Source organism: Pseudomonas sp. (assembly GCF_028293835.1).
In the GTDB taxonomy this organism is placed as follows: Bacteria; Pseudomonadota; Gammaproteobacteria; order Pseudomonadales; family Pseudomonadaceae; genus Aquipseudomonas.
Map to the genome: position 1 here is coordinate 1 of NZ_JAQGNX010000064.1, position 57,671 is coordinate 57,671.

The following is a 57,671-nucleotide window of genomic DNA, read 5'->3' on the forward strand; positions in this document are numbered from 1 at the left end:
TATAGAACGCGATTTTTGGCAACTGGTCGGAGTGGGATTTCAGACCGAACTCTTAGGGCGTTTACTCGGGGCGATGGGGTTGCTCGGCCTATGTTGGCATGCAACGTTAAAGGACGTTCGTAAAAGCGCCAAACAATACCCCATACGTTTCAACCGCCAGCGGCGTGAAGTCAGTTTCGTCGATGGCGATACTCACGAAGTACTAATCGTTCCATGGGAAAGCGTTGTGGCCTGGGTATCCCAATCAGAAATGGTCACCCAGTACGGCGCCGTCCAGATGTTCACGTTCGGCATGGGGCTTGAAGATGAAAAGAACGACACCGTGCAATTCGTTCTCGCCAGTAAACCGAGTCAGGCCCATGCCATCGGTACGTGGGAAGCCATTCGTTCGTACATGGAGCACGGCATTCCCAAGGATCGGGCCGGTGGCGCCGTAGTGTGGATGATAGGCCGTGAGTTAACCGAAGATGAATTGCGCCCATATGAAGGCCTCCACACTTGGGATGTTGAGCGGCGAATCAAAGAGGACTTGGGTAGCTTGCATATGGACATCACCGACGAGCGCATGGCCGAAATAGGCCTGGAACCCCGCACCCGCTGGCCACTACGCTGGTGGTACGTTCGCCGGGTGTTAACCTTTTGGAAAATGCCCTACATGCTTGCCGAATGGGGCCATAAAGCGGGTTCGCCTGTACTGCCCGAAGCGGTGCAGCTATGGTCACAACCTATCCCAACCGAACAATGGGCCAAACCCAGCGCCGCGCTGCAAAAAGCCACGCAGACCGTTCAAGACGCCATGCGTAAAAAAAAGATGCCGTTTGTCCATGCCTGCGAGTTGCTGGTTACAGATGTTAAATAAAAAATTGCAGTCTCCCAATAATGCCGCGACGTTTCATCTCCGGGATCGTTTGCCGAGGTCTATGGCAACAGTTATGGCGGTCACGGAAATGTCGGAACCGAAGGCTGCGATAGGCCGGTAGGCGGCGACTGAAACCTAAACCATCGCCGCCATGGCCACTGACGTCGCCGCCGTCCGGGTCTCAACCCCCAATTTGATGTAGATATGTTCTAAATGCTTATTCACCGTCCTGGGGCTAAGTTGCAAGATATCCGCAATGTCCTTGTTGGTTTTCCCACAAGAAACCCAGCGCAAGACTTCAATCTCCCGTTCGGTCAGTTTGAAGCGGGCGGACAATTTTTCGTTGGCCGGTTTGTTATCGAACCCTGTACTGGACAGCGATGGATTGCGCGCCGACTGCAGTATGCGAGCCGTGCGCAGGTGTGAGGCGACGCGGGCCAATACTTCGTTGCATTCGATGGGTTTGGTCACGTAGTCGATGGCGCCGGCTTCGAAGCCTTTGACCACGTGTTCGCTGTCGGTTAATGCGGTCATGAACAGCACCGGGATGGCGGCGGTGTCGGGCTGGGATTTAATCTGCCGACAGGTCTCGAAACCATCGAGTCCGGGCATCAGTGCATCGAGCAGTATCAAGTCCGGGCGGCGGCGCTGGATGCGGTTTAACGCGCTGATGCCGTCCAGCGCGACCAGCACCAGGTAGCCGGCGTCTTCCAACGCATCGGAGAGCAGCGCAAGGTTTTCCGGCGTGTCGTCGACAATGAGAATCACGCCCTTTTCAGCGTACGGAATCAGAGCGTTCATTGAGCGCCTCCTTTAGCTTGAAACTGAGTTCATCCAGGCGAAACCCTTTGGCTAGGGCGCGCATGTCGGCTACGAAGCTGGCGCTGGTTATGCTGTGGCGCTCATTTCTGTCGAGTTTGGTTTGAATCCCGCGCACGTAACCAAGGCCGCAGAGTTCATACAGCTCCTCAAGGTCCGCTCGGGGCGGCAATACCCATGGGGTTTTGCTCAGGGTTTCGATGCGCAGACGACGGACCCAATGCAATTGCAGGTGGCGCTGAATCAGGTCCAATAGTTGCGGAAAATGCACCGGCTTGACCAGATAGTCGTTACAGATCGGCGGTGTGGGTTGCTCCTTGTCGTCGGTCAGCGGATTGGCGTTGGCCGAAATGACAATGATCGGCGCCAGCGACGCCGCGTTGCGACGAATCAAGCGGCTGGTCTCCCAGCCATCCATGTCCGGCATGGACAGGTCCATGAGGATCAAATCCGGGTGCAGTAATGAGACCTGACGAATCGCCTCCTGACCATTGGCCGCTTGCGCCACTTCGAAGCCCAAGGGCACCAACATGCCGCTGATGATGTTGCGGTGTTCGATGTGGTCGTCCACCACCAGAATCAAACGGCGGTGTCCTTCATAGGCAATGATGTCGTGATCGCTGTGCACCACGGCTTTTGGCACCCGCACCTCGGATAAAAACAGCTTCACTTGAAACTGCGTGCCTTTGCCTGGCTCGCTGGTAACGGACAATGCGCCGCCCATCAATGCGGTCAACATTCGGGTGATGGTCAGGCCCAGGCCGACGCCGTTGTCCTGGCGCACCAGACCGCCGCGTTCGAAGGGTTGAAAGATCAGTTCGATCTGCTCTGGCGGGATGCCGATGCCAGTGTCGATGATGTCGAAGATCACTGTCTCCCGGCGATAGCTGACCCGTAGGCTCACCTCGCCGCTGTCGGTGAAGTTCACTGCGTTGCCCAGCAGGTTGATGAGGATTTGCCGCACACGTTTCTCATCGCCGCGCACTACGCCTGGCATCCGCCCGATGACCTCAAGGCGAAAGCCCAGGCCCTTGCTGCGGGCGGTGGGTTCGAACATCCGCTCCAGGTCGTGAATGAACTCCTGAAAGAGAATTTCCGAAGGCTCCAGCCGTAGTTTGCCGGCCTCGATTTTGGCCACGTCCAACAAGCCATCGATGAGGGACAACAGGTGCGAACTGCTACGGCGGATGGTCGCCAATACGTCTTGTTGGGCGAAGGGGGTGGTCGCGTCCCGTTGCAGAATTTGCGTGAACCCCATGATGCTGTTTAGCGGGGTGCGAAGTTCGTGGGAGAGGCCGGTGACGTAGCGACTTTTCGCCGCGTTGGCGGCTTCCGAGGCCTCTTTGGCTTTTTGCAAGGCTTGGTCGGTTTTGTAGTGGGCGTCGATTTCCTGCATGAGCAAGGCGGTTTGGCGATCCGATTCTTCCAGCGCCACCCGGCGACTTTCCCGGGTCAATACCACCCACCATGCCAGGATAGCGGCGAATACGCACAGGGTGAAAAACGCCTTGATGAACGCCACCCATAAGGTCTGGTGGACCGCTGGCGATTGCTGCAACAGGCCGTGGGATACTTGACTGAAAATCAGTGCCAGCGCCCCGGACAGCATCAATACCAACACGGTCAGCAGGCCAAGATAATGCGCCAGCCGTGAGTGCAAATACGTCTGCACCAACCGGGGGAAAAACCGGCTGACCACGTCTTCAAACTGCATCGACAACCGCGCCCGGGGTTTGCATTGGTCGGCGCAACGGGCGTCCAGCGAGCAACACAATGAACAGATCGGCGAGCCGTAGGCCGGACAATAAGCCATGTCCGGGGTCTCGAACGCGTTGCTGCACAAGCCGCAGGTCAGCGTGGCCTGCGGGCCTTGGGGGTAGAGCTGCAACGGATCGCTGCGCCGAGCGATGTAATAACGCCCCTTGGTAAGCCAGGCGATCAGCGGCGCAACGATCAGCGCGGTGATCAACGAGATCATCGGTGAGGCGGCTTCGGCAAGGTCGCCAAACACCCCAAAGTGCGCGAGCACCGACAACAGTGAGGCGAAAAACATCGCGCCGACCCCCACCGGGTTGATGTCGTACAGGTGCGCGCGTTTGAACTCGATGTAGCCCGGCGACAGGCCCAGCGGTTTATTGATCACCAGGTCGGCCACCAACGCGCCGATCCAGGCAATTGCCACATTGGCGTACAGCCCCAGTACTTGCTCGATGGCATCGAAGACCCCCAGCTCCATCAACACCAGAGCGATGGCGACGTTGAAAACCAGCCACACCACCCGGCCGGGATGACTGTGAGTAACGCGGGCAAAGAAGTTTGACCACGCCAATGACCCGGCATAGGCATTGGTCACGTTGATTTTCATTTGGGAAATGATCACGAACAGCATCATCGCGGTCAGCGCCCATTCCGGGGAGCTGAACACGTATCGGAACGCCACCAGGTACATCTGCGTCGGTTCTACCGCGCGCTCGATGGGCACTTCGTGTTGCAGGGCGAGGAATGCCAGGAACGCACCGCCGAGGATTTTCAGGGCGCCGGGGATGATCCAGCCTGGACCGGCCATCAGCAACGCGGCCCACCAGCGGTTGCGATTGCGCCGGGTTTTTTCCGGGAGGAAGCGCAAGTAATCCACCTGCTCGCCAATTTGCGTCACTAACGACAAGGCCACGCTGAATCCTGCGCCAAAAAATAGCAGATTGAAGGTGCCGCCTTCACCTTCACGCCCGGAGAAGCTGCCCAGTTGCATCAGTGCATCGGGGTTTTTCCAGATCACAAACAGGTAAGGCAGGACCAACAGCACCAGCCACAACGGCTGGGTCCACATCTGTAATCGACTGATCAGCGTGATGCCGTAGGCCGCCAATGGAATGACAATGATCGAGCACAGCACGTAGGCCAAGGCAATCGGGATGTGGAAATACAGCTCCAGGGCCAAAGCCATGATCGCTGCTTCCAGGGCAAAAAACAGGAAGGTGAAGCTGGCGTAGATCAGCGAGGTAATGGTCGAGCCGATGTAGCCGAAACCGGCGCCGCGGGTGAGTAAGTCCATGTCTACGCCATAGCGGGCGGCGTAGTAGCTAATGGGCAAGCCGGTGAAAAAAATCACCACGGCTGCGGCAAGGATCGCCCAAAAGGTATTGGTAAAGCCGTAACTCATGACCAGCGCGCCGCCGATGGCCTCCAGCGCAAGGAACGAAACCGCGCCAGCGGCGGTGTTGGCGATGCGAAATTCCGACCATTTTCGAAACGATTTCGGGGTGAAGCGCAGGGCGTAATCTTCCATCGTCTCGTCGGCGACCAGGCTGTTGTAGTCGCGGCGGACCTTGACGATACGTTGGGAACTGGAAGGGCGCACGAATGAGTTTCCTGAGGAGGAACAAGCGGAGCACAAGGTTTCAACAGCAACTTAGCAACTTCCATGCCGGTCAACCGGCTGGGTCAGGCCTGTTACGCGCTCGCGAATCAAGGATCGGCTGGGTGACGCCTGCGCCAGCATGCGCCGCGGCGCGCTTTTTGGCCCTACGTCAAATGACGTAGGGCGGTACGTCAAGCTGCGTATATTCCCTTTGCGCCGTCCCGCTCATGCTTGTTTCAACCTCGCTGCACCGTCTTTTCAGACGTGTTTGTAGCGAATCATAAGCACAGGAGCGGGAACATGGATTCACGACTGACAGGCGCGAAACGCTTTCTTCCTCGCCGATTGGCATTGGGCGCCGCTGCGCTCTCGCTGATTGCGGCTGGGGTGTTCAGCCAAGGGGTGATGGCCGATGACGCCAACACCACCGGGCTGGCGGTGACCCCGACGGAAGTGACAGTCGGTCAGTTGCACTCGGCAACCGGCACCATGGCTATTTCAGAAACCGGTTCGATCCAGGCCGAGCGTCTGGCAATTGACCAGATCAACGCCTCGGGCGGCATCCTCGGTCGGCAAATCAAGGTGGTTCAGGAAGACGGCGCATCCGATTGGCCCACCTTCGCGGAAAAAGCCAAGAAGCTCCTGGTGGGCGACAAGGTCGCCGCGGTATTCGGTTGCTGGACGTCCGCGTCGCGCAAAGCGGTGTTGCCGGTGTTCGAGAAAGAAAACGGCCTGCTTTACTACCCGACCTTTTACGAAGGGCTGGAGCAGTCGAAAAACGTGATTTACACCGGCCAGGAAGCGACGCAGCAAATCCTCGCCAGCCTGGACTGGATTGCTAAAACCAAAGGCGCCAAGACGTTTTACTTGATCGGTTCGGACTACATCTGGCCGCGCACCTCGATGAAGATCGCCCGTAAACACATCGAAAACGTCCTGCACGGCACCGTGGTTGGCGAAGATTACTACCCGCTGGGCAACACCCAATTCGGTTCGCTGATCAATAAAGTCAAACTGAAAAAGCCTGACGTGGTATTCGCCGCAGTGGTCGGTGGTTCAAACGTGGCGTTCTACAAGCAACTCAAAGCGGCCGGTGTGGATTCCACCAAGCAAACCCTGCTGACGTTGTCGGTGACCGAGGATGAATTGGTCGGTATCGGCGGCGAAAACATGGCGGGTTTCTACGCTTCCATGAAGTACTTCCAGAGCCTCGACAACCCGGCCAACAAAGCGTTCGTCGCGGCGTTCAAAGCCAAATACGGCAAGGATTCGGTCATGGGTGACGTGACCCAGGCTGCTTACCTCGGCCCATGGTTGTGGAAAGCCGCCGTGGAAAAAGCCGGTAGCTTCGACGTCGACAAAGTCGTCGCGGCATCGCCTGGCATCGAACTGACCAATGCCCCGGAAGGCTACGTGAAAGTTCACGAAAACCACCACCTGTGGAGCAAGTCACGCATCGGCGAAGTCCAGCCTGACGGCCAGTTCAAAGTGATCTACGAGTCCGGCCTGATTGAGCCGAACCCGTTTCCTAAAGGCTATCAGTAACAGTTGAAGCGACCGCGGCCTCTTTGACGTCGCGCTGTCGTGCCTCAAACGCAAAACCTGTAGGAGCCAACGTGTTGGCGAGGGGCTTGACGCGTTCAGTCTGGTAAGACGCCTCGCCAAAACGTTGGCCGCTACAGGTGGTTTGCATCAACCTTCACCTGGAGACCATCAACATGGAATGGCTATCGGAATTTGGTGCCATCGCGGCGATGCAGGGGTTCAACGGCCTTTCCGTGTTCTGCGTGCTGTTGCTGATGGCCCTGGGGCTGGCGATTATTTTCGGCCAGATGGGGGTGATCAATATGGCCCACGGTGAGTTTCTCACCATCGGCGCCTACACCACGTACGTCATGTCCAGTCTCACCACGCACTACCTGCCTTCAATGCAGCCTTACTACTTTTTCTTCGCCATCGCGCTGTCGTTCGTGGTGGCCGGTGCCATTGGTTGGCTGGTCGAGGCGGTGATGATCAGCCGCTTATACCACCGTCCGCTGGACACATTGCTCGCGACCTGGGGTCTGTCGTTGGTGATGCAACAAGCCTTCCGCTCGATCTTCGGCGCCCGGGAAGTCAGTGCGACGCCGCCGGAATGGCTGATGGGTGCGGTCAACGTCACCGACACCATCGAAATTCCACGCAACGGCCTGTTCGTCATGGCCGTGACCATTCTCCTGACCGCGACCATTTTCTGGATGCTGTACCGCACCCGCTGGGGCCTGCAAGTTCGGGCCACGGTGCAAAACCGCATGATGAGCCGTGCCGTTGGCATTAACACCCGCAAGGTCGACCGCATGACTTTTGCCTTGGGTTGTGGCGTGGCCGGCGTTGCCGGTGCGGCGTTTACCACCATTGGCTCGACGGGGCCCACCGCTGGCTCGCTGTACATCGTCGACACGTTTTTAGTGGTGGTATTCGGCGGCGCGCAGAGCCTGTTCGGCACCATCGCTTCAGCGTTCGCCATCGCCCAGACACAGTCGATCTCCGAGTTTTTCATGAGCGGTTCGATGGCCAAGGTCCTGACGTTGTCGGCGGTGATCCTGATTCTGATGATGCGCCCGCAAGGCCTGTTTTCCAGCAAAGTCCGCAAGTAGAGGCAGCCAGATGAAAGCGTTAAATAACATACTGGGCGGCAAGCAAGGGGTCATCGGCCTGCTGGTGCTTGCGCTGCTGATCCTGGTGGTATTCCCGTTGACCCTCGATGCCTTCCGTTTGGGCATGGTCGGCAAATACCTGACCTATGCGTTCGTCGCGGTTGGCCTGGTGTTGTGCTGGGGCTACGGCGGCATTCTCAGCCTGGGGCAGGGCGTGTTCTTTGGCCTTGGCGGCTATTGCATGGCGATGTTCCTCAAGCTCGAAGCCTCGGACCCCATCAGTACCAAAATCCAGTCGACGCCCGGTATTCCGGACTTTATGGACTGGAACCAGATCACTGAACTGCCGTGGCTGTGGGTGCCGTTTCACAGCTTCAGCTTCACCCTGATCGCAGTGGTTGTGCTACCGGTGCTGTTGGCGCTGATCATTGGGTTGGCGATGTTCAAACGCCGTGTTGGCGATGTGTATTTCTCCATCGTCACCCAAGCCATCGCGCTGATACTGACGGTGCTGATCATTGGTCAACAAGGGCTGACCGGAGGCATCAACGGCATCACCGACCTGAAAACCCTGCTCGGCTGGGACATCCGCACCGATGGCGCCAAGCTGGCGTTGTACTTCATCAATGCCGGGCTACTGTTCGGCTGCATCCTGATCGGCAAGTTCATCCTGGCCTCCAAGCTCGGCCGACTGCTGATGGCCATGCGCGACAAAGAAGAGCGGGTGCGGTTTTCCGGCTACGACGTCGCCAGTTTCAAAATCTTCGTGTATTGCGTGGCAGCGGCGTTTTCGGCCATCGGTGGTGCAATGTTCGCGTTGCAAGTGGGCTTTATGTCGCCGTCCTTCGTGGGCATCGTGCCCTCCATCGAGATGGTGATTTTCGCTGCAGTCGGCGGGCGCATGTCGCTGCTGGGTGCGGTGTACGGCTCGCTGCTGGTGAACTACGGCAAGACCTACTTTTCCGAGTCCTTTCCGGAGTTGTGGCTGTACTTGATGGGCGGATTGTTCATCGCCGTGGTCATGTATTTCCCAGACGGCCTCGCCGGTTTGTGGGAAAGCCACGGACGCGCTCGTTTAGACAAACTCCTCGGCAAACCTGCACCAGTCATCACCGCACCCGCCAAAGCCAAGGCCGTCGAAGCGCCTGCCGTCGTGCCTGTTGCTGAATCCCTGGAGACACAACCATGACCGCCGTAGGCTTCCAAATGCCCAAACCGGTGTTAGCCATAGAAGGCCTTACCGTGTCGTTCGACGGTTTCAAGGCAGTGGATGACCTCAACCTGTACATCGACCGCAATGAGGTGCGGGTGGTGATCGGGCCAAACGGTGCGGGAAAAACCACGGTGCTCGACCTGATCTGCGGCAAGACCCGCGCAACCAGCGGCAGCATTCAGTTCAACAACCGCGAACTGACCAAAATGCACGAGTACGACATTGTCCGCGCCGGGGTCGGCCGCAAGTTTCAGACCCCGTCGATCTACGACAACTTGTCGGTGTTCGAGAATCTGGAAATGTCCTTCCCCAAGGGCCGCAGCGTGCTGGGCGCACTGTTCTTCAAACGCACCGCCGAGGTGGTTGACCGAGTGCGGGAGGTGGCGGGTGACATTTTCCTCGGCGAGCTTCTGGAACAGCAAGCCGGGCTGTTATCCCACGGCCAAAAGCAGTGGCTAGAGATCGGCATGCTGCTGATGCAAGACCCCGAATTGTTGATGCTCGATGAGCCGGTGGCGGGCATGAGCGTGAGCGAACGTGCGCAAACGGCAGACTTGCTCAAGCGCATCAGTCAAGGCCGCTCGGTGTTGGTGATCGAACATGACATGGAATTTGTGAAAAGCATCGCCCACAAAGTCACGGTTTTGCACCAGGGCAAAGTATTGGCCGAAGGCAGCATGGAATCAGTGCAGAACAACCCAAAAGTCATTGAAGTCTATCTGGGCCACTAAGGAGCGCAGCATGTTCACGATTAACCGGCTGGCGTGCGGCTATGGCCAGAGTCAAATTTTGCATGACCTCGACCTGAGCGTGGCCAGGCAAGAAATCGTCGCAGTGATGGGGCGCAACGGCATGGGTAAAACCACGCTGTTCAAAACGCTTATGGGCATCTTGCCGCAATGGGGCGGGCAGATTCAGGTGGAAGGCGTCGAGGTGTCGGGCATGGAAACCCACTCCAGGGTCGCCCACGGCATTGCTTACGTGCCCCAGGGACGAATGATTTTCCCCGCCATGAGCGTGCTGGAAAACATCCAGACCGGACTGCCGGCGTCAGCCAAAGGCGTGGTGCCGGAGGACCTCTATACCTTGTTTCCGGTGCTGTACGAAATGCGTTCGCGACGCGGCGGCAACTTGTCCGGTGGCCAACAACAGCAGTTGGCAATCGCCCGAGCGCTGGCAACCAACCCCAAGGTCTTGCTGCTGGATGAGCCCACTGAAGGCATCCAGCCGTCGATCATCAAAGACATCGCCCGCACCCTTAAAGAGATCCGCACCTTGCGCAACCTGACCATCGTCGTCTCGGAGCAAGTGCTGTCGTTCACCCTGGAAATCGCCGACCGATTTCTGGTCATCGAAAAAGGCCGATTCGTCATCGAAGAAACCCGCGCTAACGTCGACGAAGCCACCATCAGCCGGTATTTGTCGGTTTAAAACAACGCCCCTATTACAACTGTAAGAGCCAACGTGTTGGCGAGCTTTTTTGCGGTGTACCCATTGCATCGCCCCGCCAACACGTTGGCTCCTACAGGGAACGATTACCTCAAGTAAGGAGATACGCCATGACCGAGACCCTCATCAAAGTTGATTTGAACCAGCCTGTCACCGAGAACGAGAACATTCACAACCGCTGGCACCCGGACATACCTATGGCGGCGTGGGTCAGGCCGGGTGATGATTTCATCCTGGAAACCTACGACTGGACGGCCGGTGCGATCAAGAACAACGATGACGCCAGCGATGTGCGTGACGTTGACCTGTCCACCGTGCATTACCTGTCCGGTCCGATTGGCGTGCACGGTGCCGAGCCTGGGGATTTGCTGGTGGTCGATCTGCTCGACATTGGCGCTCGGGCCGACTCCATGTGGGGCTTCAACGGCTTCTTCTCGCGCAATAACGGCGGCGGCTTTCTGACTGATCATTTTCCGTCTGCGCAAAAAGCCATCTGGGACTTCAAAGGCATGATGACCAGCTCCCGGCACATTCCGGGCGTTGAATTTGCCGGCCTGATTCACCCCGGTTTGATTGGCTGTTTGCCCGACCACAAAATGCTCGCGGACTGGAACAAGCGCGAGCAGGAACTCATCGACACTGACCCAATGCGCGTTCCGCCATTGGCCAACGCGCCGCTGGCCGCCACTGCGCACATGGGCAAGCTCAAAGGTGAAGCCCGCGACCGCGCTGCTGCAACCGGCGCCCGGACCGTGCCGCCCCGCGAACACGGTGGCAACTGCGACATTAAGGATTTGTCCCGGGGTTCGAAGGTGTTCTTCCCGGTCTACGTCGACGGCGCCGGTTTGTCGGTGGGCGATTTGCACTTCAGCCAGGGCGACGGCGAAATCACCTTTTGCGGTGCCATCGAAATGGCTGGCTGGGTGCACATGCGTGTGGAGCTGATCAAAGGCGGCATGGAAAAATACGGGATCAAAAACCCGGTGTTCAAGCCGAGCCCAATCGTTCCCAACTACAACAAATACCTGATCTTCGAAGGCATTTCGGTGGACGAAGCGGGCAAACAGCACTACCTGGACGTGAGCATTGCCTATCGCCAGGCGTGCCTGAACGCGATCAATTATTTGACCAAGTTCGGTTACTCGCCAGCCCAGGGTTATGCGTTATTGGGGTCTGCACCCGTACAAGGGCACATCAGCGGCGTGGTGGACATTCCGAACGCCTGCGCGACGTTATGGCTACCGACGGAAATCTTCCAGTTCGACATCAACCCTAATGCCAACGGCCCGACCCGGTTTATCGATGGCAGCATCGATTTGCCCATCGCCCACGACCTGAAACGTTAACGTCAATCCTCTAGGAGCCAACGTGTTGGCGAAGGGTTCGGTGCGGTATGTCAGGTATGCCGCCTCGCCAACACGTTGGCTCCTGCAGAAGTTAGCGGCAGCATCGCCTGTTTAAGGAATCAGCTATGCCAATGTATGAATACGATTGCCAACACTGCGGCGATTTTACCGCCATGCGGCCCATGGCTGAGAGCGGCCAACCATGCGCATGTCCGGCCTGTGGCGAATCCAGCTTGCGGGTGATCCTGTCTGCGCCTGGGTTGAGTTCCCTGGCGGGTAATACTCGGCGCGCAATGGAAACCAACGAGCGCAGTTCCCACGAACCCAAAACCGTTGCCCACTATCAGGAAAGCAAGCGTCACCCCAGCGGATGCGCCTGCTGCGGGCCCCAAAAAACCGAGCTACCCACCAAAGCCAATCCCCATGGGCTTAAAGGCAAACCGGCTGGCAGACCATGGATGATCAGCCACTGAGCTAGCTGGTCACGCAAAAAAAAGCCGCTTCTGCATTAACAGAAGCGGCGTTGGTGTATCACGCTGGAATTATCAGTGCATAAACAACGCGATCAGGATAATGATCGGGATCGGTACACCGAGGAAAAACAGAAGTAGTGAGCGCATGGTTAATCTCCTTGGTAAAAATTATCCAGTCGACTTAGCGAACCGGTGGCAGGTTGGTGGCTGCGGTGTAGGTTTCATTACTCGTCGACGAGGTGTCGTGCAGGTACACCACTGCATCCCGGCGGCGACCGCCCATGGTGGCTGCGAAGCTGGCGAAAAAGGCACCGCACAGCAGCGCAACGAACATCCACAATGAGGTGTAGGCAGCTACCTTAGCGGCGGTGTCCGCAGCGTTTTTAGCTGCCGTTTTGGCGTCATTTACCGCTTGGCGTGCCTGACCGTACACCTGGTCAACCCGCGCTTGAGCGTCGGCTTGGCTAAGGTTGGTACGTTGAGCAACTAACTGCGAAATGTAAGTGCGGTCATCGGCGCTCAACTGGCCGTCTTTGCTGTTGAGGGTCTTGGTGAAGATACGGAACACAACGCCGTGCGCAGCGTCATCGCTGACTGAAGCCGCACGGTCATCGCGAAATAGCGTATCGATGAAATAACCGGAGTCCTCACCGCCGCTGTTGCTGGCTGCACTGCCTGCGGCTTGAGTAGCTGCGCCAGCTACACCGGACGCTGCGCTCGCGCCGGCTTGCACGCCGCCGCTGACCATGCTGCCTACCGAACTGGCAATCAGCGTCGCTGCTACCAGGGTGGCCACTGCCCACGCCAGGAAGCCGTGAGCGGTATCGCGAAAGTACACTTCATCGCCGTGCATATTTGCCCATTTGACCCGCAAGCGTCCGGCGATGTAGCCGCCCATGCCCGAGGCAATGATTTGTGTCAGTGCCAACCAGACAATCGTCGATACGCCTATCCCTTTGGCACTCATCCCGCTGTCCGCCCACGGCGAAACTGCCGAAAAGCCGAGACCAAACCCCAGAATGACCAGAATTAACGACAGCGCCGCTGCGCCTGCCGCACCGGCGAATATGGCCCCCCAAGAGACTCCTGAGAGGCTTGCCGACTCCTGTGAGCCAGATGCGTATTTACCCGAGGATAAAGTCATTGTTGTTCTCTTCCGTGCGTGAATAAGATTGTTACAACTTTGCACGAAAGGAAATGCAGCAGCTGTGCCAGTGTCTGCTTTGTAAATAAATCGTTATTTTTCAACAGGTTAATAATTATGTAAAGAATGCAAGTCATGCATTTTGCAATAATGGCCAAAATCGTACGGGCGATATGCATTGTCGCGGCGGAGTGAGATCGTAGTTGGGCATGATTATTGATGTGAGAACCGTGAATTCTCTGCCGTTAATCCTGTCTCATCAGAGTCATTTCTAAGATTTTCAGCCTACACAGTAAAAACCAGCCTTCGACGCCGATTGGTTCGCGCGTTTTCTTATCGTTCGCATATAGTTTCCCTGCTGTTATGCATTTGATCCTGTTCTTCAAGAGGTTTCCCGCTCATGTTCCTTCATCGCCCCCTAGAAGAAAAAGACATCGATGTCATTTGCGGCTTTGCGCAGAGCGCTGACGAGTTGTTTTACATGTTCCCCAAAGCCACCTATCCCCTGACGCCAAATCAACTGCGCGACGCCATTGCGAGTCGCTCTGACTCTACGGTCATTGTGCAAAAGGGTGAGGTGGTCGGTTTTGCCAATCTGTCCCGTTGGGATTTTCGCGGGCGCTGCTCGTTGGGCAATGTGATTATTGCTCCCGGCACCCGTTCCCGTGGCGTGGGCAGCTACCTGATAGGCTGCATGATTGACCTTGCCTTCGACAAACATGAAGCCTTGGAGTTGACCGCTTCATGCTTCAACCATAACGTGCCCGGCTTGTTGTTTTACCCGAAGCTGGGCTTTCGCCCCTTCTCTATCGAAGAGCGCGTCGACAAACAGGGACATCGAGTGGCGTTGATCAATTTAAGGCTGAACAAACCGGAAGTCGAATCGATTCAGCCCTGAGTTATATGCGATGAACGGTAGGTGGAAAGGGCGCAGGCTCTTTCCGTTTCTGTTGATACAAATACACCCATACGAGTGCGTTCATTGAGAAGCTACATGTCCCGAACGGTTGATTAAACGTTTTTTCAATAAATTTAATACATCAGAACACTGCACTTGATATATGCACGCTTTAACTAGCCGCGTTGCAACCCTTTTACGCGTGAGGTATAAGATTAAATCCGTTCGCTAAAAGGGTGTCGATAATTTGGCGCCACGAGAACGTGATTGTAGTACATAAATAGAAGATCAACGAACTTCTTATTAACTGCCTAGTTTCCAGGAGGAACGATGATTGCATACAGGCTATCCACGTTGGAGTTACGCGGCATCATTGAGCGTGCTTTTCTGCCGTTGCGCTGCACGTGTTGTGTGGCGCCTGATTATTCAATGACTGTTCAGATTTCCGATCCGCACTCCGATCGAGTGGACTTACTAGTAACCGGCATTTCTTTGGAGAGACTCAACACCAGCAGAGACATCTCTGAACTGGTGGCTGAATTACGTTATGACCTGACTCATAGCGGTCAACTGCAGGGCCCAGTCCACGCGAAAGCGGGGTAATAGAGCCGTTCACCACGGACCGAGACGAGTCGTACGGTTCGGGTGAAAGGAGATTATCGAAGCATCATCCATTCATTAACGTCGATTGCATTGTCACAACGATCATTTTGACAACACGTTGCCTCTTGCGCAAAGCCGCTTGTAGGGTTGCTTAAACGTTTCAATACCCTTCGTTTTACTCTTCCTTCTGCTAGCCAATACTTTTTTTGTGCAAATTCTGGCCTTTTGTTCAATTACGCAGATGGCGTTAGAACTATATGGCTGCGCCATAGACGAATACATATGGATTGAAACGGAACCGCGCGATGACGCAGGTATTCAACCGTTCTGCCGACACTTGGCTGCGCCTGGGGTTGCTCGGCGTAATGGTCGGACTTATTGGGGGGCTCGCTGTGGCCTTGATCCTGGATCGCTCAGACTATCGGACTGACCGCGGCTGGGTAGTTGATCAGCCAGTTCCCTTTAGCCATGCCCACCACGCCGGTGAGTTGGGCATCGATTGTCGTTATTGTCACGGGTCGGTGGAAACATCCGCCGAAGCGGGTTTGCCGCCGACGTATACCTGCATGACCTGCCATTCGCAAATTTGGTCCGACAGCGATGTGCTCGAACCCTTGCGTCGAAGTTTGCGTGAACGCATTCCGTTGCACTGGCAGCGGGTCGCCAAGCTGCCCGATTACGTGTACTTCCATCATGCCGTGCATGTGCAGGCTGGGGTGGCCTGCGTCAGTTGCCATGGGCCGGTGGATCGCATGCCACTGTTGAGCAAGGCCGAACCTTTGAACATGGGACAATGCCTGGCCTGTCATCGAGACCCCGCACCGAATCTGCGCCCCCGTGAGCAGGTCACCCAGATGGACTGGTCCACCGATGAAGACCGGCGGCAAATGGGTCAGCGGTTGATGAAGGCTTATCACATCAATCCGGTTGGGTTGACTGATTGCGGGGTCTGTCACCGATGAGCGAAGCGCTGGATTTCGCCGCCCTGCGCCAGCGGCTTGCCGGACTCGGTGGGCAGGCCTACTGGCGAGGCCTGGACGCCCTGGCGCAAACTGAAGAAGCGCAAGCGTTGTTCGAAGCCGAATTTCCCGGCATAGCGCCGTTGCTGGACCGCCGACGATTTCTGCAATTAATGGCCGCCTCGTTGGCCATGGCCGGGCTCGCCGCGTGCGGTAGAACGCCTGAGGAAGCGGTTGCCCGGATTGAACAGCCGGAACAGATGATTCCGGGGAAGGCCTTGTGGTACGCCACCGCGATCCCGTTTGCTGGCTATGCGCAGCCAGTGTTGGGTAAAACTCGCGCAGGGCGTCCAATCAAGCTTGAGGGTAATCCGGAACATCCATTGTCGGCAGGCGCCTGCGATGGGTTTACCCAAGCTGCAATCCTTCAGTTGTATGACCCGGATCGTTCCCAGGCGCCACGCTTCAAAGGCCGGGAAACGGCGTGGACGAATGTGCAAACCGAACTGGTGGAACTGGCATCGGCTTTGGATGCCAAGGGGGGCCGCGGCCTGCACATCGCCTGCGGGGCCAGCAGCTCGCCGACCCTGGCCCGGCAATTGCGCGAATTGCGCCAGCGATGGCCGCAGGTGGCGTTTTATCACGCTGAACCCTTTGCTGACGGCGCACGGGTCGATGCTACTCGCCAGGCGTTCGGCCAACCGTTGATGCCACGCCTGCACCTGGAACAGGCTGAAGTGATCATCAGTCTGGATGACGATTTTCTCGGCCCTGGCCCGCTGCAAACGGTCCAGCAGCGCGGTTGGTCCCATCGGCGCAGGGCGGCCGCTTCCGGCGATGGCAGTGCCCTGCTGTATGTGGCGCAAAGCGTACCCGGTTTGACCGGCGCGGCTGCCACCGAATGCTTGCGGCTAGCCCCGTCGCGCATGGCTGACCTGACGCTGGCCTTGGCGCGGGCGCTGGATCAGGCGCCACCTGGGGAGTCGCGGCTCGACGCCGCGCAACAGGCGTGGGCGCAGCGTGCGGTCAGCGCGCTCAAGGCTCATCCAAAGCGCGGCCTCATCAGTGCCGGCAGCCAAACGTCGGTGGATGTCCAGGCGGCGGTGGCCGCCCTCAACCAGCATATTCAATCCCCGGCTGTGGATTACCAGGCGCCCGTACTGCTGGGTTACGCCAACGATGATCGCTGGCTGACCCTCGGTGATCTGGCGCAGCAATTGCTCTCGGGCGATGTCGAATGCCTGATGTTTTTCGACTGCAATCCACTGTACAGCGCACCGGCGGAATGGGCCTTGCTCGAACGGCTTCAGCAGGTGCCGTTGCGTCTGCACGTCGGGCTTTATTACGATGAAACCGCCGCGCAGTGCCATTGGCATTTACCCATGAACCATCCGTTGGACGGCTGGAGCGACGCCCGGGGCAGTGACGGCAGCGCCTGCATTGTGCAACCGCTGATAGAACCCATGTACGCCACCCGAACCCTGCATCAAATCATCGGGTTGCTGCTGACGGGTAACGAAACCGATGCCTTGAAAGCACTCCACGACAGTTGGAAGCAGTTGGACGCCGGGCAATGGAATCAAGCGTTATCTCAAGGCTGGATTGATGGGGCGTCATCTGCCAAACCAGTGCCCGTAGCCCAGGCGGTAAACCTGCAACTGCCGGTGCAGGCTGAGGGCTTGGAGGTGCTGGTAAAACCTGACGCCTGTATCTGGGATGGGCGTTTTGCCAACCTCGGCTGGTTACAGGAATTGCCCAAGCCCATCAGTAAACTGACCTGGAGCAATGTCATTGGCGTCTCGCCAGCACTGGCCGAACGCATGGGCTTGAGCAACGGCGACGCACTGCGTATTGAGCTGCCGGGGCAATCGATCACAGGCCCGGCCTGGATCGAGCCGGGGCAAGCCGATGAGGTGGTTGCGCTGTACAGCGGGTATGGCCGCAGCCGTGCCGGCCATGTGGGCAACGGCTTAGGCTATTGGGTGCGGCCGCTGGCACCGGGGTCGTCGTCAACGGTGGCGGTGCAAAAGGTTGAGGGTCGCTTTGCCTTGGCCAGCACCCAGACCCACCATCGCCTCGCGCCAGACGACACGCCGCCGATCCTCAGTGTGCCGCGCCGAGCCGCAGTGCTACCAATGAAGGAAGCGTCCGCCACCCTGTATCACTCTGCCGTCACCACCCAGGAGAAAGGCGACGGGCCGCAATGGGGCATGGTCATCGACCTGGACCTGTGCACCGGCTGCAACGCCTGTGTGGTGGCTTGCCAGGCGGAGAACAATATTGCCGTGGTGGGTGCCGAACAGGTGGCCCATGGGCGCACCATGCACTGGTTACGCATCGACCACTATTACCAGGGCGACATCGAGGCGCCACGCTCCAAATTTCAGCCGCTGCCCTGCATGCATTGCGAGCAAGCACCCTGTGAAACCGGTTGCCCGGTCAACGCTACCGTGCACGGGAGCGATGGCCTGAATCAGATGGTCTATAACCGCTGTATTGGCACCCGCACCTGTGCCTCTTACTGCCCGTACAAAGTCCGGCGCTTTAATTGGTTCGACTGGAACGCTAATGCCGCGCCGTCGATTCAGGCGCAACGCAACCCTGACGTTACCGTGCGCGCTCGCGGGGTGATGGAAAAGTGCACCTATTGCATCCAGCGCATCAGCGCCGCCCGCATAGACGCGCGGATCGCTGCCGGGCAGGGCGGCGATGACGCCCCGAACCCGGCCTACGAAGTCACCACGGCCTGCCAACAAACCTGCCCGAGCCAGGCCATTCAGTTCGGCAATATTGCCAGCCCAACCAGTGCCGTAAGCCAGTCCCGACGATCCCCACGTCATTACGCATTACTTGAGGACTTGAACACCCGGCCGCGCACGACTTATCTGGCGCAGATCGACGACCGCGATCCGGACCTTGACCATGGTCAATGAACCCGTTGCCCATGACACCGCGCATTTTTTGCCGCTGGATTTGAGCGACCAGGAAGTATCGCGTCGGGTATTCGGACCGATGCAGTATTTCGTTCGACGCACTGCCTGGCGCTGGCTGTTCGGTATCGGCGTGCTGCTGCTGGGGCTGTATGCCGTGGCCGCAGGCACGTTGCTGTGGCGCGGGGTCGGTGTGTGGGGCAATAACCAGACGGTGAACTGGGGTTTCGGCATCATCAACTACATCTGGTGGTTGGGTATCGGTCACGCTGGCACTTTCATTTCTGCGCTGTTATTGCTGATCGAGCGCCCGTGGCGACACACGCTGAATCGCTTGGCCGAACTGATGACCTTGATGGCGGTAATTTGCGCTGCGCTGTACCCGATTTTGCACTTGGGGCGGCCTTGGCTGTTTTACTGGACCATGCCATACCCCAATGAAATGGGATTGTGGCCGCAATACAAAAGCCCCACCGCCTGGGACATGTTTGCCGTGGTGACGTACCTGTTGGTGTCGATGATGTTTCTGTTCGTCGGCGCGCTACCGGATTTCGCCACTGCTCGTGACCGCGCCCAAGGTCGCGGTGCGCAGGTGTTCTACGGGATGCTGGCCCTGGGCTGGCGTGGCTCGCAACGGCATTGGGCTTTGTGGCGGCGCACCACACGGGCGTTGGCGATGCTCGCGATTCCACTGGTTTTCGCCGTGTCCAGCGGCTATTCATTTTTGATGACCATGGGCGTACAGAGCGGTTGGCATTCGACCTTGTTCCCGCCGTACTTTGTCGCCGGCGCGGTGTTCTCGGGATTCTCGCTGGTGGCCTTGATCGCCATCGGCCTGCGCTGGTTGCTGTGCATCGAAGTGCTGATTACCCCGCGCCACCTGGACATGCTGGGTCGCTTGATGTTGGCCACCGGACTGATGACCGCCTACGGGTATTTGGCCGATCTGTTCATTCCGTTCTATTCCGGCGAGGCCCATGAAATCGAGGTGCTGATGGCGCGCATGACCGGACCGGATGCCTGGAGCTTTTGGCTGGCGGTGCTGTGCAATGTCGGGGTATTGCAAGCCTTGTGGTGGCACCGGGTCCGGCAAAACCCCAAGGCGTTGGCGGGCGTTGCGCTGGCGGTGTTGATCGGCATGTGGGCCGAGCGTTACATGCTGTTGATACCGCCTCAAACCCGTGACCATCTGGTCTCGGCGTGGGGGCAATACGCACCGACGCTCTTTGACTGGGCCCTGTTCGCCGGCAGTTTCGGGGTGTTCCTGGTGCCCTTCAGTCTGTTCATTCGTTGGCTGCCGATGGTCTCGGCGTTCGAGGTCAAACAGTCATTGCACGCTGAGCGCCAACAGCGGGAGGCCGACCATGACTGAGCGCCCGGCGGCCCATGATCTGCTGGCGCAATTCGCCAATGGCCAACAGTTGGTAGCGACGACTCGTCTGGCATGGGCATTGGGCTACCGAAAGATGGACGCCTATGGGCCGTTTGCGCTGCAAGCGCTGGAACCTTTATTGCCCCAGCAAGCCTCCCGGGTGCCGTGGAGCGCCTGTGCTGGCGCAGTGGTTGGCGCGTTGCTGGGGGTTGGCATGCAGATCCTGCCCGCGCTGACATACCCCTTGAACATTGGCGGCAGGCCGCTGATTGTGCTCCCGTCGCTGATGGTGGTGACCTTTCTGATGAGCGTGCTGTTCGCCGCGTTTGCAGCATTTTTGTCGCTGTTCCGGGGTTGCCGTTTGCCGCGTTTGCACCACCCGATATTTGCCGCCGATGAATTCGAGCGTGCCAGCGACGACCGTTTTTTTCTGTGCATTTACGCCGATGACGGGCAATTCGATGCCCACACCACCGGCAACTGGCTGCGGGAACAAGCGCTGCACGTCAGCGAGGTGCCGCGATGAGCGCCTGGGTGTTGCCGCCGCTGATCCTGACGGGATTGATCCTGCTGTGCGGCGGCTGCGATGACATGTCCCATCAGCCCAAAGCGTTGGACAATCGGCCCACCCCAGGCCTGCATGAACTCGCGCCACCCACTGGCACCGTTGCCCGTGGTGAGTTGCAGGATCAAGCCAAACTGAGCGACCGCCCGCCCATGGACGCTGCATTGCTGGCTCGCGGCGAGCAGCGTTACGGCATCTACTGCACGCCGTGCCACGGCCTGTCGGGCCTGGGTGATGGACGCATCGTGCAGCGTGGTTTTTCCGCGCCGCCGCCGTTCACCGACGAGCGCCTGAGTGCCGCGCCCGACGCGTATTTGCTGCAAGTCATCGCTCAGGGACACGGGCTAATGTACGGCTACGCGGCGCGGGTTTCGCCGGCTGACCGCTGGGCCATCGTCGCGCACCTGCGGGTACTGCAGTTCAGCCAACACGCGCAGGTATCACAACTGCCAGAGGCGCTGAAACAGTCGCTGGAATCAGCGGGGCAGGCGCGATGAGCCTCTCCCGTCTGGAGCGCTGTTGCTGGGTCCTCGGCGCAGTCCTGCTGCTGTTATTGCTGCTGCTGTCCATCTGGCAGCCGGCGATGGTCGCTGCCGCAACCTTGCCCGCAGCAGTGGCGATTATCAACCTGACGTTAGGCTGTTTGCTGCTGGCGATGGTCGTGCCACTGATGAGGGGCGCCTGGCAACCGCTGTTGCTGCGCGGTCTGGGTCTTGGGGCCAAAGGCGTGCCGCTGATTGTGCCGTTGCTATTGCCGGTATTGCTGGGCGTACGCCTGATATACCCATGGGCCAATCAGCTTGAATCGGGGTTTCGTGGCGTTTGGCTGTCGCCCTTGGGGTTTTGTCTGCGCAGTCTGATGTATGCAGCTGTCTGGTGGGCAATTCAGCGGCGGGTTGGCCGCGATGCCCGGGGATTCCCGGCGGGGCTGATCATGCACGTGTTGGTGGCGAGCCTGGCGGCGGTGGATTGGCTGATGTCGCTACAGCCCTCATTCTTCTCAAGCCTGTTTGGCTTGCTGCAAATCGCCCGGCAACTGCTCGACGGACTGGCGTTTGCCGGATTGATTGCATTACTGACCCAGGCCGGTTTGCGCCTGGATATCTTGCGCGGACTGTTGGTGGTGGGGTTGGCGTTTTGGTTGTACTTGCACGCTGTGCATTACCTGATCATCGCCTCGGTGAATCTGCCCAACGAAGCGCAGTGGTACTTGCTGCGGCAAGGGGGTGAATGGGCGGTCGTCACCATTCTGCTGATGTCCGCTCAAGTTTTTTGTCTGCTGTGGCTGGCCTCGCCATGGGGGCTGCGGCGCAATGCGTTGTTAGCAGTTTGTGGCCTTGTTTTGCTGCTGGGCGCAGTGGAGGCACTGTGGATGTCGCTGCCCTCACTGCCGGCCATGACAGGCTTCGCGCCGTTGGCCATGGCGTTATTGGCGCAAGTGGCCTATGCCGCCATCATGGGCAGTTGGCTGCTGCGGGCCTGGCGGCGCGAGATCGCTGGAGGCGCCCATGGCTGACAAGGCGCAATCAAACCCGCTGCGCAGGGACCAGGAGCAGGGCTACCAAGCCGATGCGGTGGACCCGCGCAAGGTCTGGGCGACGGTGGGTGTACTGCTGCTGACGGTATTGCTGTGCTGGGGCGCGATTGCCTGGCTGGTCAATTCCCTTGAAACCCGCCACGCGGCGTTTCGCTTGCCCATGAGTGAACTCGAACGGGAGCATCTGTTGCCGCCGGAGCCGAGGTTGGAAGCTCAACCGAGGCTTGATGGCATTCGCTATCGTCAGCAAGCGCTACAGCAACTGAACAGCTATGGCTGGGTCGATCAGCAACAGGGCATCGCCCATATTCCACTGAAACAAGCGCAGCAGCTGATGTTGCAGCAGGGCTGGCCGGGGCATGACGCCGGACAACCGGGAGAGCGCCATGGGCCTTGATGCGCGCTGGTTTTTCATGGGGCTGCTGCTAATCGGCGCGCCGCTGGTTGCCGCTGCCGCCACGCCATTCGACCCGTTTGCCGCAGCCGGTATCGACACCCGGCAAGTGGGTGCGACCCTGCCCCGTGACCTGACCTTTGTCGATCAGTCAGGTCGGTCAGTGCACTTGGGCGATATTCTGGATAAGCGACCCACGCTGCTGGTGCCGGTCTATTACCGCTGTCCCAACGTGTGCGGCGCGGCGCTGTCGAACCTGTTCAGCCAGCTGGAAAATGTGCCGTACAAACTGGGCGCGGATTACCAGGTCATTGCGTTCAGCTTCGACCCTCGGGAACACGACGATGCGGCGCGGGAAGAGCTTGAGAAACTGGTTAAGCACTGGCCCAGGCTGGCCCATGACCCCGCGTTACATTTACTCACCGCAACGGCTGAAAACAGCACAGCGCTAGCCGGGGTTTTGGGTTTTGGCTACCGCTTCGACGACGTTCAGCAGCAATACGCCCACAGCTCGGCCGTGGCGGCCATAACCGGTGACGGGCGCTTGTCACGCTGGTTATATGGCCTGGGTTATCAAGCCAGCGACCTGCGTTTGGCATTGACTGAAGCCGGGCAAGGCCGACTGGGCGCGGTCAAAGAGCAACTGCTGTTGCTGTGCTACCACTACGACCCGAGCAGCGGCACCTACAGCAGCCGCATCATAGTTCTGCTGCAAATAGCCGGCACCTGCCTGGTGCTGGTCATGGGCCTGTTCATCGGCGGCTCGCTGCTGCACGAACGCACGCGCAGCCGCCGGGATCTAGAGGCGCCGCGCGATGATTAATGATCAGTTCATGCGCCTGTGGCCCGAGCAGGCCTCGTTATACGCCGGGCAGGTGGACCGGTTGGTGATCGCCTTCACGGTGATGATGGCGTTCTTCGTGTTGCCAGTGCTGGTAGCGCTGGGGGTGTTTATCTACCGTTACCGACGGGGGAGGCCAGCGGATCGCGATCACCGACCGGAAACCAATATGCACGTTGAAATAACCTGGATTGTTTTGCCGTTCATCGGCGCCATGGTGGTGTTCGGTTGGTCTGCATACCTGTTTTTTCAGGCACGGACGCCGCCGGATGACGCGCTGGAAGTGCAAGTTACCGCGCGCCAATGGATGTGGAAATTTCAGCACCAGGGCGGCCAGCGCGAGATCAACACCTTGCACGTTCCGGCACGTCGTCCAGTCAAACTGACGATGATTTCCGAGGACGTGATCCATAGCCTGTTCTTCCCCAGCCTGCGGATCAAACAGGACGTGCTGCCGGGTCGTTACACCATGCTCTGGTTCGAGGCGCAGCACAGCGGGACGTATGAGGTGTACTGCGCACAGTTTTGCGGCTCCGATCACGCCTCGATGCTGGCGCGGTTGGTGGTGCTGGATCCTGCGGACTATCAAAACTGGCTGCAAAGCAGCGGCGGGCATGAAGACTTGGCGGCCCAGGGCAAGACCTTGTTCCGTCAGTACGGTTGCAGCGGATGCCATGCCAGTCAGAGTACGACGCCCATAGCGCCGCCTCTCGAAGGCCTGTTCGGGCGCCAAGTGGCCTTGAGCGACGGCACCCATGTGCTGGCGGACGACAGTTATCTGCGCGACAGCATCCTGTTGCCGCAAAAACAGGTGGTGGCCGGTTATGCGCCGATCATGCCCACCTATTCCAATTTGCTCGACGAAGACGCTATTCAGCGCCTTGTGGCGTACATCCGCTCGCTTGCCGACCATGCGCCTCAGGAGGCCAAATGAAACCATCCAGCGGCGTTGCGCCGGTGAACTACCTGAATGCGAAACAGGGGTTGTTGTCCTGGTTTTTCACCGTGGACCACAAGCGCATCGCAGTGTTGTACATGATCGCGGTGACCTTCTTTTTCTTCGTCGGCGGCTTGGCTGCGAGCCTGATTCGCATCGAACTGATTACCCCGGATGGCGACTTGTTGAGTTCCGACGGCTACAACCGCGCGTTCACCTTGCATGGGGTGATCATGGTCTGGTTTTTTCTGATTCCCTCAATTCCCAGTGTGTTCGGCAACTTTCTCGTCCCGATCATGATCGGCGCTCGAGACATGGCGTTTCCGCGGCTGAACCTGGTGAGTTGGTATCTTTTGGTGGGCGGCGGCTTGTTTACTTTGCTGGCGCTGTTGCTGGGCGGGGTGGATACCGGATGGACCTTTTATACGCCGCTATCAACCATGTTCAGCAACGGCCATGTGGTCTCGGTGATTTGTGGCGTTTTCGTTGCCGGCTTTTCGTCGATTTTTACCGGGATCAACATCATCGCCACCGTGCACACCTTGCGTGCGCCGGGTATGACGTGGATGCGTTTACCTTTGTTTGTATGGTCGATGTACGCGACCTCAATCATTTTGGTATTGGCTACTCCAGTGCTGGCCGTAACCTTGCTGTTGTTGGCGGCGGAGAATTTGTTTGGTATCGGCGTGTTTGATCCGAAGCTGGGCGGCGATCCGTTATTGTTTCAGCATTTGTTCTGGTTCTACAGCCACCCGGCGGTGTACATCATGATCCTGCCCGCCATGGGCGTGGTCAGCGAGTTAATCACCGCGTCCGGGCATAAGCGGATTTTCGGCTACAGCTTCATTGCCTGGTCCAGCGTCGCGATTGCGGTGATCGGCTTCCTGGTCTGGGGGCATCACATGTTTGTCTCCGGGCAGTCGATGTACGCCAGTCTGTTCTTTTCGTTGCTGAGTTTTCTGGTGTCGATTCCTTCAGCAATCAAGGCGTATAACTGGACCGCCACCTTGTACAAAAGCGACCTGACGGTGCATGCGCCTTTTCTGTTTGCGCTGACCTTCATCGGACTGTTTTTGATCGGCGGCGTGACCGGGCTGTTTCTGGCGCTGTTAGCGGCCGACCTGCACGTGCACGACACTTATTTTGTGGTCGCGCACTTTCACTACATCATGGTCGGCGCAGCGGTGGCGGGGTACTTCGGTGCGCTGCATTTCTGGTGGCCGAAAATCACCGGACGGCTGTACTCCGCACTGTGGGGCAAGATCACCGCAGTGTTGATTTTCTGCGGTTTTAACCTGACGTTTTTTCCGCAGTTCTTGCTTGGTTATCTGGGCATGCCCCGGCGCTATCACAGCTACCCGGCGGATTTTCAATTCCTCAATGTGTTGTCTTCAGCAGGTGCTTCTATCCTGGCGCTGGCCTACGTGCTGCCGTTCTTCTATCTGATCGCTTCATTGCGCTATGGCGACAGGGCGCCGATGAATCCCTGGGAGGCGGCTGGCCTGGAATGGCGCATAGCGTCACCGCCGCCGACGCATAATTTCAGTGGCCCGGTAACCGTGGATTTTGAGGCCTACGATTATTCGCCGGGGGCGTCCCGTGAACCGCTCTGAGCTGCAGCCCCAACCGCAACCGGAAGACCCCTTTGTCAGTTGGAAGCAACAGCGCGAGGCTGCGCAACTGGGCATGTGGTTGTTCCTCGCCAGCGAGGTGATGATGTTTGGCAGCTTGATCATGATCGCTTGGTTCTACCGGGCCGAGCATCCGGACGGCGTTGGCGAAGCGGTCTCCAGGTTGCACTATCTGTTGGCAGGCGGTAACACCGCGCTGTTGCTCACCAGCAGCTTGTGCATGAGCTTGGGATTGGAGGCGGCGGGGCGCCTTGAGGTGAGCAAGCTACGTCGCTATTTATTGTTTTCGGCGCTGTTGGGATTGGGGTTTCTCGGTTGCAAGTTACTGGAATACGGCCTTGAGTTTAACGAAGGCTTACTGCCAGGGTTTGGCCTGGATTCACCGCTGCAACTGCCGTCGGCGCGACTGTTCATGGACCTGTATTTCTTCGCCACGTTTTTGCACGGTATTCATGTGCTGGTGGCAGTTGGTTTGGGCCTGCACTTGTATGTGGGCCTGAAGCGTCGCTGGGTCGAACTGCCCCAGGGCAGCGTGCGCATCGAGATGACCACCTTGTATTGGCACTTGGTGGATGCCATCTGGGTGCTGCTGTACCCGTCTCTTTACCTGATCGGGCGCTGAGCATGAACACACTGACCACCTGGAGGGTGTATGCAGCGCTGATCGGACTGTTAGTGCTGGAGTTACTGTGTGCCACCTCGTCACTTGGACTGAAAAACTGGCTGGTGGCCGCGGCGGCGTTTGCCCAATTTAGCCTGCTGCTTCTGGCCTACCTCGGCATCGGCAGAACACACGGTTGGGTGCAACTGTTTGGCTGTCTGTATTTACTGTGGCTGGTGGTGATGTTCGGTTTCGTGCTGGGGGAGGTTGCTACCCGTTGATAGGTGAGCTTACCAACGCCTTCTGAACAACGCATAACCCGTTGAATTAGTAGAAATTAAATTGTAGGAACGGGCTTGCTCGCGACGGATCGCGAAGCGGTCCAAATTGCCCAACTCAATTTAACTTTAGGAGCCGCCGAAGGCTGCGATTCGGCTCGGTCACTCTGATGCACCACGCTAGCCAACTGCATCCAACAACCATTCTCTTAGTGCTCGAATTTTCGGCAATTGTGCCCGCAGCGCTGGGTAGATCAGGTAATAGCCGATGCCTTGGTTGAGTTCAGTTTCAAACGGGGCCACCAGTACTCCGTCTTTCAAGCTTTCACGCACCAGGTTCAGGTCCCCCAGCGCGATGCCTTGTCCACGTGTGGCAGCCGACAGCGCCAAATCCAATGTGTCGAAGGTCTGCCCGCGGTGAGAGGCGATGCTGCCAACCCCCGCAGCCTCCAGCCAACGGCTCCAGCCATTGGCCGGGATGCAATGCAGCAGTGGCATGGATTTCAGGTCAGCGGGTTGCGTCAGGCGCTTGGCCATTTCGGGTGAACACACGGGTGTGAGTCGTTCGGCCATCAACGGAATGGCCTCAACACCTTTCCACTCACCGCGCCCATGAATAATGGCGGCATCAATGTCGCTGTCTTCGAATCGCGGCTCCCAGGCATCGTACGTCGTCACCCGCACGTCCACATCGGGCATCAACACTCGCAGGCTCGGCAATAACGGCAAAAACCAGCGCGTGGCCAAGGTCGGCGGCATGCGCAAGGTCAGTACCTGACTGGCGGTGCGCAGGCTATTGCACATATTCGTCAGTCGCGCAAAAGCGTCCTCCACTACCGGCAGCAGCGCCTCGGCTTCTGGCGTCAGGCGCAGCCCGGTTTTATGGCGCACAAACAGGATCACCCCGAGGTGCTCCTCCAACTGTTGAATCTGCCGACTGATGGCGCTTTGAGTGACAAATAACTCTTTGGCGGCACGGCTGAACGTGCCGTAGCGGGCGGCGGCAGCAAAGACCTCCAGGCCGCGTAACGGTGGCAATCGCAGCTGAAAGCCAGGGTTGTCTAATGCATGAGCTGAAAGCATGGATTGCATGAGAAATCACCGCGTTTACTCCTGAGTACAGCGAGCTTAACGTAATTCGACCGCACTTCAACAAAACCCTCTCACGCATAGATATGCGCGGCTCGGTGGGTGCTGAAAACAAAGACGTGGGCAATTAATCTTGAGTTCATCTGGAGTGGCTGTATGAAGCGCGTAATCCTCGATCAATCGTTGGTTTGGGCACAGGTAGTAGACGTTGCGAGTGAAGGCGCTTTCCTTGAATTGTCACCCTCGGCCAAAGCCCGGATTAACGCGGCGAATGCCATTGTGCGCACCGTGGTGGAAAAAAACATCCGCGCCTATGGGGTAAACACCGGTGTCGGCGCACTGTCCAACACGGTTGTGGCGCCTGAACAGCAAAGCGCGCTGTCCCACAGTATTTTGATGAGCCATGCGGTGGGCCTGGGTAGGCCGTTGGCGGTTCACGAGACGCGGGCGATCATGGTCTGTGCGATCAACAACTTTGCCCATGGTTACTCCGGTTTGCGCCTGGGTTTGGTAGAGCGCTTGGTGATCCTGCTGAACGCGCAGTGCACCCCCGAAGTGCCGCATCAGGGTTCGGTCGGTTATCTCAGCCACATGGCCCATATCGGGCTGGTGATGATCGGTCACGGCTACTGCCGGCTCGACAACGAACGCCTGACTGCCGCCGCAGCCTTGCAACGGCTTGGCCTTGTGCCGTTTGTCCTGCAAGCCAAAGAAGGCCTGTGCCTGGTCAATGGCTCGCCATGTGTCACCGGCCTTGGCTGTTTGCTGCTGGACCGCGCCCGGCAGTTGATGGACTGGGCTGACGCTATTTCTGCCATGAGCTTCGAAACCCAGCGCGGTCAGATTCGTGCCATGCATACGGTGCCCATGGCGTTGCGCGCTTCTCCGGGTTTGAAATACGTGGCCGAACGCTTGAACCACCTGCTCGATGATTCACAGATCATGCAGGCCGCTGCGGGCCGACAAACTCAGGACGCCTTGAGCCTGCGCAGCATTCCCCACGTCCATGGCGCGGTACGCGATGTCTGGGCTCAGGTAGCGACCGTGGTCGATCAAGAACTGGCCAGTGTTACCGACAACCCCGTGGTGTGCGGCACGCCTGACGCGCCGGAAATTTATTCCCAGGCCCATGCTGTCAGCGCCGCTATCGGTTTGGCCATGGATCAGCTAGGGGTTGCCATGGCGCAACTGGGGGCAATTTCCGAGCGCAGGATTGATCGCATGGTCAACCCGTTGGTCAGCGGCCTGCCGTCTTTCCTGGCGGGTGAAAGCGGCGTGGAGTCCGGATTCATGATCGCTCAGTACACTGCCGTTTCGCTGGTGGCCCATAACCGCCGTCTGGCCGCTCCCGCCAGCCTGGATGGCGGCATTACTTCGGGCCTGCAGGAAGACATTCTTTGTCACGCCACACCAGCGGCCCTGAAGGGGCAACTTATTCTCGATAACCTTGAACATATCTTCGCTATTGAACTATTGGCCGCAAGCCAAAGTTACGACCTGTTGAATTCACCGTTAAATCCGGCGCCACGAACTGCGGCACTGTACCGAACGTTCCGTGAGGAGATTGCGCTGTACGCCGATGATCGACCCTTGGGCGAAGACATTGGTAAGGCCGCCGTGTTTATTAAGGGTAATTGCCCAGATGGGGTGTTATCGCGTTTGGGGTTGAGTTGAAACGTAACGCATTAACAACTATTTACTGCACCCTGCGGTTGGTAAATTCTGACCGACGTTTATAAAAAAAGAGGGGTTGATGCAGCGCGAGCTTCAATAAACGCGCTTCCCCTCCTTTTTTACAACAGTGAATAACCGCTTAAGGCCAAGTAAACGGGCAGCGCAAGTCGATTATTAAAAATATAACTGATACCGTGCTCCGTTAATTATCCGGCGCCAATAAATAATTCGCTTATAATTCAATGGATTATGGTGATTATCTGATAATTTACGTGCTTTCTCAAAAATTTGACACTTTTCAATAATTTTGAAATTATCGATACCGGGTGGTTGATAAGTCCGTTCTCCAACCGCTTTGTAAGCCTTGAGTCACCGTGGTCTACGGTACTGGCGAGCCGTCGCCGGACCGGGAAATAGCACCGCTACGCTCAGGGGAATGAACTGCCGAAAATGTCGGCGGTCCCTTAGAGTTATACAGGTCACATTTATCTATCCCATAACTTTAAAAGGGCATACCTGTAGGCCCTGTGCGGTAGCTCTGACTTCGCAGTTCTTGGGCTTAATATTTTTCTATTAGCGATCGATAAACAATAGTTAAACGCTCCCATAGCGGTGTGGGCGGTAGCGTTGCCTAAAGAAAAATTACAGTGCGTTAGGAGAGTGACAACCGCTTTCCTATATTCCTTGGTCAGACACAGTAGGTTTCCTTTATTACGGAAAAACATCTCCCAGCAGTCTTTCTGGTGTGAACTAAACGTGTTTGTTTGATAACAAAGCGTCAGTACATCAGTCCACTAAATACGCGGAGCACAACGTCATGTATGGAACACAACTGGAAATCGTTTGCGGTTGTTTGGTAGGTGGGGCTGGGCCTGCTGGCATGGGGTTGCTATTTAATGCCTTGAAGAGCGGTGCATTGCCGGCGTTGACCCGTAACGGACTAATCATTGTTGATGCCAGTCCTTTTCCAGGAACCGGCCGACTCGCTGACTACCACCTCACCGCCAACTCGGTGGGCGATGTTTTCCTCGACTGCCTGCGCGACCCGGCATTACGCGACGTATTCGAGCCGCTGCAGCATAGCGAGGCGTATTGGCGCATTCGTGATCAGGCGTTCATCGCGCCGCAATTATCTGATGTCGGCGAACTGCTGGCAGAGGCTTCTAAATTAGTGTTGGACCACTTGGTGAAGAACTACGCGGTAAAAGTCTGGAGTAGCACGACGATTACCGAGGTGGTCAGTAATTCTGACGAGTATCAAGTCTGGGTCGAGCATAACGGGCATTCTCAAGTGATTCGCTGCCGCTCGCTGGTGCTTAACCTGGGCGGGCATCAGGACCCCAAGCATCTGCTTCATGCTCTGGCTGATCAAGGCTTGGCGTTGTCGCCAAAGACCCGTGTACAAAGTGCCGATACCTTGTTGCGTATGGACGCTGACGAACTGCGCGCGCATTTTTCCCCGGTACTCGCCGCAGGTGGGCGATTGACCGTGGTGGGTGGGTCACACAGTGCCTTCTCGATGCTCGAAAACCTGGCTAAAGCGTTGCAATGCATTGGCCTCGAAGAGCTGACCCTGGTGCATCGCTCGCAAATTCGCTTGTTCTATGAAAGCGTCGAACAAGCCCTTGCCAATGGCTACGTGTTTGATCCGGTGGACGACGTTTGCCCGGTATCGGGTCGGGTTAACCGCTCTGGCGGCTTGCGTTACAGCGCGTTGGAAGTGGGGCGAAATATCCTGCAATACGGCCGAATCAGCCCGGACGGGGTGCGGGTACATTTACTGCAATCCGGACCCGGACGGGGGCAGCAATATGAGCGCGCGGGCCAAGCCTTGGCTGAGTCGAGCGTGGTGGTGCAGTGCACCGGTTATCAGCCGCGTTTACCTGCGCTGAAATACGCAGACGGTAGGCCGATCACACTCCGCGAAGTAAAGGGTGGGCTGGATTCCGACCCGGCGGGCTGTCCGTTGGATGCCATCGGCCAGCGTATGCATGGTTTGTATCTGTTCGGTTTGGGCTCCGGCCTGGGTATCGACCCCCGATTGGGCAGCGAGCCATCGTTTGACGGGCGGATTTATGGCGTCTGGCAGTTCCACAATGACGCCAGCCGCGCCGCCATTGAATCGGTGTCGGCACGCCTCGACGTGCAGGTCGCAGAAAAAGTGGTTGCTGATCGCAGACGCCAGCAGCGTGCGGAAGAAGAAACACCGTTTTTCTGGCCAGCCATGGCGTCCATTAAGTTTTAAGCGCTGTTGAGCGGTGATGTGAACGGTATTGATGTAAAAGAATCCCGAGTGGCCCCCAGTCATTCGGGATTTTTTTTCGTCTGTACCGCAGGGGTATTGGGACGTTGAGCGTTTACGGATAAATGCCGATTTGATCGTTCAGCTGTTGCTTCCGGTCCGCGCCAATTAGCGCAATGCTTCCCTCTGGCGCTAATCTGCTGGAGTATGGCGTTGTGGTCTGATTCCCGGCGCACAGCAAAGGGCGTTCATTGCTGCGAACCTTTTCCGGGGATCCGTCTCTTAGTCTTAAGACTTGTCACAGGTTCAGGAGAGGTGAAGACATGCCGGTCAAACATGATTTGCTCAAGGACTTAAACATCACCAAGGAAGAAATTACCGCGCGCAGAGGCAAAGACCAAAGGCTCAGCCAGTTGCTTGATTCCTACGATGCAGTGGATGCCGAGGTGGTTGAAGCCGAGTCGCCGTCATCGGGAAATGTCACCGATAATCAGCTCAAAAAACTTAAGGAAAAACGGCTGCTGGTAAAAGATAAAATCGTCCAGCGTCTGACCCCGGCGGCTGACCCCACCTGAGGGACGTGTTGGCGAAGGCAGCATCGCGGTTTTCCGGATAATTGCGTCGTCCGCCTCGCCAACACGTTGGCTCTTATCAAACAACGCATAACTCATCGATTTAAAAGATAATCCATAGGAGCTGCCGAAGGCTGCGATTCGACCGGGAACCGCTCGCCCCGTTATACCGCTGAAGGGGTGCCGGTCGCCCTCGACCCCGGCCTATCGCAGCCTTCGGCAGCACTTACAGGGTGAACTGCGCGACGGCGCGGCATCGGAGACATGGCGGCTCCTCCTACAGAGATGTTTAGGATAAGGCTGCTTTCCTGAGTGATGCGTTTAATCCGTAAGGGCCGCCATTATTCCCCCAGCGCACTGGCATGCTGGCGTTGCGCGGCCTGTTGCCAGTCGCCGGTCATCAGTGCGTTGGCCGACGCGCCGTCAGCGTCGGCTGTCCAGCGCAAGGGCAGGGCGTCTGGCCGTCGAATAATACGCCGCGGGATAAAGCGCCATAAGCGTTCAGCACCCTGAAACATGGCGATCTGCGGCGATTGGAGGATGACTTCTACGTCGCCTGTCATCTGCAGCAGTTCTCCGCTGGCGAAGTCAACAAACACCAGACCGCCCTTGGGATTTAATAAAAAGTTACCCAGCGTGCTGAAAAAAAGATTTCCGGAAAAGTCCGGAATCATCATCGAACCGTCTGCTTCGATTGCCACGAAACCAGGCTTGCCGCCACGGTGCGAAACATCCACTTTGCGGCTGCCGTCTTCCAGGTCCACGTAAGAGGCGACGAAGAATGTTGCTGCACCGCCGATGAGCGCACGGGCGCCGGCGTCCAGTCCGTCCAGCCACTGCCCAGGGCGTGATGCGACCACCTGGGCGGGACGCTCGAAACTGAATTGGCGCAACTGGATATAGCGCGGGCAATTGCCGAAGCTTTCTTCGACGGCAATCTCGAAACCCGAATCATTAATTCGAGTGATTGAGCCATTCAACCGATTACGCCGCCGGGTCAGCAGGTCTATTCCCAGCAAACCGACCTGGTGGCCATGGTCCATGCCACTTTCTGCCGGGTCGGCCAAGTCACGGGGCACCCTCAGCGACAACTGTTTGGGGTCGTCCGCACGCACAAATCCAGGCTCCCCAGCGCGTAGGGTTGCCCAGATGTCACCGTCAGCATCCACCGCGCCCATGGCCACGAAAGGCAGTAGCGGAAAAAATTCCTGATGCTGCTCAACCATGTGGTCGCGGATAGCACGCCGTCCCAGCGCATCCATGCGCTCAACCACATCGATGCTCTGCTGAATCGCCAGCTCGCCTGGGTGCCACGGCGATCTCGCTAGGTGCTTCGATTCTGAATTCATGGCGCGGCCCTCATTGATGCCTGGATTGAGTCAATCAGCCAACCGTCATGCCTGGGCAGTCAGGCCGACAGGGGATTGCTGGAACGGTACGAAGCCTGGCAGTGCTTCCACGCGTTTTAGCCAGGCAAGAATCAGTGGATATTCCGACAGGTCGATGTCGCCCTCCGGTGCCCGGGCGATGTAGCTGTAAAGCGCGACGTCGGCCAAGGTGGGGTGATTGCCGACGACGATCCAGCAATGGCCTTCAAGTGACAATTCGATCAATTTCAGAATGGCGTGGGCCCGGTTGATGAGATCGGCAGCATCAAGCTTGGCGCCGAACACGTTGACCAGCCGCGCAGAAGCCGGGCCTCGGTTTATTTCCCCGGCCGCCACCGATAACCAGCGGTGCACGCGAGACGCCTCGGCAGCGGTTTCCGGCAGCCAATCGCTGTTGCCATAGCGTTTCGCCAAATACACCAGAATGGCATTTGAATCGCTGAACACGTCGCCGCCGTCTTCCAGTACCGGCACTTGTCCAAACGGATTGAGCGCAAGGAACGCTGGGCGTTTCTGCGCGCCACTGCGCAAATCCACCTCTATCAATTCATGTTCGATGCACAGTAGCGACAGGAACAGCCGAGCACGGTGGGAGTGGCCGGAGAGCGGGTGGTAATGGAGTTTCATTGCAGTCACCTTGGGCATGGGAATGGGGCTTGGGACGATGTTAAGGGCCGGGCCGACTTGAATAAATGCCGGAAAGGGAAGATCTTTACTCCGAAATACGGAGTAGTCGTCAAGAGGACTGCAGATGGACACGGTTCAAGCGATGCGGGTAGTGCTGGGGATTGTCGACCAAGGCAGCCTCACGGCCGCTGCGGAAAAACTCGATGTCTCGCTGCCAACGGTGGTCAGGGTGCTGGCGTCTACCGAACAGCACCTGGGCGTGCGACTGTTCGAACGCACCACCCGCCAGGTACGGATCACGGAAGAGGGCCGGTTGTATGCCGAGGTCTGTCGCACAGTGATCCGTGAAATTGGCGATATCGAAGATGTGTTTCGCGACAAGGAAAGTGAGCCCAGCGGCGCGCTGACCATCACCGCGCCGTTGCTGTTTGGCCGTTTGCACGTGGCCCCGGTGCTCAATGGATTTATGAGCCGTTTTCCCAAAGTGTCCGTCACGTTGAACTTGATTGACCGGGTCACTGATTTGTTGGAGGAGGGCATCGACATCGCGGTGCGTATCGGCCATGTCACGGCACCGGACCTGGTGGTCGCGCGGGTTGGCCAAGTGCGCCGCTACCTGTGCGCGAGCCCGGGCCTGCTGGCGGCATTAAAAACCATTAACACGTTGGAGGACCTGGGCAGCGCTCCGTTTATTCGCCTCGGCGGTCTGGTGTCAGGAGCGCAACTGGCGCTGCAAGCCCAGGGCAAACCAGTGATGGTAAAAATGGGCAACATCCGCATGACGACCAATAACGGCGACGCGGCGATTGCAGCGTGCCTGTCAGGGATCGGCGTTGGCTTTTTTCTGTCTTATCAGGTTCAGGACCTTATCGATGACGGCAAGCTGCGACAACTGTTGATCGATTACCAGCCCGAGCCATTGCCGGTGTCGTTGGTGTATCTACCGTCGCGGCGAGCATCCATTCGTTCACGGGCGTTTATTGCCTGGGCCAAGGAGAAGCTCGGCGAGCGCCTGGTTCGATTTTCCGCAACGCCCCCTTGATAACGCCGCTGGTAAATCGCACCCAATAAAAAGGCCCTGTTATTAGCAGGGCCGAGCCGCGAGGGCCTAAACGCTAAGGGCAGTGCTGACGTTTAACCTAACCCCTGAGTTGATGACGGGCTATTTTGCGACGGATTGTTTTGCGACACCGAACCGCCAGGCCCGCTGTTGGACTGGGCAGGGTTCGCCGGCTGGCCGGTTAACGGCTGCTGGCCGGTCGCTTGGCCGCTGTAGGCCTGATGCTCCGAGGGACCGTTATCTTTGGTCGGATTGCTGGCCCCTTCATCAACCGTTTTCTTCGCTTCATTGGCCATGTCTTTACCGATCTCGGTGGCCTTGTCGTAGCCATCGCTGGCCATTTGTTTGGCCTTATCAGTCAGTGAATCACTGGTTTGGCCCAGCATCTGATTTTCTTTATTCGTCATAGGGAGCGCGGCTCCAACCATTGCCCCAAGCGCGATGCCGATGGCAGCCAATGCCAACGGTTGCTCCTTAAGCATGTAGCTAAAGCCTGATTTCACCTTCTGCGACTGTTGACGCATGGCATGAGTTGTATCGTGCGAGGTCATATTCACCTGTTGTCCGGCGGACGAAAATTTGTCAGTGACGCTTCCGGTCATTTGGCTGGCTTTGTCTTTGAGTTGGCTCGCGCCGTCCTGAAGACCGTGGGCCTTCTCTTGAACCCTGGCCTTCACGTTGCCCAAGGTATCGGTCACGCTGTCGGCCATGTCGCTGATGCGGTTACCCAAAGTGTCGAACATCGACGGGCCAGACGGCGCGCTGGACGTGGAATAGGTCGGACGCTTGTTCGAGCCCAGCATCAGCCACAACAGCCCCACCGACGTCAGCACCGTCGGCACCGGATTTGCCTTGATCGAGGTGCCCAGATTATTGAAGAACTCACCGCCGTTAGTGCGGGTGTACGACATCACTTCATCAATCAGCTGACCAGGAGAAAGTTTGCTTTCCAACGCGTCAACAATGCTGCCAATGCTCGAACGCTGAGCGTCGATTTCCCGCTCAAGAGCCTCCGGGCTTTTTTCGGATTCGACGTTAAGACTGCTGGCGCCCGCCGGGCTGGTCTGGTAACCGGTATTGTCATACCGATCATCATCAAAACTGCTATCAGTACTCATGAGACTTTCCTCTGAATAGCGTCCTTATCCTTTTGCAAGGAATTCACGGTGCGCTCGGGAGTAAAATGGCTGGCTTCAAATGTTTTTTTGCCGGACTGCAACATGATCACGCCGATGACCATGACCACCACGCCAACGATCAGCGCAGCCAGCCACGGGGCCATGAACATTGCCAGCGCGTAAACCGCAGCCATCAGCAGAATGATCAAACCGGCGAACAACACCATGGCGCCGCCGGCGACCGCAGCAATGCCCGCCTTGGTGGAGTTGATTGACTCATTGATCTCGGCTTTGGCCAAGGCCAGCTCTTTAGTGACCAGCGCAGGCACTTCATGGGCCAGTTGGCGAATTAAGCTGACAATCGATGTGTCGCTGTCGGGGGCGCCGGTTGGAGGCGTTTGTTGACTTGTAGTCATTACACTTCTCCTTTGGACATACCGTCTCTAGGCAATGGGTCGGTTGTACGGCCAGGGCCAAACGCCTTTTCACTCATTGACGGTGTGCCGAGGTTGTCAGGCACCCCAGGGTGGGCGCTGTGGAAAACGTCGTCGGTGTGGGAGGGCGGGGTTGGATAGCCCTGATCCCTTGCGGCCTGCTCATCAAGCCGGGTCTGGTACCCAGAGCCTCTCTGTTCATCGGCGGCCGGTGTGCTTTTGTAGTCGCTGCCAGCAGAGCCAGAGCCGGTGTCCATGCCCATGCCCATGCCGGAGCTCATCTGCGACGAAGCGCCAGGGCTTGAGGCTTTCAGGAAGCGCGACAGGCCAAAACCCAGCGCAATGCTTCCGGTGAGAAACAGCGTCGGATTCTCGCGAGCCAATTGACCGGCCTGGCGCAGCAGCTCATCGGCACTTTTGCCCCGCAGGTTGTCGGCAAGATTGGTCATGCCTTGGGCAACGTCAGTGACGTAATGGGACAAGCCCAGCGTGTCCTTTTCCTGAAATTGTTCCGCAGCTGATTTGGCAGTTTGCGCCAGGTTATCGATTTGGTCGGCCGCGGTGTCCCGGTACTGCTCGAACTGAGCTGCACCGTGCTCCTTGGCGCCCTGAAGTGCGGCTTTGGCATCGTCTTGCAAATTCTGCAAGTGCTCCGCAGCGCCCGGCTTTTCGCCGCTTTCGCCACCGCTGGTTGAGTTCTCGTAGGTCGTGGCCATTATCATTCACCGTCGTCTATGCCTTGAAATAAAGGAGAACGTTCAGCTCACAACGATGACTCGGGCTGCCCGTCTTCTGGCTTACAAAAGGTGGACTAAGGGTTTTCCGGCGGAGTTCGAGGCGGCAGACAAATGGTATTGCGTGGCGAAATGATGGCTGGGACGCAACGATCATTGCGTAGGAGCGCCCAAGGCTGCGATAAAGCGTAAGGTTTTTCTCCAACACGTTGCGCCCCACAGAGCTATTTGCCGCCCGAGGATTTGAAGTAAACGGCAATAACCAAAAAAAAGGCAAAAAAAACGGCGTCCTGAAGACGCCGATAGCCCACCTGACACGCAGTCAGATGGCTCAGAGTAGTTGTCCAGTTACGAATTCATTGTGGATCTTGCTGAGGAGCGATCTCGGCCTGGATACGTTTGTAAATTTCTTCGCGATGCACAGAAACATTTTTTGGAGCGTTGATTCCTAGCCGAACCTGAAGGCCCTGAACGCCAAGAATCGTGACGGTGATCTCGTCACCAATGTTTATGCTTTCGCCTACTTTGCGGGTGAGTATCAACATAATCTTTTCCTTGATGGCCTCTTGAAGCGCCTCTACCAAGAGGCTGGCATGTGCCGTGCGGGTGATTGTTGCCGAGTACGTCCAAATGCGTCCATCTCTAAGACGTCATCCGGGCAAATATAATTCCTTTGAATGCTTTGTTTGCCATCAAGTCGTGGTTTCGCATGCTGATAGCTTACTCATTTCGGGCTTTTTTTTGAACCTCGGCCTTCGCTTATTGCGTTAATTGTCAGCTAATTGTCAGGTACAGCTGGGCAAATAGCAGTGCGCTGAACTAATCCGGCCAGCATCTGCTCTTTAGTGCAGGGTTTATTAAACTGCGGAGCCGGAGTATCCCATGAATACATCCCTCGACGACTATCAGCGTAAGCGTGACTTCGAGGCGACCCCGGAACCGTCCGGGCTAACCCGTGGTAAACGGGCAGGTTCACGCAAAAAAATAGCGCACGCTTTGCAGTTCTGTATTCAAAAACACGATGCCACTCGTCTGCATTACGACTTTCGCCTGGAAATCGACGGCAGCTTGAAAAGCTGGGCCGTGCCCAAGGGTCCGAGCCTGGATCCGAAGGTCCGACGTCTTGCCGTGCATGTGGAAGACCATCCGTTGGATTATGCCTCGTTTGAAGGGCATATTCCCGAAGGCCACTATGGCGCCGGCGACGTGATTGTCTGGGACCGTGGAGTTTGGATTCCCCAGGGCGATCCGGCCGAGGCCTATGCCAAGGGCAAGCTAAAATTCGAACTGGAAGGGGAAAAACTTGGCGGTACCTGGAATTTGGTCCGGACTCACCTGGAAGGTAAACAGGAACAGTGGTTTTTGATCAAGTCCAGTGATTCGTTGGCGCGGCCCGAATCTGAATATGACATCGTCAAAGAACAACCGGACAGCGTTATCAGCGACCGCACCCTGATCGTGAAAAAACGTGGCGCCAAAGGCGATGAGCCGAAACCCGTCGCCAGTCCGAAGAAAAAAACGTCTAAATCCGCATCTAAAAAACCCTCCGCGGACCTGAGCGGTGCCCAGGCGGCGCCGCTGCCGGAATCAGTCAGCCCCGAGCTGGCGACCTTGGTCGATACGGCACCGGAGGGCGATTGGCGTTATGAAATAAAATTCGACGGCTACCGGATCATGGCCCGCATCGACAACGGTGAGGTCCGGTTGTTTACCCGCAACGGCCACGACTGGACCGCTAAAATGCCGCGTCAGGCCGAGGCGCTGGCCGCGTTGGCGCTGGAGTCCGCATGGCTCGACGGCGAAGTGGTGGTGGCAGACGAAGAGGGCATGCCCAGTTTCCAGGCGCTGCAAAATGCTTTCGAAAGCCAGCGCAGCAATTCGATTATTTTCTATCTGTTCGATATGCCGTACCTGAACGGCATGGACCTGCGTCAGGTGCCGGTCGAACAGCGACGCGCGGCGTTGCAACAGGTGCTGGAGCGCGGCGAAGACAACGCGTTGCGCTTTTCCGAGGACTTTACCGAGTCTGCCGAGACCATGCTTGATAGCGTGTGCCAAATGAAGATGGAAGGCCTGATCGGCAAGCGGGCCGGCAGCGCTTATGTTTCGCGGCGCAGCAGCGACTGGATCAAGCTCAAGTGCAAACATCGCCAGGAATTTGTGGTGGTGGGTTACAGCGAGCCCAAGGGCTCGCGCAGTTCGTTTGGTGCGCTGCTGCTGGGCCTGCACGACGCCGACAGCGGCGAATTGCGCTATGCGGGCAAGGTCGGCACCGGTTTCAACGAGATCACGCTGCGCAGCATTCACGGGCAACTGACGCCGCTGGAAACCAAAAAGCCCGCAGTGGTCAACCCACCGACCGGGTTTGAAGCCAAGGGTGTGCACTGGTTGCGGCCTGAGCTGTTGGCGGAAGTAGCGTACGCCGAGATAACCCGCGAAGGCTCGGTGCGACACTCGGTGTTTCATGGCTTGCGCAACGACAAGCCCGCGAATGACATCACTGAAGAAAAAGCCAAATCTGCCGCAGAAGTACAAACGGCAGTGAAGCCGACGAAACCGGCCAAAGAAAAACCTGCGGTGAAGAAGAAATCTCCGGCGAAGAAGAAATCTCCGGCCAAGACCACTGAGTCATCGGCCGGAGAAGGTTCAGGCAAGATTAAAATTACCCATCCCGAACGGATAATCGATGCCACCAGTGGTTCGACCAAGATGCAATTGGCCGAATATTACGCCCAGGCATCGCGCTGGATAATGCCGCACCTGCAAGACCGCCCCGTAGCACTGGTGCGGGCCCCCGAGGGGATTGCCGGTGAGCTGTTCTTTCAAAAAAACGGCGAGAAACTGGCGATTCCGGGGATTACCAGCCTGGGCAAGGAGTTCTCCGGTCAGCCGGTCATAATCATCAACAACCCCGAGGCTTTGATTGGCGCGGTGCAGATGAGCACTATCGAACTGCACACCTGGAACGCCACCTCGGCAGATTTCGAGCGTCCGGACCGTTTCATCCTTGACCTCGACCCGGACCCCGCGTTGCCTTGGAAGCACATGGTCGAAGCCACGCAATTGACCCTGACAATTCTTGATGAGTTGGGCTTGACCTCTTTTCTGAAAACCAGCGGCGGCAAAGGCATTCACATTGTGGTGCCCCTGACGCCGAAAGCCGGGTGGGAGGAGGTGAAGGTGTTTAGCCAAACCATTGTCAAACACATGGCCAAGCTGATGCCGGACCGTTTTTCGGCCGTGTCAGGGCCAAAGAATCGCGTCGGGCGAATTTTTATCGATTACCTGCGTAACAGCCAGGGCGCCACCACCATCTGCGCATTCTCAGTCCGAACCCGCGAAGGCCTGCCGATTTCAGTGCCGGTGTACCGTGATGAGGTGGCCGGGTTGAAAGGCGCCAATGGCTGGAATATCCATAACTTCATGGAGCGCATGGCTGATCAGGAAGAGGATCCGTGGGCAGACTATTCGAGTACTCGGCAGACGATTACCGCCGACATGCGAAAACGGCTCGGGTTGAAGTGATGCTGACCGATCGTGCCTGCAGGGCCGCAGGCACGATCAGTCAATATCGTCAGACGACTTGGGACAGGAGCAGAATAAATATCAGGCCGACCACCGATAGAATGGTCTCCATCGCCGTCCAGGTTTTGAAAGTTTCCGCGACGGTCATGTTGAAATACTGCTTCACCAGCCAGAAACCCGCATCGTTGACGTGAGACAGAATCAAGGAGCCAGCGCCGGTGGCCAGCACCAGCAATTCGCGGTTAACCCCAGGAATCAAGCCCACCACCGGCGCAACGATACCGGCACCGGTAATGATGGCTACGGTGGCGGAACCTGTGGCAATCCGTACCACTCCTGCCACGAGCCACGCCAACAGAATCGGCGAGATTTCAGCGCGAACAGCCATGTGGCCGATCACGTCGCCGACACCACTGGCCACCAACATTTGTTTAAACCCACCGCCAGCACCGACGATCATCACAATGGCGGCAACCGGCGCCAGGCTTTGATCGAGTAGCTTCAGGATTTCCTGACGGGAGAAGCCCCGCGCCGCGCCGAAGGTGTAAAACGCCAGTAGCAAGGCGGCCAGCAGGGCGGTGATCGGGTGACCGATGAAGTCCATCCAGACGCGAATCCCGCTGTTGTCCGGCAGGGTGATATCGGACAGGGTCTTGAGAAGCATCAAAAACACGGGCAACAGAATCGTCACCACAGTGATGGCGAAACTCGGCAGGTTTTCGGATTTCGACTCCTGCGCAATCTGGTCCATCAACTCTTGGTTTGGCGTGCCGGGCACGTACTTGGAGATCCATTTGCCGTAGATCGGACCGGCGATCATCGCCGTCGGCAACGCCACAATCAGGCCGTAGAAAATAGTTTTGCCGATGTCGGCGTTAAAAATCCCGATTGCCAACAGCGGACCTGGGTGCGGAGGCACCAGGCCGTGCACTGCTGACAGGCCAGCGAGCAGCGGGATGCCGATCTTGACGATGGACAGGCCGGTGCGACGAGCAACGATGAACACCAATGGAATCAGCAGTACAAAGCCAATTTCGAAGAACAGCGGGATGCCCACCAGAAACGCTGAGAACATCATTGCCCAGTGCACGCGATTCTTGCCGAAGACACGAACCAGGGTTTGTGCGATCTGATCAGCACCGCCGGAGTCGGCCATCAGTTTGCCGAGCATGGTGCCCAGTGCCAACAGAATGCCGACAAAGCCAAGTACGCCACCGAAGCCGTCCTGGAATGACTTCATGACCTTGTCCACCGGCATGCCCGAGGTCAGCCCAAGGAAGCCCGAAGCAATGGTCAATGCAACGAAAGGGTGGACTTTGAAGCGGGTGATCAACAGCACGAGGCCAATAATGGTCACCAGTGCATCGACGAGCAGGTACGTCTCTTGGGTCATACCGAACATGGGTGCCTCTCCAGTTGTATTTGTTTTTTTAGTGGCTTACGGCTGCCGCGAGGCTTTCCACCAGGCCGCCGATTGCTCGCCCAAGGTGTCGATGGGAAGCGTAGCGTCAACGGCCAGGGTCAGGGGTTCGCCGTTAGGCGGCTCCAGGGTGGCGAACTGGCTGTCAACCAGGCTCGCCGGCATGAAATGACCGGGACGGTGTTCGCAACGTTCAATTGCGACTTCCCTGGTCAATTCAAGGAATACGAAACCCAGCCCCGGTACGGCATGGCGCAGGGTCTCGCGGTAACTGTGTTTCAGTGCCGAGCAGGTCAGCACCGGCAGTTCGCCATTGCCTACGGCAGTCGCGAGTTCTTGGCCCAGACGGATCAGCCAACCAGCACGGTCCTGGTCGTTAAGGGGAATGCCAGCGCTCATTTTTTCGATGTTGGCCGGGGGATGGAAGGCGTCGCCTTCAATCAGGCGACCGCCACTACGTTCGGCAATAGCGGCTCCGACTACGCTTTTGCCGCAGCCGGAAACACCCATCACCACGAGGGCGGAAATAGCAGTATTCATAATCACCTCAGCTGGAGACAGCGCTATCTTTGGCGGCTTGAATAAAAGCCCGGCCAGGCTGCTTCCAGTTCTTGTCATTGTTTTGGGTCGATCGATGGATCGTCAGGCGCTGCATACATTGCTCGTAACTCTATCCGTGAGAACAAGTAGCGAGGAAAACATTGCGAGGCTCTGCGAGACAGCGCTACCTTAGAGCCCCTTTGCCACTTTTGGCAACCCCTCTGAGTTATTGGCAGCACATGACACGCATTGGTTCCCGCTCCACAGGCCGCCCGACGCTCAATGAAGTGGCGCGTCTTGCCGCTGTTTCACCGATTACCGCGTCCCGGGCGTTACGTGGCATCGCGACGGTGGCGCCGGAGCTGGTGGAAAAAGTCCGTGCTGCCGCGCTGAGCCTGGGTTATGTCGCCAACCCTGCCGCGCGGGCGTTGGCTTCTTCACAGAGTCAAACGGTGGTGGTGCTGGTGCCGTCATTGTCGAACCAGTTGTTCATCGAACCCTTGGAAGCTATTCAAGGCGTACTGCGAACCCGTGGCCTGGAAGTTGTCATCGGCAACTACCATTACTCGCCAGTGGAAGAAGAAAACCTGCTGCGAAGTCATTTGGCGAATCGACCACGGGGCATGTTACTGACCGGGTTCGATCACACCCCGGCGGTGCGCGAGTTGCTTAAGTCCAGCGGTGTGCCGTGTGTGCACATGATGGAGCTGGACCCCATGCGTGGCGCCTATTGCGTGGGCTTTTCCCAAGAGCAGGCGGGCGCTGAAGCAGCGCGGCATTTGCTGGGACGCGGCCGTCGGCGCCTGGCTTACATAGCGGCGCAACTTGACCCGCGGGTGATACAACGTGGGGACGGTTTTCGGCGGGTATTGCGTGACGCGGGGGTGTATGACCCCGCGTTGGAGGTGATGTCACCGTTGCCGTCGTCCATCGGTTTGGGCGCAGAGTTATTTGCCAGATTGCTCGAAGAGCACCCAGACGTCGACGCGGTGTTCTTCTGCAACGACGACTTGGCCCAAGGCGCAACCCTTGAGGCGCTGAGAAGGGGAATCAAGATCCCGGAGCGGGTGTCGTTGATCGGTTTTAACGATTTGCCGGGATCGGCTCACATGGTCCCACGCCTGACCTCGATTCGTACCCCGAGGGAAGCCGTCGGCGAAAGGGCAGCGCAATTATTGCTGGGGTTGATTGAAGGAATAACCCAGGAACTCCAGATAGACCTGGGGTTTGAATTGGTGGTGCGCGAAAGTACCTAATCAACCCCTACAGAAGGGCGCGGAGCGACGCGGTTTGACTGGCAGACCGCGCCTCTCGCTGTTACTGCTGTTTAAACGCCAAGCGAAACTCATGCAGCAACGGTTCGGTATAACCACTTGGTTGCTCGCGGCCTTTGAAAACCAGCGCGCAGGCTGCTTCGAAGGCGACTGAACCCTCGAAGTCTGCAGCCATGGGCGTGTACAGCGAATCCCCGGCGTTTTGCTGATCGACCACCGCCGCCATGCGCTTGAGGGTATCCAGGGTCTGCGCTTCGCTGACCACGCCGTGGCGTATCCAGTTGGCCATGTGCTGGCTGGAAATCCGCAGTGTCGCTCGGTCTTCCATCAAACCGACGTTGTGGATGTCCGGCACCTTGGAGCAACCCACGCCTTGTTCCACCCAACGCACCACATAACCCAGCAAGCCTTGGGCGTTGTTTTCGACTTCCTGGCGAATTTCTTCAGCCGTCCATCGGGCATCCGGCGACACTGGAATGGTCAGCAAGTCGTTGAGGATTTGCTCGCTCTCGCTGGCCAGCTCAACTTTTTCCAGTTCTTGCTGAATCGCCCGAACGTCAACCTTGTGGTAGTGCAACGCATGCAACGTGGCGGCGGTAGGCGAGGGCACCCACGCGGTATTGGCCCCGGCTTTCGGGTGACCGATTTTCTGTACCAGCATGTCGGCCATCAAGTCCGGCATGGCCCACATGCCTTTACCGATCTGTGCACGGCCGCGTAAACCGCACGCCAGACCCACCAGCACGTTGCTGCGCTCATAGGCCTTGATCCACGGAGTGTTTTTCATTTCGCCTTTGCGCAACATTGCGCCGGCTTCCATGGAGCTGTGCATCTCGTCGCCGGTGCGATCGAGGAAGCCCGTGTTGATGAACGCAACCCGCGCCGACGCACTGGCAATACAGGCCTTGAGGTTGACACTGGTGCGCCGCTCTTCGTCCATGATGCCCATTTTCAGGGTGTTGCGCGGCAGCGTCAGCAGGTCTTCGACAGCGCTGAACAGTTGCGCTGCAAAGGCGACCTCGGCCGGGCCGTGCATTTTTGGTTTAACGATGTATACGCTGCCCGTGCGCGAGTTTTTGCGACCGGCCAGGTCATGCAAAGCGATGAGGCTGGTGACCACGCCATCAAGAATGCCTTCGGGAATTTGATGACCTTCGCCGTCGATAATCGCCGGGTTGGTCATCAAATGGCCTACGTTGCGGATCAACAGCAACGCACGGCCGTGCAGCTTCACCGACCCGCCGTCAGCGGCGGTGTACTCGCGGTCGGCGTTCAGGCGGCGGGTGATGGTCTTGCCGCCTTTGACTAAATCTTCGGTCAGGTCGCCCTTCATCAGGCCTAGCCAGTTGCGGTATACCGAGACCTTGTCGTCAGCATCCACCGCGGCCACCGAATCCTCGCAATCGATAATGGTCGACACGGCAGCTTCCAGCAGCAAATCTTTTACGCCCGCAGCATCGATCTTGCCGATGGCGCTGGTGGCGTCGAGTTGAATTTCAACGTGCAGACCATGGTTTTTCAACAGGATGGCGATGGGCTGAGCCGCTTCGCCTTGGTAACCGATATATTTTTCGGGCTGCTTGAGCTGCGTCTGGCTGCCGTCGGCCAACGTCACCAGCAGTTTTCCAGAGTCGATGGCATAACGTTGGGCATCGGCGTGAGAGCCGCTGGCCAGGGGTGCTGCTTCGTCGAGGAAGGCGCGGGCGAAGGCGACGACCTTGGCGCCGCGTACCGGGTTGTAGCCGCTGCCTTTTTCCGCACCGTCGGTTTCGGCGATGGCATCAGTGCCGTACAACGCGTCATACAGCGAACCCCAGCGCGCGTTGGCGGCGTTCAGCGCATAGCGAGCGTTGACCGCAGGGACCACCAATTGCGGACCTGCCTGGCTGCTGATTTCGATATCGACGTTGGCGGTGCTGGCCTGCACCTGGGCTGGTTGCGGTTGCAAATAACCAATGGAGGTGAGAAATGCACGGTAGGCCGGCATGTCACTGATGGGGCCAGGATGAGCCCGATGCCAAGTGTCCAACTCAATCTGCAAGCGATCACGTTCGGCCAGCAGCGAGCGGTTCAGCGGCGCCAGTTCATGCACCAGGGCATCGAATCCGCTCCAGAAAGCGTCACGGTCCAGGCCCGTACCCGGCAGTACTTCGTCGTCGATGAAACGTTGCAGATTGGCAGCCACTTTCAGGCGTTGGCAGTTAACAAAATCGGTCATGTCGGGCTCTCCGTTCAATTCGTAACGCAATCCCTGTAAGCGCCGCCAAATGCGGCGTTCGGCTGCGAGGCTGTCAGCGGCGCCTACAGGTTCAAGCGATGATTATTTAAAGCAGTCAGCACCGGCTTTGGCGACTTGTGCATCCTGGTCGGCTTTGACCCCGGACACGCCCACGGCGCCGATTACCTGGCCGTCAACGATCACCGGCACGCCACCTTCAAGAGAAGTCAGCAAGGGTGCGGACAGGAAAGCGTTGCGACCACCATTGACCATGTCTTCGTAACCCTTGGAATCGCGACGACCCAATGCTGAGGTGCGGGCTTTTTCCTGGGCGATGTAAGCGCCGATCGGTGCGCAGCCGTCCAGACGTTCCAGAGCCAATGGGTGGCCGCCATCGTCGACCACGGCAATCGATACCGCCCAGTTGTTTTTCAGTGCTTCGGCACGTGCGGCGGCGAGGATTTGGCCTACTTCGGTCTGGCTCAATACGGCTTTGGTTTTCATCTGACTCTCCAATAAAACGTTATTAAAGCAATTAGTGCAGCGCGTCTTCGACCAGTTCAATCCAATGCCTGACCGGGGTCCGGCCGGCACTGTCCAAATGGGTCTGGCAGCCGATATTAGCAGTGACGATCACTTGCGGCTTGCCACTCTCCAGCGCATTCATTCTGTTGTCGCGTAATTGCCGCGACAGCTCCGGTTGGGTAATTGAGTAAGTCCCGGCTGAGCCGCAGCACAAATGCCCGTCGGGCACGGCGGTCAAGTTGAAACCCAGTCGGCTTAGCACGCCTTCGACGGCGCCGCCGAGCTTTTGCGCATGCTGTAACGTGCAGGGGCAATGAAACGCCAGGCGTAAATCACTCTTCACCCCGAGCTTTTCCAGAGGCTCTTCACGCAGCACTTCCACCAGATCCCTGGTCAGGGCGCTGACGGTTTGCGCTTTGCTGGCGTAGGCTGGGTCGTCCCTGAGCAGGTGCCCATAATCTTTGACGAAGGCCCCGCAGCCGCTGGCGGTTTGCACAATGGCTTCGGCGCCGCTCTCGACGCTCGGCCACCAGGCATCAATGTTGCGCCGAGCACGATTTAAACCCGCTTCTTGCGCATTCAGGTGATAGTCCACTGCGCCGCAGCAGCCGGCCTGGCTGATGGGCGTAATGCTGATGCCCAAACGGTCCAGGACCCGGGCGGTGGCCGCGTTGGTATTGGGTGACAAGCCCGGTTGCACGCAGCCTTCGAGCATCAACACACGGCGTGCATGTTGCTCGGTGGGACGCGGGCGCGCCGGGTGAATCTGCCGGGGCAGCTTGGCTTTGAGCGCACCCGGCATTAATGGACGAAAGACCCTGCCCAACTGAATCAGATTCTTGAACAGCGCTGCATTGGGCACCACGGCCCGTAAACCGCTGCGCAACAGACGCTGGCTCAATGGGCGCGGCACCGCCTGGTCGACCACGGCGCGGCCGATGTCCAGCAGATTGTGATAGTCGACGCCGGACGGGCAGGTGGTTTCACAGTTACGGCAGGACAGGCAGCGGTCCAGGTGCAACTGGGTGCGCTCGGTGACTTCGTTGCCTTCCAGCACTTGCTTGATCAGGTAAATGCGCCCACGGGGACCATCCAGTTCATCGCCTAGCAGTTGGTAAGTCGGACAGGTGGCATTGCAAAAACCGCAATGCACGCAGCTGCGCAGGATGCTCTCGGCTTCTTCGGCACGGGGCAGCTGTTTGGCTTTTTCGCTGAGTGTGGTTTGCATGGTCAGATCTCTGCGTACATACGGCCCGGGTTAAAAATTCCCCTCGGGTCGAGTTGATCTTTCAACTGGCGGTGATAACGCAGCAACGGGTTAACCAACGGCTGAAAAGGGCTGTCACAAGCGGCATGGCCGTAGCAGGTGGCGTGACCGCCGTTTTCGCTGACGATGGCGCGAATCTGCGCGGCATCGGCGTCGGACTTCAACCAGCGCTGAGCGCCGCCCCAATCGATTAGCTGCTCACCCGGTAACGCCAGCACGCCGGTGTTATTGGGCAGTGACAGGCGCCACAGTGTTGGCCCTTCATCGAAAAACCCCAGGCGCTGCTCATTGAGCTCGCGCCAATAGTGGCTGTCTACCGGCTCACCGCCGAGGCGATCATGGGCCGCTTTGACCGAACCCTCACCGCCCTCCAAACGCAGGCGTAACACTTGGCCGTCATGGCTCGCGGCGCTGATGGGGATCGGTTGCTGGCCCCATTCGGCCAGTCGTCGCAAGGCATGAATGGCATCCATTTCCAAGGCGATGCTGAAGCATTGGCGCGGTTTGGGCAGGACCTTCAGCGAGACTTCGGTCAGTAAGCCGAGGCAGCCATAACTGCCGGTCAGCAGCCGGGAAAGGTCGTAGCCCGCCACGTTTTTCATCACCTCGCCGCCGAAACGCAGGTGCTTGCCGAGGCCGGTAATCACACGCGTACCGAGGACAAAGTCGCGCACGGAGCCGGACCACGGGCGACGTGGCCCGGAGAGCCCGGCAGCAACCATGCCGCCAACGGTGGCGTCGTCGATGCCGTTCTGGCTGAAGCTGGGTGGCTCGCAGGGCAACATTTGCCCAGCCGCTTCCAGCGCAGCATTCAATTCGTGCAACGGTGTGCCGGCGCGGGCGGTGATCACCAGTTCGGTCGGGTCGTAACTGACGATGCCGCGATGGGCGCGGGTGTCGAGGATTTCCCCAAAGACTTCCCGGCCCAGGAACGATTTGCTGTTGCCGCCCTGAATCCGCAGCGGTGTGCCGTTTTGATAGGCTTGATTGACCTGCTCCAGCAACGCAGCGCTGGCGTCGCTGTCAGGTTGAGCGTGATCTTTTTGAGCGAGCATTTAGAAACGCTCCAATTCAGGGAAGGGCAACTTGCCCATGTGTACGTGCATGGCGCCGAATTCAGCACAGCGGTGCAAGGTCGGAATGTTCTTGCCAGGGTTGAGCAGGCCGGTGCGGTCGAACGCCGCTTTCACCGAATGAAACAACGTCAATTCGTCGCTGTTGAACTGCGCGCACATCTGGTTGATTTTCTCGCGACCGACGCCGTGTTCACCGGTGATGCTGCCACCAACCTTGACGCACAATTCGAGAATCTTGCCGCCCAGGGCTTCGGCCCTGTCCAACTCGCCGGGTTGGTTGGCATCGAAAAGAATCAGTGGGTGCATGTTGCCGTCACCGGCGTGAAAAACGTTGGCCACTCGTAGCCCGTATTCTTCGGACAATGCGGTGATGCCCTTCAATACCCCCGGCAGTTCGCGACGGGGAATGGTGCCGTCCATGCAGTAATAGTCTGGCGACAGGCGTCCGACGGCGGGAAAGGCATTTTTACGTCCGGCCCAAAACCTTACCCGTTCAGCTTCATCCCGGGCCAGGCGTACTTCAGTGGCGCCGGCCTTTTCCAGGACTTCGCGGACCCGGTTGCAATCGTCATGCACGTCGGCTTCAACGCCATCCAATTCGCACAATAGAATCGCTTCGGCGTCCACCGGGTAGCCAGCGTGAATGAAATCTTCGGCCGCACGAATCGCCAGGTTATCCATCATCTCCAGGCCACCGGGAATAATGCCTTCGGCAATAATATCGCCAACCGCACGCCCGGCTTTTTCCACTGAGTCGAACGCCGCCAACAGCACGCGGGCGATTTGCGGCTTGGGCAGCAGTTTGACCGTAACTTCGGTAATGATGCCGAGCATGCCTTCGGAGCCTGTGAATAACGCCAGCAAGTCAAAGCCGGGCGAATCCAATGCTTCGGAGCCCAACGTCATGCGCTCGCCTTCGACCGTGAGGATTTCTACCTTCAGCAGATTGTGCACGGTCAGGCCGTATTTCAAGCAGTGAACGCCACCGGCATTTTCGGCGACATTGCCGCCGATCGAACAGGCGATTTGCGACGACGGGTCCGGCGCGTAGTAAAGGCCAAAGGGCGCGGCCGCCTGGGAAATCGCCAGATTGCGCACCCCGGGTTGTACACGGGCGAAGCGTCCAGCCGGGTCGATTTCCAGAATCTGATTAAATCGCGCCATCACCAGCAGCACGCCCTTTGCCAAGGGCAGTGCGCCGCCAGACAAACCCGTGCCGGCACCGCGGGCCACAACCGGAACCTGGCGCTCATGGCACAGCTTGAGCAGGGTTTCTACTTGCTCGATGCGCTGCGGCAATACCACCAACATTGGCGTGGTGCGGTATGCCGACAGGCCGTCGCACTCGTATGGCTTGAGCTCTTCTTCACGATGGAGGACATCAAGGTCGGGCAGCTGTTCGCGCAGGGCCAGGTACAGCTCGGCTTTGTTAGAGGGCGGTAAAACTCCATCGACGCGTTCGTCGTAAAGGATGTTCATGGGCTGACAACCCTTCGTTGTTTTTATTGGAGGATCGATACTACGATCGACTGACTTGCATCATTGGCTGTCAGAGCAGTACTGTCCATGACTTACGCTCGTGGTCGAACCAGTTCTTTTGATTTGATATTCTGAGTTGTTTAAAAAATATCTTTTATTTCAATAGATTAAATTACTGAACTGATTCAGGTGTCTTAAGTTTATAAACTGGTCATACCAGTGGAGATAAGCATGGATTCGTCCTCTGCGCCTCGTGCGCCGCAGGTTGCCGACGTGGTATGCGAGCGTATCGAGCGCTTGATCGTCGACGGGGTATTGAAAACCGGGCAGATCTTGCCGTCCGAACGACGCCTGACCGAAAAGCTCGGCGTGTCCAGGACCGCCCTGCGAGAAGGTCTCAAAATACTGCGCGCCAGGGGCATCATTGATACGGAGCAGGGTAAGGGTTCGTTTGTCGCACAATTATCTGGCCCCACTGCCGCCTCGCCGTTGATGCATTTATTCGGCTCGCAGCCGCGCACGCTGTATGACTTGTTTGAAGTGCGCAGTCTGCTGGAGGGCGAGTCCGCACGGTTGGCGGCCTTGCGCGGCACGGATGCCGATTTCGTTTTGATCACCCGCAGCTACGAAGCGTTGATCGCGGCCCACGGTCAGCCACTGGAAGCGTCTGGGCATGCGCGATTGGACCATGCGTTTCACTTGGCCATCTGCGAGGCGTCGCACAATCCGGTGCTGGTGCAAACCCTGCGGTCGTTGACGGACTTGCTGTTGAATACGGTGTTTGCGTCGGTGAATAACCTTTACCACCGCGAGCCGCAAAAGCGTCAGATCGACCGGCAACATGCGCGCTTATACAACGCCGTCACCGGACGCCTGCCGGAACAGGCGCGCAAGGCCGCTATAGCGCATATCCAAAGCATCAGCGATAACCTCAAGGAAATCGAAAACGAAGAACAGCGGTTGGTGAGATCGACATTGCGGCTGGAAGGGTGGACGTAAGCGTCAGATACGGACCCTTCGCGAATAAATTCCACGGTTGGGTCGCGGTTCCCCTGTAGTAGCGAACTCATTCCCGAAGGCGTCTGACCGGATGCACCCGCCTTGACATCAACTGCCATCTCCCTCAACTTACGCATTGCGTAATCAGATTACGAATAATAACAAGCAGCCATGTCTCCCGCAGCTATCCTTAACGGGAAACGTGCAACGAAGCAGGCAGCCCCGTGGACCTATTTACCTATTACCGTTCAACTTCCAGCTACCGGGTTCGCATCGCGTTGGCGATGAAAGCGCTTGCGTACGACTCGATTCCGGTCAACCTGATTCGCGACGGCGGTGAACACCTCAACCCCGATTACCTCGCCATTGACCCGCAGGGCAGGGTGCCGGCGCTGCGGCTGGACAGTGGTAACGTGATCATCCAGTCTTCGGCGATCATTGAATACCTCGAAGAGCGCTACCCCCTGCCGCCGTTGTTGCCCGCAGACTTGATACAGCGCGCTCAACACCGGGCCGTTGCAGCGTTGATTGGTTGTGATATTCATCCACTGCATAACGTCTCGGTGCTGAAACGCTTGCGGGGGCTTGCCTGCCCGGAAACGGAAGTGGTCGAATGGATCGGCCATTGGATCACCGAAGGCTTCAATGCGGTCGAAACGCTGATAGGCGATGACGCATTCTGTTTTGGCGCCCCCGGTCTGGCCGACGTGTTTTTGTTGCCGCAGCTGTACGCCGCCCGCCGCTTTGAGGTGGACCTGACCGACTATCCGAAAATTCGCCGGGTCGAGCAGTTGGCCCTGCAGCATAGTGCTTTCCAGGTTGCCCATCCCGACTCGCAATCCGACAAGCCAGAGTGATCCATTCAATATGAGAGTCTTGGGCTTACAGCTTATTTTCGGCGATTTCCTTGCCCGCAGCGTGCGGGGTATTCCCTGCGCGCCACCTGTGTAGAGAGCGACTCGATTTCGACTTCCACTCTCTACTGCAAGGAGCCATGTCATGGCTGATCTCTACGCTGATGTTTACGAAAACCCAATGGGCCTGATGGGCTTTGAATTCATCGAATTCGCCTCGCCGATTCCTGATGTCCTTGAGCCTGTGTTCCAAATCATGGGCTTCACCAAGGTCGCTAATCACCGCTCCAAGAACGTGTCGCTGTACCGTCAGGGTGAGATCAACATCATCCTCAACAACGAACCCCACAGCGTCGCTTCGTATTTTGCGGCGGAACATGGACCGTCGGTGTGTGGCATGGCGTTCCGGGTCAAGGACGCACAAAAAGCCTATAATCGCGCGCTGGAACTGGGCGCACAGCCGGTGGAAATCGCCACCGGCCCAATGGAATTGAGGCTGCCTGCCATCAAGGGCATTGGTGGGGCGCCCTTGTATTTGATCGACCGGTTTGGCGAAGGGACATCCATTTATGACATTGATTTCAACTTCATAGAAGGCGTGGAGCGGCACCCAGAAGGCGCCGGACTGAAGTTCATCGACCACCTGACTCACAACGTTTATCGGGGGCGCATGGCGTATTGGGCGAACTTCTACGAGAAGCTGTTCAACTTTCGTGAGCTTCGTTACTTCGACATCAAAGGCGAATACACCGGCCTGACCTCCAAAGCCATGACCGCGCCGGATGGCATGATCCGTATCCCGTTGAACGAAGAGTCGTCGAAGGGTGCGGGCCAGATCGAAGAATTCTTGATGAAGTTCAACGGCGAGGGCATTCAGCACGTCGCGTTTTTCACCGATGACTTGATCAAGACCTGGGACGCCTTGAAAGCCATTGGCATGCGCTTCATGACTGCGCCGCCTGCCACTTACTATGAGATGCTGGAAGGGCGTCTACCCAACCACGGCGAGCCCCAGGACGAATTACAGTCAAGGGGCATCTTACTCGACGGTACGTCCGACAGCGGCGAACGGCGGTTGCTGCTGCAAATATTCTCGGAAACCCTCATGGGGCCGGTGTTCTTCGAGTTCATCCAGCGCAAAGGCGATGACGGCTTTGGCGAAGGCAACTTCAAGGCGCTGTTTGAATCCATCGAGCGGGATCAGGTAAAACGTGGGGTTCTAGCTGCGGATTGATCTGTAATCGGTCTGTAGGAGCCAACACGTTGGCTCCTACAATGGGATCTGTTCTCAATCAATACGAGGCTGAAAACTGCCACCCATCCTCAAGCTTATATCCTGGGCGGTTTTCAGCAGTTTCAGCGCCGCCTGATCTTGCGCCGCGCCAGTAAACATTGACGCCGACCCCACTACCGTTACCACGCCCGCGAGCTTATCGCCCATGGCAAACACGGGTGATGACACGGCGTTGACCCCAGCCATCAACATACCGTGAATCTGATGTACCCCGGTGCTGCGGATTTCCTTAAGGTGTTTCTCAGCGTCTTTCAAGTGCTGGGCGCTCAAATGGCCTGACTCAAGCTCGGCCAGCAGCGCCGTTTCGTTGCTGCTCAGAAAACTGTTGAACACCAGCCCGGTGGACGAGCTTAGCAGCGGCAACACCGAACCGATTTGTGTCACCAGTGTCACCGCGCCGATGGATTGTTCGACGTAGACCACGGTCGGTCCTTTGTTGCCCCAAACCGCGAGAAAGCACGTTTCGTTGAGGTCATCACGCAACGCGGACAAGTGCGGTGCAGCCGTTTTCAACACGTCCAGTTGTCCGAGCGCAGCCAATCCCACCAGCAAGGCTTCACGGCCGAGGCCATAGTGATTGGTGGCGATGTTTTGCTCGGCGAAGCCACTGGCAACCAGCGCTTGCAGGTAGCGGTGGACCTTGCTCGCCGGCATGCCCACGTGTTCCGCCAGTTTTGACAACGAGGTGGCAGGCGCCAATTCGGCTAACGCTTTAAGGATGCCAACACCGACTTCCGCCGCTTGGACTTTTTGCTGACGTGGGCCTGCTGGGTTATCGATTTCCGCTGTCATGGATAAGGGCGCGCCGGTCTGGGAAGGCTGCTTTATAGCTTGACCTCATCACAAACTCAAATTACGTTATGCGTAATCTAATTACGTTGTTTGCACCCGATCCCTGTACGAGCTGCCCAAGGCTGCGAAAGGTCGGCAAGACCTTCATCGGAATCACGAAACCGCCCCGTCTGGGTCGAATCGCAGCCTTTGGCAGCTCCCAACAGGTCACTCGTAAGTAAAAAAGAGGTCAAGATGTTCATAGCCCACTCTCCTGAATCCCTGGTGTATCTGAGCGGTTTCGGTAACGAGTTCAGCAGCGAAGCAGTGCCAGGTACGTTGCCGCTTGGGCAGAATTCCCCGCAGCGGCATTCACACGGCCTGTACACCGAGCAGTTTTCCGGCACGGCGTTCACGGTGCCCCGGGCCGACGCACGGCGGACCTGGCTATACCGCATCAAACCCTCGGCGGCGCACCCACGTTTTAAGCGTTTGACGCGACAGATCGTTGGCCAGGAGACTGGCCCGATCACCCCGAACCGCCTGCGCTGGGATGCGTTCGATATCCCCACCGAGCCCACTGACTTTCTCGATGGCTTGACCGGCCTGGCCAGCACGGCGGCTGCGGATCAGGTTGAAGGTGTCAGCGTTTATGTCTATTGCGCTAACACGTCCATGGACCGCGCCTTTTTCAACGCCGACGGTGAGTGGCTGATCGTGCCGCAGACCGGCCGTTTGCGCATCGTCACCGAATTGGGCGTGCTGCAGATCGAGCCACAAGAAATCGCAGTATTGCCGCGCGGGCTGAAATTCAGCGTGCAATTACTCGACGCCAGCGCCCGGGGCTATGTCTGCGAAAACCACGGCTGCGCGTTGCGTTTACCGGACCTGGGACCGATCGGCAGTAATGGGCTAGCCAATCCACGGGATTTTCTAACGCCCGTCGCGCAGTTTGAAAATCGCGATGAGCCAGTACACCTGGTACAGAAATTTCTGGGTGAACTCTGGGCCACTCAGCTCGATCATTCACCGTTCGACGTGGTCGCCTGGCACGGTAACAACGTGCCGTACAAATACGATTTACGCCGTTTTAATACCTTGGGTTCGGTGAGTTTTGACCACCCCGATCCGTCGATCTTTACCGTGTTGACCGCGCCCAGTGCGGTGCATGGACAGGCCAACGTTGACTTCGTGATCTTCCCGCCGCGCTGGATGGTGGCCGAAAAAACCTTTCGGCCACCGTGGTTTCACCGCAACCTGATGAACGAATTCATGGGCTTGATCGACGGCGCTTACGATGCCAAAGCCGAGGGTTTCGCACCTGGCGGCGTGTCGCTGCACAACTGCATGAGTGCCCATGGGCCGGACAACGCCACGGCAGAAAAAGCCATGGCCACGGAGCTCAAACCGCACAAAATCGACCACACCATGGCCTTCATGTTCGAGACCGGCAAAGTGCTGCGGCCTAGCCGTCACGCCCTTGAATGTCGGCACTTACAGACCGATTACGATGCCTGCTGGACAGGCATGGCCAAAACCTTTGATTCGGGAAACCAAGCATGACCTCTCCATCGAATGCCCTCAGTTGGGTAACGTCAGCCAACGGCCACAGCGATTTTCCGTTGCACAATCTGCCGCTGGGGGTTTTCAGCCGAGACGGCCTGAGCAAACGCGGTGGCGTGGCCATTGGCGACATGATATTTGACCTGCGTGCGGCGCTGGATGCGGGTTTTTTCAAGGGTGCCGCCCGTGACGCCGCCGAAGCTGCCAGCCGTGATCAGCTCAACGACTTTTTCGCCTTGGGCGCACCCGCCCGGCGTGCACTGCGTGGTGAACTGCTGCACCTGTTGGATCACGGCAGTCCGCACCTGTCGCGACTGCGACCCTTGGCTGAAACCTTGCTGCATCCCATGGCCGATTGTCAGATGCACGTTCCGGCGCGCATTGGCGATTACACCGACTTTTACGTCGGCATCCACCACGCCATGAACGTCGGCAAACTGTTTCGCCCGGACAATCCGTTGCTGCCCAACTACAAATATGTGCCCATCGGTTACCACGGTCGCGCCTCGACCATTTGTATTTCTGATACGCCGGTGCAGCGTCCGAACGGTCAGACCTTGGCGCCAGGCGCTGTGGTTCCCGAGTTCGGGCCGAGCAAACGGCTGGATTACGAATTGGAAATGGGCGTGTGGATTGGCCCGGGCAATACTATGGGCGAAGCCATCGCCATCGGTGACGCAGCGCAGCATATCGCCGGCTTTTGCTTGCTTAACGACTGGTCGGCACGGGATTTACAGGCGTGGGAATACCAGCCGCTGGGGCCATTTCTGTCGAAGAGTTTTGCCACCAGCATTTCGGCCTGGGTGGTGACTGCCGAAGCGCTGGAACCGTTTCGCATCGCTCAACCGGCGCGGCCTGATGGCGATCCACAGCCCTTGCCATATCTATTGGATGCAGCGGATCAGCAAAGCGGCGCGCTGGACATCGAACTTGAAGTGGTGCTGCTCACCGAGCGGATGAAAGAGCAGGGCATGCCGGCACAGCGTCTGGCCTTGAGCAACACGCAAAACATGTACTGGACCGTCGCGCAAATGGTTGCGCACCACAGCGTCAATGGCTGCAAATTGCAGCCGGGTGATTTGTTC

51 protein-coding genes (1 of these 51 running past the window's edge) are annotated in these 57,671 nt (G+C 57.8%); 33 read left to right on the forward strand and 18 right to left on the reverse strand.

Annotation, left to right across the window (positions count from 1 at the left end; all coding sequences use genetic code 11):
* Positions 1-859 (forward strand): DUF6708 domain-containing protein (locus JWR17_RS07310; RefSeq protein ID WP_299829793.1); only part of this gene is annotated, 859 nt, incomplete at its 5' end.
* Between the two features lie 135 nt (positions 860-994).
* Here JWR17_RS07310 and JWR17_RS07315 read toward each other — a convergent pair.
* Both JWR17_RS07315 and JWR17_RS07320 read right to left on the reverse strand, forming a co-directional pair.
* Positions 995-1,660 (reverse strand): response regulator, encoded by a 666-nt coding sequence (locus JWR17_RS07315; protein ID WP_299829794.1) that lies wholly within the window; start codon positions 1,658-1,660, stop codon positions 995-997.
* Complete coding sequence (locus tag JWR17_RS07320) at positions 1,635-5,036, reverse strand: ATP-binding protein (protein ID WP_299829795.1); 3,402 nt, start codon at positions 5,034-5,036, stop codon at positions 1,635-1,637. Before JWR17_RS07320 ends, JWR17_RS07315 begins: the two co-directional genes overlap by 26 nt.
* Before the next feature lie 300 nt (positions 5,037-5,336).
* On the opposite strand from JWR17_RS07320, the gene urtA reads away from it, so the two are divergent.
* The 7 genes from urtA (at position 5,337) to JWR17_RS07355 (ending at position 12,153) form a co-directional block, all read left to right on the forward strand.
* A complete protein-coding gene (urtA, locus tag JWR17_RS07325) occupies positions 5,337-6,581 on the forward strand; it encodes an urea ABC transporter substrate-binding protein (protein ID WP_299829797.1) in 1,245 nt (414 codons plus the stop codon).
* A 173-nt stretch (positions 6,582-6,754) separates the two neighbouring features.
* A complete protein-coding gene (gene urtB, locus JWR17_RS07330) occupies positions 6,755-7,672 on the forward strand; it encodes an urea ABC transporter permease subunit UrtB (protein ID WP_299829799.1) in 918 nt (305 codons plus the stop codon).
* Positions 7,673-7,682: 10 nt separating this feature from the next.
* Entirely contained in the window at positions 7,683-8,861 is a 1,179-nt protein-coding gene (gene urtC / locus JWR17_RS07335; RefSeq protein WP_299829802.1) for an urea ABC transporter permease subunit UrtC, read from the forward strand.
* Positions 8,858-9,616, forward strand: a complete 759-nt coding sequence (urtD, locus tag JWR17_RS07340; RefSeq protein WP_299829804.1) for an urea ABC transporter ATP-binding protein UrtD — start codon at positions 8,858-8,860, stop codon at positions 9,614-9,616. The genes urtC and urtD overlap by 4 nt, the downstream gene beginning before the upstream one ends.
* Before the next feature lie 10 nt (positions 9,617-9,626).
* Positions 9,627-10,316, forward strand: coding sequence for an urea ABC transporter ATP-binding subunit UrtE (urtE, locus tag JWR17_RS07345; protein ID WP_299829806.1), 690 nt, complete (start codon positions 9,627-9,629; stop codon positions 10,314-10,316).
* Between the two features lie 128 nt (positions 10,317-10,444).
* Complete coding sequence (gene fmdA, locus JWR17_RS07350) at positions 10,445-11,680, forward strand: formamidase (protein ID WP_299829807.1); 1,236 nt, start codon at positions 10,445-10,447, stop codon at positions 11,678-11,680.
* A gap of 125 nt (positions 11,681-11,805) precedes the next feature.
* The gene (locus tag JWR17_RS07355) at positions 11,806-12,153 is read left to right on the forward strand and encodes a zinc ribbon domain-containing protein (RefSeq protein WP_299829809.1); all 348 of its coding nucleotides are present in this window, start codon (positions 11,806-11,808) and stop codon (positions 12,151-12,153) included.
* A gap of 181 nt (positions 12,154-12,334) precedes the next feature.
* On the opposite strand, the gene JWR17_RS07360 is transcribed toward JWR17_RS07355, so the two are convergent.
* Positions 12,335-13,297 (reverse strand): hypothetical protein, encoded by a 963-nt coding sequence (locus JWR17_RS07360; protein ID WP_299829811.1) that lies wholly within the window; start codon positions 13,295-13,297, stop codon positions 12,335-12,337.
* A gap of 400 nt (positions 13,298-13,697) precedes the next feature.
* Between JWR17_RS07360 and JWR17_RS07365 the strand changes: the two genes are divergently transcribed.
* From JWR17_RS07365 to JWR17_RS07430, 14 genes are all read left to right on the forward strand, one after another.
* A complete protein-coding gene (locus JWR17_RS07365) occupies positions 13,698-14,195 on the forward strand; it encodes a GNAT family N-acetyltransferase (RefSeq protein ID WP_299829813.1) in 498 nt (165 codons plus the stop codon).
* Between the two features lie 330 nt (positions 14,196-14,525).
* Positions 14,526-14,798 carry a DUF1652 domain-containing protein gene (locus JWR17_RS07370; RefSeq protein ID WP_299829815.1) on the forward strand — a complete coding sequence of 91 codons (273 nt, stop codon included), beginning with the start codon at positions 14,526-14,528 and terminating at the stop codon, positions 14,796-14,798.
* Positions 14,799-15,103: 305 nt separating this feature from the next.
* Positions 15,104-15,760, forward strand: a complete 657-nt coding sequence (locus JWR17_RS07375) for an ammonia-forming cytochrome c nitrite reductase subunit c552 (RefSeq protein ID WP_299829816.1) — start codon at positions 15,104-15,106, stop codon at positions 15,758-15,760.
* Positions 15,757-18,690 (forward strand): TAT-variant-translocated molybdopterin oxidoreductase, encoded by a 2,934-nt coding sequence (locus JWR17_RS07380; RefSeq protein ID WP_299829818.1) that lies wholly within the window; start codon positions 15,757-15,759, stop codon positions 18,688-18,690. The genes JWR17_RS07375 and JWR17_RS07380 overlap by 4 nt, the downstream gene beginning before the upstream one ends.
* Entirely contained in the window at positions 18,680-20,059 is a 1,380-nt protein-coding gene (gene nrfD / locus JWR17_RS07385) for an NrfD/PsrC family molybdoenzyme membrane anchor subunit (RefSeq protein WP_299829820.1), read from the forward strand. The genes JWR17_RS07380 and nrfD overlap by 11 nt, the downstream gene beginning before the upstream one ends.
* Positions 20,052-20,585: a DUF3341 domain-containing protein gene (locus JWR17_RS07390; RefSeq protein WP_299829822.1), complete on the forward strand. Its 534-nt coding sequence runs from the start codon at positions 20,052-20,054 to the stop codon at positions 20,583-20,585. The genes nrfD and JWR17_RS07390 overlap by 8 nt, the downstream gene beginning before the upstream one ends.
* Positions 20,582-21,121, forward strand: coding sequence for a cytochrome c (locus JWR17_RS07395; RefSeq protein WP_299829824.1), 540 nt, complete (start codon positions 20,582-20,584; stop codon positions 21,119-21,121). The genes JWR17_RS07390 and JWR17_RS07395 overlap by 4 nt, the downstream gene beginning before the upstream one ends.
* Positions 21,118-22,140 (forward strand): hypothetical protein, encoded by a 1,023-nt coding sequence (locus JWR17_RS07400; RefSeq protein WP_299829826.1) that lies wholly within the window; start codon positions 21,118-21,120, stop codon positions 22,138-22,140. The genes JWR17_RS07395 and JWR17_RS07400 overlap by 4 nt, the downstream gene beginning before the upstream one ends.
* Positions 22,133-22,558, forward strand: coding sequence for a hypothetical protein (locus JWR17_RS07405; protein WP_299829828.1), 426 nt, complete (start codon positions 22,133-22,135; stop codon positions 22,556-22,558). The genes JWR17_RS07400 and JWR17_RS07405 overlap by 8 nt, the downstream gene beginning before the upstream one ends.
* The gene (locus JWR17_RS07410; RefSeq protein WP_299829829.1) at positions 22,548-23,378 is read left to right on the forward strand and encodes an SCO family protein; all 831 of its coding nucleotides are present in this window, start codon (positions 22,548-22,550) and stop codon (positions 23,376-23,378) included. The genes JWR17_RS07405 and JWR17_RS07410 overlap by 11 nt, the downstream gene beginning before the upstream one ends.
* Positions 23,371-24,330: a cytochrome c oxidase subunit II gene (gene coxB / locus JWR17_RS07415; RefSeq protein WP_299829831.1), complete on the forward strand. Its 960-nt coding sequence runs from the start codon at positions 23,371-23,373 to the stop codon at positions 24,328-24,330. Before JWR17_RS07410 ends, coxB begins: the two co-directional genes overlap by 8 nt.
* Positions 24,327-25,946 (forward strand): cbb3-type cytochrome c oxidase subunit I, encoded by a 1,620-nt coding sequence (locus JWR17_RS07420; protein WP_299829834.1) that lies wholly within the window; start codon positions 24,327-24,329, stop codon positions 25,944-25,946. Before coxB ends, JWR17_RS07420 begins: the two co-directional genes overlap by 4 nt.
* Positions 25,933-26,586: a cytochrome c oxidase subunit 3 gene (locus tag JWR17_RS07425; protein ID WP_299829836.1), complete on the forward strand. Its 654-nt coding sequence runs from the start codon at positions 25,933-25,935 to the stop codon at positions 26,584-26,586. Before JWR17_RS07420 ends, JWR17_RS07425 begins: the two co-directional genes overlap by 14 nt.
* Positions 26,587-26,588: 2 nt before the next feature.
* Positions 26,589-26,846 (forward strand): hypothetical protein, encoded by a 258-nt coding sequence (locus JWR17_RS07430; protein WP_299829837.1) that lies wholly within the window; start codon positions 26,589-26,591, stop codon positions 26,844-26,846.
* Positions 26,847-27,023: 177 nt separating this feature from the next.
* Here JWR17_RS07430 and JWR17_RS07435 read toward each other — a convergent pair whose 3' ends face one another.
* Positions 27,024-27,935, reverse strand: a complete 912-nt coding sequence (locus JWR17_RS07435; protein ID WP_299829839.1) for a LysR substrate-binding domain-containing protein — start codon at positions 27,933-27,935, stop codon at positions 27,024-27,026.
* A 153-nt stretch (positions 27,936-28,088) separates the two neighbouring features.
* On the opposite strand from JWR17_RS07435, the gene hutH reads away from it, so the two are divergent.
* The 3 genes from hutH to JWR17_RS07450 all read left to right on the forward strand — a co-directional run bounded on the left by hutH (position 28,089) and on the right by JWR17_RS07450 (position 32,423).
* Entirely contained in the window at positions 28,089-29,606 is a 1,518-nt protein-coding gene (gene hutH, locus JWR17_RS07440; protein ID WP_299829841.1) for a histidine ammonia-lyase, read from the forward strand.
* 817 nt (positions 29,607-30,423) lie between these two features.
* Positions 30,424-31,851 carry a pyridine nucleotide-disulfide oxidoreductase gene (locus tag JWR17_RS07445; protein WP_299829843.1) on the forward strand — a complete coding sequence of 476 codons (1,428 nt, stop codon included), beginning with the start codon at positions 30,424-30,426 and terminating at the stop codon, positions 31,849-31,851.
* Positions 31,852-32,171: 320 nt separating this feature from the next.
* Positions 32,172-32,423 (forward strand): DUF465 domain-containing protein, encoded by a 252-nt coding sequence (locus JWR17_RS07450; RefSeq protein WP_299829845.1) that lies wholly within the window; start codon positions 32,172-32,174, stop codon positions 32,421-32,423.
* Positions 32,424-32,761: 338 nt separating this feature from the next.
* On the opposite strand, the gene JWR17_RS07455 is transcribed toward JWR17_RS07450, so the two are convergent.
* Together JWR17_RS07455 and JWR17_RS07460 are read right to left on the reverse strand one after the other, a co-directional pair.
* Positions 32,762-33,769 (reverse strand): pyridoxamine 5'-phosphate oxidase family protein, encoded by a 1,008-nt coding sequence (locus tag JWR17_RS07455; RefSeq protein WP_299829847.1) that lies wholly within the window; start codon positions 33,767-33,769, stop codon positions 32,762-32,764.
* A 45-nt stretch (positions 33,770-33,814) separates the two neighbouring features.
* Positions 33,815-34,435 carry a glutathione S-transferase family protein gene (locus tag JWR17_RS07460; RefSeq protein WP_299829849.1) on the reverse strand — a complete coding sequence of 207 codons (621 nt, stop codon included), beginning with the start codon at positions 34,433-34,435 and terminating at the stop codon, positions 33,815-33,817.
* Positions 34,436-34,559: 124 nt separating this feature from the next.
* Here JWR17_RS07460 and JWR17_RS07465 point away from each other — a divergent pair, with 124 nt between their 5' ends.
* On the forward strand, positions 34,560-35,477 hold the full coding sequence (locus tag JWR17_RS07465; protein WP_299829851.1) for a LysR family transcriptional regulator: 918 nt from the start codon (positions 34,560-34,562) through the stop codon (positions 35,475-35,477).
* Between the two features lie 92 nt (positions 35,478-35,569).
* Here the strand turns inward: JWR17_RS07465 and JWR17_RS07470 are convergent, their stop codons facing one another.
* From JWR17_RS07470 to csrA, 4 genes are all read right to left on the reverse strand, one after another.
* A complete protein-coding gene (locus JWR17_RS07470; RefSeq protein ID WP_299829853.1) occupies positions 35,570-36,613 on the reverse strand; it encodes a DUF3618 domain-containing protein in 1,044 nt (347 codons plus the stop codon).
* Positions 36,610-37,029: a phage holin family protein gene (locus JWR17_RS07475; protein ID WP_299829855.1), complete on the reverse strand. Its 420-nt coding sequence runs from the start codon at positions 37,027-37,029 to the stop codon at positions 36,610-36,612. The genes JWR17_RS07470 and JWR17_RS07475 overlap by 4 nt, the downstream gene beginning before the upstream one ends.
* The gene (locus tag JWR17_RS07480) at positions 37,029-37,763 is read right to left on the reverse strand and encodes a hypothetical protein (RefSeq protein WP_299829857.1); all 735 of its coding nucleotides are present in this window, start codon (positions 37,761-37,763) and stop codon (positions 37,029-37,031) included. Before JWR17_RS07480 ends, JWR17_RS07475 begins: the two co-directional genes overlap by 1 nt.
* A gap of 374 nt (positions 37,764-38,137) precedes the next feature.
* Complete coding sequence (gene csrA / locus JWR17_RS07485; protein ID WP_297843550.1) at positions 38,138-38,326, reverse strand: carbon storage regulator CsrA; 189 nt, start codon at positions 38,324-38,326, stop codon at positions 38,138-38,140.
* Positions 38,327-38,663: 337 nt separating this feature from the next.
* Between csrA and ligD the strand changes: the two genes are divergently transcribed.
* Positions 38,664-41,306, forward strand: coding sequence for a DNA ligase D (ligD, locus tag JWR17_RS07490; RefSeq protein WP_299829859.1), 2,643 nt, complete (start codon positions 38,664-38,666; stop codon positions 41,304-41,306).
* A 49-nt stretch (positions 41,307-41,355) separates the two neighbouring features.
* Here the strand turns inward: ligD and JWR17_RS07495 are convergent, their stop codons facing one another.
* Complete coding sequence (locus JWR17_RS07495) at positions 41,356-42,708, reverse strand: GntP family permease (protein WP_299829861.1); 1,353 nt, start codon at positions 42,706-42,708, stop codon at positions 41,356-41,358.
* 36 nt (positions 42,709-42,744) lie between these two features.
* Positions 42,745-43,236 carry a gluconokinase gene (locus tag JWR17_RS07500; protein WP_299829928.1) on the reverse strand — a complete coding sequence of 164 codons (492 nt, stop codon included), beginning with the start codon at positions 43,234-43,236 and terminating at the stop codon, positions 42,745-42,747.
* Positions 43,237-43,505: 269 nt separating this feature from the next.
* Here JWR17_RS07500 and JWR17_RS07505 point away from each other — a divergent pair, with 269 nt between their 5' ends.
* Entirely contained in the window at positions 43,506-44,522 is a 1,017-nt protein-coding gene (locus JWR17_RS07505; protein WP_299829863.1) for a LacI family DNA-binding transcriptional regulator, read from the forward strand.
* A gap of 61 nt (positions 44,523-44,583) precedes the next feature.
* On the opposite strand, the gene JWR17_RS07510 is transcribed toward JWR17_RS07505, so the two are convergent.
* From JWR17_RS07510 to glcD, 5 genes are all read right to left on the reverse strand, one after another.
* Positions 44,584-46,758, reverse strand: coding sequence for a malate synthase G (locus JWR17_RS07510; RefSeq protein WP_299829865.1), 2,175 nt, complete (start codon positions 46,756-46,758; stop codon positions 44,584-44,586).
* A 102-nt stretch (positions 46,759-46,860) separates the two neighbouring features.
* Complete coding sequence (locus tag JWR17_RS07515; protein ID WP_299829867.1) at positions 46,861-47,262, reverse strand: heme-binding protein; 402 nt, start codon at positions 47,260-47,262, stop codon at positions 46,861-46,863.
* Positions 47,263-47,293: 31 nt separating this feature from the next.
* Positions 47,294-48,511, reverse strand: coding sequence for a glycolate oxidase subunit GlcF (gene glcF / locus JWR17_RS07520; RefSeq protein WP_299829869.1), 1,218 nt, complete (start codon positions 48,509-48,511; stop codon positions 47,294-47,296).
* Positions 48,512-48,513: 2 nt separating this feature from the next.
* On the reverse strand, positions 48,514-49,605 hold the full coding sequence (glcE, locus tag JWR17_RS07525; protein ID WP_299829871.1) for a glycolate oxidase subunit GlcE: 1,092 nt from the start codon (positions 49,603-49,605) through the stop codon (positions 48,514-48,516).
* Positions 49,606-51,105, reverse strand: a complete 1,500-nt coding sequence (gene glcD, locus JWR17_RS07530) for a glycolate oxidase subunit GlcD (RefSeq protein ID WP_299829873.1) — start codon at positions 51,103-51,105, stop codon at positions 49,606-49,608.
* 231 nt (positions 51,106-51,336) lie between these two features.
* On the opposite strand from glcD, the gene glcC reads away from it, so the two are divergent.
* The 3 genes from glcC to hppD all read left to right on the forward strand — a co-directional run bounded on the left by glcC (position 51,337) and on the right by hppD (position 54,192).
* The gene (gene glcC / locus JWR17_RS07535; protein WP_299829875.1) at positions 51,337-52,104 is read left to right on the forward strand and encodes a transcriptional regulator GlcC; all 768 of its coding nucleotides are present in this window, start codon (positions 51,337-51,339) and stop codon (positions 52,102-52,104) included.
* 224 nt (positions 52,105-52,328) lie between these two features.
* A complete protein-coding gene (gene maiA, locus JWR17_RS07540; protein WP_299829876.1) occupies positions 52,329-52,961 on the forward strand; it encodes a maleylacetoacetate isomerase in 633 nt (210 codons plus the stop codon).
* A gap of 142 nt (positions 52,962-53,103) precedes the next feature.
* Positions 53,104-54,192 carry a 4-hydroxyphenylpyruvate dioxygenase gene (gene hppD / locus JWR17_RS07545; RefSeq protein ID WP_299829878.1) on the forward strand — a complete coding sequence of 363 codons (1,089 nt, stop codon included), beginning with the start codon at positions 53,104-53,106 and terminating at the stop codon, positions 54,190-54,192.
* A 54-nt stretch (positions 54,193-54,246) separates the two neighbouring features.
* Here hppD and JWR17_RS07550 read toward each other — a convergent pair whose 3' ends face one another.
* Positions 54,247-55,044 (reverse strand): IclR family transcriptional regulator, encoded by a 798-nt coding sequence (locus tag JWR17_RS07550; RefSeq protein ID WP_299829880.1) that lies wholly within the window; start codon positions 55,042-55,044, stop codon positions 54,247-54,249.
* Positions 55,045-55,278: 234 nt separating this feature from the next.
* On the opposite strand from JWR17_RS07550, the gene hmgA reads away from it, so the two are divergent.
* Positions 55,279-56,586, forward strand: coding sequence for a homogentisate 1,2-dioxygenase (gene hmgA, locus JWR17_RS07555; RefSeq protein WP_299829881.1), 1,308 nt, complete (start codon positions 55,279-55,281; stop codon positions 56,584-56,586).
* Positions 56,583-57,671, forward strand: the 5' portion of a protein-coding gene (gene fahA / locus JWR17_RS07560) for a fumarylacetoacetase (protein ID WP_299829883.1). Its footprint extends 207 nt past the window's final position; the window shows 1,089 of its 1,296 coding nt (coding positions 1-1,089); the start codon lies at positions 56,583-56,585; its stop codon lies off the right edge, out of view. The genes hmgA and fahA overlap by 4 nt, the downstream gene beginning before the upstream one ends.

What these genes read in the sequence shown, in the direction of transcription:
- ligD (WP_299829859.1), top strand. Translation starts at nt 38,664, where the DNA reads ATGAATACATCCCTCGACGACTATCAGCGTAAGCGTGACTTCGAGGCG.
- JWR17_RS07475 (WP_299829855.1), bottom strand. Translation starts at nt 37,029, where the DNA reads ATGACTACAAGTCAACAAACGCCTCCAACCGGCGCCCCCGACAGCGAC.
- JWR17_RS07370 (WP_299829815.1), top strand. Translation starts at nt 14,526, where the DNA reads ATGATTGCATACAGGCTATCCACGTTGGAGTTACGCGGCATCATTGAG.
- JWR17_RS07375 (WP_299829816.1), top strand. Translation starts at nt 15,104, where the DNA reads ATGACGCAGGTATTCAACCGTTCTGCCGACACTTGGCTGCGCCTGGGG.
- JWR17_RS07360 (WP_299829811.1), bottom strand. Translation starts at nt 13,297, where the DNA reads ATGACTTTATCCTCGGGTAAATACGCATCTGGCTCACAGGAGTCGGCA.
- JWR17_RS07450 (WP_299829845.1), top strand. Translation starts at nt 32,172, where the DNA reads ATGCCGGTCAAACATGATTTGCTCAAGGACTTAAACATCACCAAGGAA.
- JWR17_RS07390 (WP_299829822.1), top strand. Translation starts at nt 20,052, where the DNA reads ATGACTGAGCGCCCGGCGGCCCATGATCTGCTGGCGCAATTCGCCAAT.
- fmdA (WP_299829807.1), top strand. Translation starts at nt 10,445, where the DNA reads ATGACCGAGACCCTCATCAAAGTTGATTTGAACCAGCCTGTCACCGAG.
- JWR17_RS07430 (WP_299829837.1), top strand. Translation starts at nt 26,589, where the DNA reads ATGAACACACTGACCACCTGGAGGGTGTATGCAGCGCTGATCGGACTG.
- JWR17_RS07470 (WP_299829853.1), bottom strand. Translation starts at nt 36,613, where the DNA reads ATGAGTACTGATAGCAGTTTTGATGATGATCGGTATGACAATACCGGT.
- urtD (WP_299829804.1), top strand. Translation starts at nt 8,858, where the DNA reads ATGACCGCCGTAGGCTTCCAAATGCCCAAACCGGTGTTAGCCATAGAA.
- JWR17_RS07410 (WP_299829829.1), top strand. Translation starts at nt 22,548, where the DNA reads ATGGGCCTTGATGCGCGCTGGTTTTTCATGGGGCTGCTGCTAATCGGC.
- urtC (WP_299829802.1), top strand. Translation starts at nt 7,683, where the DNA reads ATGAAAGCGTTAAATAACATACTGGGCGGCAAGCAAGGGGTCATCGGC.
- urtB (WP_299829799.1), top strand. Translation starts at nt 6,755, where the DNA reads ATGGAATGGCTATCGGAATTTGGTGCCATCGCGGCGATGCAGGGGTTC.
- JWR17_RS07460 (WP_299829849.1), bottom strand. Translation starts at nt 34,435, where the DNA reads ATGAAACTCCATTACCACCCGCTCTCCGGCCACTCCCACCGTGCTCGG.
- JWR17_RS07395 (WP_299829824.1), top strand. Translation starts at nt 20,582, where the DNA reads ATGAGCGCCTGGGTGTTGCCGCCGCTGATCCTGACGGGATTGATCCTG.
- glcC (WP_299829875.1), top strand. Translation starts at nt 51,337, where the DNA reads ATGGATTCGTCCTCTGCGCCTCGTGCGCCGCAGGTTGCCGACGTGGTA.
- glcE (WP_299829871.1), bottom strand. Translation starts at nt 49,605, where the DNA reads ATGCTCGCTCAAAAAGATCACGCTCAACCTGACAGCGACGCCAGCGCT.
- JWR17_RS07365 (WP_299829813.1), top strand. Translation starts at nt 13,698, where the DNA reads ATGTTCCTTCATCGCCCCCTAGAAGAAAAAGACATCGATGTCATTTGC.
- JWR17_RS07420 (WP_299829834.1), top strand. Translation starts at nt 24,327, where the DNA reads ATGAAACCATCCAGCGGCGTTGCGCCGGTGAACTACCTGAATGCGAAA.
- hmgA (WP_299829881.1), top strand. Translation starts at nt 55,279, where the DNA reads ATGTTCATAGCCCACTCTCCTGAATCCCTGGTGTATCTGAGCGGTTTC.
- JWR17_RS07500 (WP_299829928.1), bottom strand. Translation starts at nt 43,236, where the DNA reads ATGGGTGTTTCCGGCTGCGGCAAAAGCGTAGTCGGAGCCGCTATTGCC.
- hutH (WP_299829841.1), top strand. Translation starts at nt 28,089, where the DNA reads ATGAAGCGCGTAATCCTCGATCAATCGTTGGTTTGGGCACAGGTAGTA.
- JWR17_RS07355 (WP_299829809.1), top strand. Translation starts at nt 11,806, where the DNA reads ATGCCAATGTATGAATACGATTGCCAACACTGCGGCGATTTTACCGCC.
- urtE (WP_299829806.1), top strand. Translation starts at nt 9,627, where the DNA reads ATGTTCACGATTAACCGGCTGGCGTGCGGCTATGGCCAGAGTCAAATT.
- JWR17_RS07315 (WP_299829794.1), bottom strand. Translation starts at nt 1,660, where the DNA reads ATGAACGCTCTGATTCCGTACGCTGAAAAGGGCGTGATTCTCATTGTC.
- JWR17_RS07405 (WP_299829828.1), top strand. Translation starts at nt 22,133, where the DNA reads ATGGCTGACAAGGCGCAATCAAACCCGCTGCGCAGGGACCAGGAGCAG.
- JWR17_RS07455 (WP_299829847.1), bottom strand. Translation starts at nt 33,769, where the DNA reads ATGAATTCAGAATCGAAGCACCTAGCGAGATCGCCGTGGCACCCAGGC.
- JWR17_RS07445 (WP_299829843.1), top strand. Translation starts at nt 30,424, where the DNA reads ATGTATGGAACACAACTGGAAATCGTTTGCGGTTGTTTGGTAGGTGGG.
- JWR17_RS07505 (WP_299829863.1), top strand. Translation starts at nt 43,506, where the DNA reads ATGACACGCATTGGTTCCCGCTCCACAGGCCGCCCGACGCTCAATGAA.
- JWR17_RS07480 (WP_299829857.1), bottom strand. Translation starts at nt 37,763, where the DNA reads ATGGCCACGACCTACGAGAACTCAACCAGCGGTGGCGAAAGCGGCGAA.
- JWR17_RS07380 (WP_299829818.1), top strand. Translation starts at nt 15,757, where the DNA reads ATGAGCGAAGCGCTGGATTTCGCCGCCCTGCGCCAGCGGCTTGCCGGA.
- JWR17_RS07435 (WP_299829839.1), bottom strand. Translation starts at nt 27,935, where the DNA reads ATGCAATCCATGCTTTCAGCTCATGCATTAGACAACCCTGGCTTTCAG.
- glcF (WP_299829869.1), bottom strand. Translation starts at nt 48,511, where the DNA reads ATGCAAACCACACTCAGCGAAAAAGCCAAACAGCTGCCCCGTGCCGAA.
- coxB (WP_299829831.1), top strand. Translation starts at nt 23,371, where the DNA reads ATGATTAATGATCAGTTCATGCGCCTGTGGCCCGAGCAGGCCTCGTTA.
- hppD (WP_299829878.1), top strand. Translation starts at nt 53,104, where the DNA reads ATGGCTGATCTCTACGCTGATGTTTACGAAAACCCAATGGGCCTGATG.
- JWR17_RS07495 (WP_299829861.1), bottom strand. Translation starts at nt 42,708, where the DNA reads ATGTTCGGTATGACCCAAGAGACGTACCTGCTCGTCGATGCACTGGTG.
- JWR17_RS07550 (WP_299829880.1), bottom strand. Translation starts at nt 55,044, where the DNA reads ATGACAGCGGAAATCGATAACCCAGCAGGCCCACGTCAGCAAAAAGTC.
- nrfD (WP_299829820.1), top strand. Translation starts at nt 18,680, where the DNA reads ATGGTCAATGAACCCGTTGCCCATGACACCGCGCATTTTTTGCCGCTG.
- JWR17_RS07515 (WP_299829867.1), bottom strand. Translation starts at nt 47,262, where the DNA reads ATGAAAACCAAAGCCGTATTGAGCCAGACCGAAGTAGGCCAAATCCTC.
- JWR17_RS07510 (WP_299829865.1), bottom strand. Translation starts at nt 46,758, where the DNA reads ATGACCGATTTTGTTAACTGCCAACGCCTGAAAGTGGCTGCCAATCTG.
- csrA (WP_297843550.1), bottom strand. Translation starts at nt 38,326, where the DNA reads ATGTTGATACTCACCCGCAAAGTAGGCGAAAGCATAAACATTGGTGAC.
- JWR17_RS07400 (WP_299829826.1), top strand. Translation starts at nt 21,118, where the DNA reads ATGAGCCTCTCCCGTCTGGAGCGCTGTTGCTGGGTCCTCGGCGCAGTC.
- JWR17_RS07465 (WP_299829851.1), top strand. Translation starts at nt 34,560, where the DNA reads ATGGACACGGTTCAAGCGATGCGGGTAGTGCTGGGGATTGTCGACCAA.
- glcD (WP_299829873.1), bottom strand. Translation starts at nt 51,105, where the DNA reads ATGAACATCCTTTACGACGAACGCGTCGATGGAGTTTTACCGCCCTCT.
- urtA (WP_299829797.1), top strand. Translation starts at nt 5,337, where the DNA reads ATGGATTCACGACTGACAGGCGCGAAACGCTTTCTTCCTCGCCGATTG.